Annotated in this window: 60 protein-coding genes and 1 other RNA gene (2 of these 61 cut by a window edge); 25 read left to right on the top strand and 36 right to left on the bottom strand. The window is 65.7% G+C overall.

Features of this window, described 5'->3' with window-relative positions; all coding sequences use genetic code 11:
- Both KUV82_RS11385 and KUV82_RS11380 read right to left on the bottom strand, forming a co-directional pair.
- On the bottom strand, positions 1-2164 hold the 5' portion of the coding sequence (locus KUV82_RS11385) for an ABC transporter permease (RefSeq protein ID WP_219954384.1). Its footprint begins 344 nt before the window's first position; only the first 2164 of its 2508 coding nucleotides appear in the window; its start codon is at positions 2162-2164; the stop codon falls past the left edge of the window.
- Positions 2161-2865 carry an ABC transporter ATP-binding protein gene (locus KUV82_RS11380; protein ID WP_219954383.1) on the bottom strand — a complete coding sequence of 235 codons (705 nt, stop codon included), beginning with the start codon at positions 2863-2865 and terminating at the stop codon, positions 2161-2163. The genes KUV82_RS11385 and KUV82_RS11380 overlap by 4 nt, the downstream gene beginning before the upstream one ends.
- A 71-nt stretch (positions 2866-2936) precedes the next feature.
- Between KUV82_RS11380 and KUV82_RS11375 the strand changes: the two genes are divergently transcribed.
- Positions 2937-3614 (top strand): arylesterase, encoded by a 678-nt coding sequence (locus KUV82_RS11375; protein WP_258319737.1) that lies wholly within the window; start codon positions 2937-2939, stop codon positions 3612-3614.
- Here KUV82_RS11375 and recF read toward each other — a convergent pair.
- A complete protein-coding gene (recF, locus tag KUV82_RS11370; protein ID WP_219954381.1) occupies positions 3611-4690 on the bottom strand; it encodes a DNA replication/repair protein RecF in 1080 nt (359 codons plus the stop codon). The two genes, KUV82_RS11375 and recF, sit on opposite strands and share 4 nt — an antisense overlap.
- A gap of 230 nt (positions 4691-4920) precedes the next feature.
- Between recF and KUV82_RS11365 the strand changes: the two genes are divergently transcribed.
- Genes KUV82_RS11365 through KUV82_RS11355 form a run of 3 tightly spaced genes read left to right on the top strand, consistent with a single transcriptional unit; the run spans position 4921 to position 5419 of the window.
- The gene (locus KUV82_RS11365) at positions 4921-5040 is read left to right on the top strand and encodes a recombination protein F (RefSeq protein WP_219954380.1); all 120 of its coding nucleotides are present in this window, start codon (positions 4921-4923) and stop codon (positions 5038-5040) included.
- A 44-nt stretch (positions 5041-5084) separates the two neighbouring features.
- Positions 5085-5201, top strand: a complete 117-nt coding sequence (locus KUV82_RS11360; protein WP_219954379.1) for a recombination protein F — start codon at positions 5085-5087, stop codon at positions 5199-5201.
- On the top strand, positions 5198-5419 hold the full coding sequence (locus KUV82_RS11355) for a PspC domain-containing protein (RefSeq protein WP_219954378.1): 222 nt from the start codon (positions 5198-5200) through the stop codon (positions 5417-5419). The genes KUV82_RS11360 and KUV82_RS11355 overlap by 4 nt, the downstream gene beginning before the upstream one ends.
- A 129-nt stretch (positions 5420-5548) precedes the next feature.
- Here the strand turns inward: KUV82_RS11355 and KUV82_RS11350 are convergent, their stop codons facing one another.
- The 5 genes from KUV82_RS11350 to KUV82_RS11330 are packed head-to-tail and all read right to left on the bottom strand — an operon-like array spanning position 5549 to position 9034.
- On the bottom strand, positions 5549-6331 hold the full coding sequence (locus KUV82_RS11350; RefSeq protein WP_219954377.1) for an SDR family oxidoreductase: 783 nt from the start codon (positions 6329-6331) through the stop codon (positions 5549-5551).
- Between the two features lie 3 nt (positions 6332-6334).
- A complete protein-coding gene (locus KUV82_RS11345) occupies positions 6335-6880 on the bottom strand; it encodes an NUDIX hydrolase (protein WP_219954376.1) in 546 nt (181 codons plus the stop codon).
- A 2-nt stretch (positions 6881-6882) separates the two neighbouring features.
- Complete coding sequence (locus KUV82_RS11340) at positions 6883-7557, bottom strand: TPM domain-containing protein (protein WP_219954375.1); 675 nt, start codon at positions 7555-7557, stop codon at positions 6883-6885.
- On the bottom strand, positions 7557-8399 hold the full coding sequence (locus tag KUV82_RS11335; protein WP_219954374.1) for a TPM domain-containing protein: 843 nt from the start codon (positions 8397-8399) through the stop codon (positions 7557-7559). The genes KUV82_RS11340 and KUV82_RS11335 overlap by 1 nt, the downstream gene beginning before the upstream one ends.
- 11 nt (positions 8400-8410) lie before the next feature.
- Complete coding sequence (locus KUV82_RS11330) at positions 8411-9034, bottom strand: LemA family protein (protein WP_219954373.1); 624 nt, start codon at positions 9032-9034, stop codon at positions 8411-8413.
- Positions 9035-9172: 138 nt separating this feature from the next.
- Between KUV82_RS11330 and mscL the strand changes: the two genes are divergently transcribed.
- The 3 genes from mscL to KUV82_RS11315 all read left to right on the top strand — a co-directional run bounded on the left by mscL (position 9173) and on the right by KUV82_RS11315 (position 10727).
- Entirely contained in the window at positions 9173-9607 is a 435-nt protein-coding gene (gene mscL, locus KUV82_RS11325) for a large conductance mechanosensitive channel protein MscL (RefSeq protein ID WP_219954372.1), read from the top strand.
- Between the two features lie 174 nt (positions 9608-9781).
- Positions 9782-10126: a transfer-messenger RNA gene (ssrA, locus tag KUV82_RS11320) on the top strand.
- Positions 10127-10247: 121 nt separating this feature from the next.
- Entirely contained in the window at positions 10248-10727 is a 480-nt protein-coding gene (locus KUV82_RS11315) for a DM13 domain-containing protein (RefSeq protein WP_219954371.1), read from the top strand.
- A 3-nt stretch (positions 10728-10730) separates the two neighbouring features.
- Here KUV82_RS11315 and KUV82_RS11310 read toward each other — a convergent pair whose 3' ends face one another.
- The 5 genes from KUV82_RS11310 to KUV82_RS11290 all read right to left on the bottom strand — a co-directional run bounded on the left by KUV82_RS11310 (position 10731) and on the right by KUV82_RS11290 (position 15083).
- Positions 10731-11207: a GNAT family N-acetyltransferase gene (locus KUV82_RS11310; RefSeq protein ID WP_258319736.1), complete on the bottom strand. Its 477-nt coding sequence runs from the start codon at positions 11205-11207 to the stop codon at positions 10731-10733.
- 6 nt (positions 11208-11213) lie between these two features.
- Positions 11214-11465, bottom strand: coding sequence for a hypothetical protein (locus KUV82_RS11305; RefSeq protein WP_219954370.1), 252 nt, complete (start codon positions 11463-11465; stop codon positions 11214-11216).
- A gap of 146 nt (positions 11466-11611) precedes the next feature.
- Complete coding sequence (locus KUV82_RS11300) at positions 11612-12865, bottom strand: N-succinylarginine dihydrolase (protein WP_219954369.1); 1254 nt, start codon at positions 12863-12865, stop codon at positions 11612-11614.
- Positions 12862-13878 (bottom strand): arginine N-succinyltransferase, encoded by a 1017-nt coding sequence (locus tag KUV82_RS11295; protein WP_219954368.1) that lies wholly within the window; start codon positions 13876-13878, stop codon positions 12862-12864. Before KUV82_RS11295 ends, KUV82_RS11300 begins: the two co-directional genes overlap by 4 nt.
- Complete coding sequence (locus KUV82_RS11290) at positions 13875-15083, bottom strand: hydrolase (RefSeq protein WP_219954367.1); 1209 nt, start codon at positions 15081-15083, stop codon at positions 13875-13877. Before KUV82_RS11290 ends, KUV82_RS11295 begins: the two co-directional genes overlap by 4 nt.
- Positions 15084-15216: 133 nt before the next feature.
- Here KUV82_RS11290 and KUV82_RS11285 point away from each other — a divergent pair, with 133 nt between their 5' ends.
- Positions 15217-17319 (top strand): malate synthase G, encoded by a 2103-nt coding sequence (locus KUV82_RS11285; protein ID WP_219954366.1) that lies wholly within the window; start codon positions 15217-15219, stop codon positions 17317-17319.
- Positions 17320-17323: 4 nt separating this feature from the next.
- Here the strand turns inward: KUV82_RS11285 and KUV82_RS11280 are convergent, their stop codons facing one another.
- From KUV82_RS11280 to KUV82_RS11260, 5 genes are all read right to left on the bottom strand, one after another.
- Positions 17324-18010 (bottom strand): hypothetical protein, encoded by a 687-nt coding sequence (locus KUV82_RS11280; RefSeq protein WP_219954365.1) that lies wholly within the window; start codon positions 18008-18010, stop codon positions 17324-17326.
- Positions 18011-18017: 7 nt separating this feature from the next.
- Entirely contained in the window at positions 18018-18839 is an 822-nt protein-coding gene (gene rsmA, locus KUV82_RS11275; protein ID WP_219954364.1) for a 16S rRNA (adenine(1518)-N(6)/adenine(1519)-N(6))-dimethyltransferase RsmA, read from the bottom strand.
- Positions 18832-19851 carry a 4-hydroxythreonine-4-phosphate dehydrogenase PdxA gene (gene pdxA / locus KUV82_RS11270; protein WP_219954363.1) on the bottom strand — a complete coding sequence of 340 codons (1020 nt, stop codon included), beginning with the start codon at positions 19849-19851 and terminating at the stop codon, positions 18832-18834. The genes rsmA and pdxA overlap by 8 nt, the downstream gene beginning before the upstream one ends.
- Before the next feature lie 5 nt (positions 19852-19856).
- On the bottom strand, positions 19857-21209 hold the full coding sequence (locus KUV82_RS11265) for a peptidylprolyl isomerase (RefSeq protein WP_219954362.1): 1353 nt from the start codon (positions 21207-21209) through the stop codon (positions 19857-19859).
- A gap of 131 nt (positions 21210-21340) precedes the next feature.
- Positions 21341-23620 carry an LPS-assembly protein LptD gene (locus tag KUV82_RS11260; protein WP_219954361.1) on the bottom strand — a complete coding sequence of 760 codons (2280 nt, stop codon included), beginning with the start codon at positions 23618-23620 and terminating at the stop codon, positions 21341-21343.
- Between the two features lie 100 nt (positions 23621-23720).
- Between KUV82_RS11260 and KUV82_RS11255 the strand changes: the two genes are divergently transcribed.
- The 6 genes from KUV82_RS11255 to KUV82_RS11230 all read left to right on the top strand — a co-directional run bounded on the left by KUV82_RS11255 (position 23721) and on the right by KUV82_RS11230 (position 27424).
- Positions 23721-25181 carry a leucyl aminopeptidase gene (locus KUV82_RS11255; RefSeq protein ID WP_219954360.1) on the top strand — a complete coding sequence of 487 codons (1461 nt, stop codon included), beginning with the start codon at positions 23721-23723 and terminating at the stop codon, positions 25179-25181.
- 30 nt (positions 25182-25211) lie between these two features.
- Positions 25212-25370 (top strand): DUF2256 domain-containing protein, encoded by a 159-nt coding sequence (locus KUV82_RS11250; protein WP_219956308.1) that lies wholly within the window; start codon positions 25212-25214, stop codon positions 25368-25370.
- A gap of 40 nt (positions 25371-25410) precedes the next feature.
- On the top strand, positions 25411-25857 hold the full coding sequence (locus KUV82_RS11245) for a DNA polymerase III subunit chi (RefSeq protein ID WP_219954359.1): 447 nt from the start codon (positions 25411-25413) through the stop codon (positions 25855-25857).
- A 34-nt stretch (positions 25858-25891) separates the two neighbouring features.
- Entirely contained in the window at positions 25892-26419 is a 528-nt protein-coding gene (locus tag KUV82_RS11240; RefSeq protein WP_219954358.1) for a hypothetical protein, read from the top strand.
- A gap of 81 nt (positions 26420-26500) precedes the next feature.
- On the top strand, positions 26501-26923 hold the full coding sequence (gene ndk, locus KUV82_RS11235) for a nucleoside-diphosphate kinase (RefSeq protein WP_219954357.1): 423 nt from the start codon (positions 26501-26503) through the stop codon (positions 26921-26923).
- A gap of 84 nt (positions 26924-27007) precedes the next feature.
- Positions 27008-27424, top strand: a complete 417-nt coding sequence (locus tag KUV82_RS11230) for a nuclear transport factor 2 family protein (protein ID WP_219954356.1) — start codon at positions 27008-27010, stop codon at positions 27422-27424.
- On the opposite strand, the gene KUV82_RS11225 is transcribed toward KUV82_RS11230, so the two are convergent.
- The 3 genes from KUV82_RS11225 to purM are packed head-to-tail and all read right to left on the bottom strand — an operon-like array spanning position 27421 to position 30702.
- Entirely contained in the window at positions 27421-28617 is a 1197-nt protein-coding gene (locus KUV82_RS11225; RefSeq protein ID WP_219954355.1) for a sulfotransferase family protein, read from the bottom strand. The genes KUV82_RS11230 and KUV82_RS11225 overlap by 4 nt on opposite strands.
- 5 nt (positions 28618-28622) lie before the next feature.
- Positions 28623-29600: a phosphoribosylglycinamide formyltransferase gene (purN, locus tag KUV82_RS11220; RefSeq protein ID WP_219954354.1), complete on the bottom strand. Its 978-nt coding sequence runs from the start codon at positions 29598-29600 to the stop codon at positions 28623-28625.
- Positions 29593-30702, bottom strand: a complete 1110-nt coding sequence (gene purM, locus KUV82_RS11215; RefSeq protein WP_219954353.1) for a phosphoribosylformylglycinamidine cyclo-ligase — start codon at positions 30700-30702, stop codon at positions 29593-29595. Before purM ends, purN begins: the two co-directional genes overlap by 8 nt.
- A 69-nt stretch (positions 30703-30771) precedes the next feature.
- Here purM and KUV82_RS11210 point away from each other — a divergent pair, with 69 nt between their 5' ends.
- The 4 genes from KUV82_RS11210 to KUV82_RS11195 are packed head-to-tail and all read left to right on the top strand — an operon-like array spanning position 30772 to position 33777.
- Positions 30772-32046: a heavy-metal-associated domain-containing protein gene (locus KUV82_RS11210; RefSeq protein WP_258319735.1), complete on the top strand. Its 1275-nt coding sequence runs from the start codon at positions 30772-30774 to the stop codon at positions 32044-32046.
- Positions 32047-32059: 13 nt separating this feature from the next.
- The gene (locus KUV82_RS11205) at positions 32060-32674 is read left to right on the top strand and encodes an ATPase (RefSeq protein WP_258319734.1); all 615 of its coding nucleotides are present in this window, start codon (positions 32060-32062) and stop codon (positions 32672-32674) included.
- Positions 32675-32701: 27 nt separating this feature from the next.
- Complete coding sequence (epsC, locus tag KUV82_RS11200) at positions 32702-33412, top strand: serine O-acetyltransferase EpsC (RefSeq protein ID WP_219954352.1); 711 nt, start codon at positions 32702-32704, stop codon at positions 33410-33412.
- The gene (locus KUV82_RS11195; protein WP_219954351.1) at positions 33412-33777 is read left to right on the top strand and encodes a DUF2794 domain-containing protein; all 366 of its coding nucleotides are present in this window, start codon (positions 33412-33414) and stop codon (positions 33775-33777) included. The genes epsC and KUV82_RS11195 overlap by 1 nt, the downstream gene beginning before the upstream one ends.
- A 2-nt stretch (positions 33778-33779) precedes the next feature.
- Here KUV82_RS11195 and KUV82_RS11190 read toward each other — a convergent pair whose 3' ends face one another.
- The 3 genes from KUV82_RS11190 to KUV82_RS11180 all read right to left on the bottom strand — a co-directional run bounded on the left by KUV82_RS11190 (position 33780) and on the right by KUV82_RS11180 (position 36405).
- Entirely contained in the window at positions 33780-34607 is an 828-nt protein-coding gene (locus tag KUV82_RS11190; RefSeq protein ID WP_219954350.1) for a DUF4328 domain-containing protein, read from the bottom strand.
- A 72-nt stretch (positions 34608-34679) separates the two neighbouring features.
- The gene (locus KUV82_RS11185) at positions 34680-35609 is read right to left on the bottom strand and encodes an SDR family NAD(P)-dependent oxidoreductase (protein ID WP_219954349.1); all 930 of its coding nucleotides are present in this window, start codon (positions 35607-35609) and stop codon (positions 34680-34682) included.
- Between the two features lie 124 nt (positions 35610-35733).
- A complete protein-coding gene (locus KUV82_RS11180; RefSeq protein ID WP_219954348.1) occupies positions 35734-36405 on the bottom strand; it encodes an HAD-IA family hydrolase in 672 nt (223 codons plus the stop codon).
- A gap of 61 nt (positions 36406-36466) precedes the next feature.
- On the opposite strand from KUV82_RS11180, the gene glmU reads away from it, so the two are divergent.
- Positions 36467-37825, top strand: a complete 1359-nt coding sequence (gene glmU, locus KUV82_RS11175; RefSeq protein ID WP_219954347.1) for a bifunctional UDP-N-acetylglucosamine diphosphorylase/glucosamine-1-phosphate N-acetyltransferase GlmU — start codon at positions 36467-36469, stop codon at positions 37823-37825.
- Positions 37822-38424, top strand: coding sequence for a hypothetical protein (locus tag KUV82_RS11170; protein WP_219954346.1), 603 nt, complete (start codon positions 37822-37824; stop codon positions 38422-38424). Before glmU ends, KUV82_RS11170 begins: the two co-directional genes overlap by 4 nt.
- Here KUV82_RS11170 and KUV82_RS11165 read toward each other — a convergent pair.
- On the bottom strand, positions 38411-39130 hold the full coding sequence (locus KUV82_RS11165; RefSeq protein WP_219954345.1) for a glutathione S-transferase family protein: 720 nt from the start codon (positions 39128-39130) through the stop codon (positions 38411-38413). The two genes, KUV82_RS11170 and KUV82_RS11165, sit on opposite strands and share 14 nt — an antisense overlap.
- A 61-nt stretch (positions 39131-39191) precedes the next feature.
- Between KUV82_RS11165 and KUV82_RS11160 the strand changes: the two genes are divergently transcribed.
- The gene (locus tag KUV82_RS11160; RefSeq protein WP_219954344.1) at positions 39192-39467 is read left to right on the top strand and encodes an HNH endonuclease; all 276 of its coding nucleotides are present in this window, start codon (positions 39192-39194) and stop codon (positions 39465-39467) included.
- Here the strand turns inward: KUV82_RS11160 and KUV82_RS11155 are convergent, their stop codons facing one another.
- On the bottom strand, positions 39468-39707 hold the full coding sequence (locus KUV82_RS11155; RefSeq protein WP_219954343.1) for a hypothetical protein: 240 nt from the start codon (positions 39705-39707) through the stop codon (positions 39468-39470).
- A 139-nt stretch (positions 39708-39846) separates the two neighbouring features.
- On the opposite strand from KUV82_RS11155, the gene KUV82_RS11150 reads away from it, so the two are divergent.
- Positions 39847-40983: a hypothetical protein gene (locus KUV82_RS11150; protein WP_219954342.1), complete on the top strand. Its 1137-nt coding sequence runs from the start codon at positions 39847-39849 to the stop codon at positions 40981-40983.
- Between the two features lie 39 nt (positions 40984-41022).
- Here KUV82_RS11150 and KUV82_RS11145 read toward each other — a convergent pair whose 3' ends face one another.
- Positions 41023-43152, bottom strand: a complete 2130-nt coding sequence (locus KUV82_RS11145) for a prolyl oligopeptidase family serine peptidase (protein ID WP_309148074.1) — start codon at positions 43150-43152, stop codon at positions 41023-41025.
- 75 nt (positions 43153-43227) lie between these two features.
- Positions 43228-44712 carry an ArnT family glycosyltransferase gene (locus KUV82_RS11140; RefSeq protein ID WP_219954341.1) on the bottom strand — a complete coding sequence of 495 codons (1485 nt, stop codon included), beginning with the start codon at positions 44710-44712 and terminating at the stop codon, positions 43228-43230.
- Between the two features lie 131 nt (positions 44713-44843).
- Here KUV82_RS11140 and KUV82_RS11135 point away from each other — a divergent pair, with 131 nt between their 5' ends.
- The gene (locus KUV82_RS11135) at positions 44844-45485 is read left to right on the top strand and encodes an SGNH/GDSL hydrolase family protein (RefSeq protein WP_219954340.1); all 642 of its coding nucleotides are present in this window, start codon (positions 44844-44846) and stop codon (positions 45483-45485) included.
- A 36-nt stretch (positions 45486-45521) separates the two neighbouring features.
- Entirely contained in the window at positions 45522-46628 is a 1107-nt protein-coding gene (locus tag KUV82_RS11130) for an acyltransferase family protein (RefSeq protein WP_219954339.1), read from the top strand.
- Between the two features lie 60 nt (positions 46629-46688).
- Here KUV82_RS11130 and KUV82_RS11125 read toward each other — a convergent pair whose 3' ends face one another.
- From KUV82_RS11125 to KUV82_RS11100, 6 genes are read right to left on the bottom strand one after another with little or no spacing between them, the layout of a single operon-like run.
- Positions 46689-46946 (bottom strand): ATP synthase F1 subunit epsilon, encoded by a 258-nt coding sequence (locus KUV82_RS11125; protein WP_219954338.1) that lies wholly within the window; start codon positions 46944-46946, stop codon positions 46689-46691.
- Between the two features lie 4 nt (positions 46947-46950).
- Positions 46951-48408, bottom strand: coding sequence for a F0F1 ATP synthase subunit beta (gene atpD, locus KUV82_RS11120; protein ID WP_219954337.1), 1458 nt, complete (start codon positions 48406-48408; stop codon positions 46951-46953).
- Positions 48409-48440: 32 nt separating this feature from the next.
- Positions 48441-48776, bottom strand: a complete 336-nt coding sequence (locus KUV82_RS11115) for a hypothetical protein (RefSeq protein ID WP_219954336.1) — start codon at positions 48774-48776, stop codon at positions 48441-48443.
- 10 nt (positions 48777-48786) lie between these two features.
- Complete coding sequence (locus KUV82_RS11110; RefSeq protein ID WP_219954335.1) at positions 48787-49659, bottom strand: F0F1 ATP synthase subunit gamma; 873 nt, start codon at positions 49657-49659, stop codon at positions 48787-48789.
- A gap of 30 nt (positions 49660-49689) precedes the next feature.
- On the bottom strand, positions 49690-51219 hold the full coding sequence (gene atpA / locus KUV82_RS11105; protein WP_219954334.1) for a F0F1 ATP synthase subunit alpha: 1530 nt from the start codon (positions 51217-51219) through the stop codon (positions 49690-49692).
- A gap of 12 nt (positions 51220-51231) precedes the next feature.
- Positions 51232-51786, bottom strand: coding sequence for a F0F1 ATP synthase subunit delta (locus KUV82_RS11100; protein ID WP_219954333.1), 555 nt, complete (start codon positions 51784-51786; stop codon positions 51232-51234).
- 207 nt (positions 51787-51993) lie between these two features.
- On the opposite strand from KUV82_RS11100, the gene KUV82_RS11095 reads away from it, so the two are divergent.
- On the top strand, positions 51994-52824 hold the full coding sequence (locus tag KUV82_RS11095; protein ID WP_219954332.1) for a TauD/TfdA dioxygenase family protein: 831 nt from the start codon (positions 51994-51996) through the stop codon (positions 52822-52824).
- 13 nt (positions 52825-52837) lie between these two features.
- On the opposite strand, the gene KUV82_RS11090 is transcribed toward KUV82_RS11095, so the two are convergent.
- Together KUV82_RS11090 and KUV82_RS11085 are read right to left on the bottom strand one after the other, a co-directional pair.
- The gene (locus tag KUV82_RS11090) at positions 52838-53392 is read right to left on the bottom strand and encodes a hypothetical protein (protein WP_219954331.1); all 555 of its coding nucleotides are present in this window, start codon (positions 53390-53392) and stop codon (positions 52838-52840) included.
- Positions 53392-54067: the end of a S1 family peptidase gene (locus tag KUV82_RS11085; protein ID WP_219954330.1), read on the bottom strand. It continues 881 nt past the right edge of the window; the window shows 676 of its 1557 coding nt (coding positions 882-1557); the start codon falls outside the window, past its right edge — the gene reads right to left on this strand; the stop codon is at positions 53392-53394. Before KUV82_RS11085 ends, KUV82_RS11090 begins: the two co-directional genes overlap by 1 nt.

Here is a 54067-nt window from a genome sequence, read left to right as displayed (position 1 = left end):
CCAGTACGGCCACGCTCGCCGCGGCAAGCGTTGCAACGCCGACTTGCTCAAGGATGGTGCGCGCCTGTTCCAGCACGCCGCCGACTTCGATCACCGAGGTGGAAGGCAGGGCAGCGACCAGCGATTGCAGCAGTGGCCCGGTGGGCGTGCCTTCGCTCAGCTCGACCGTGGCCGCGAGATTGTGCGGCGCATCGCGAAGAGCGTTGGGGCTGAACACGAAGACGTAGTTGAAGCCCATGCTCTCCCAGTCGACCATGCGGGTGTTCGCCACGCGAACCGTGCGTTCGATGCCCAGGACGCCAAAGGTCATGGTGTCGCCGATTTCGAGCCCTGCGGCCTCGGCAAAGTCCTCATCCAGCGAAACCAGCGGTTCGCCCTCGTAGAACGGGCCCCACCATTCGCCGGACGTCAGTTCGTTGCCTTCAGGAAGTGTGTCGGAATAGGTAAGGCCGCGCTCGCCGCGCAGGGCCCAGGCCCCGTCGGGAATCTCGGTGAGGTCGGCGGTGCGCGTCATCGCGCCTTCCGGACCATAGGCGAGCACCGTTCCGCGCAGAGCGGGGACCGTGCGCCAGCTCGCCTCAGGATCGGCTTGCTGGATGAGCCCCTCGAATTCCTCGACCTGCCCAAGCGGGATATCGAGCACGAAGTAGTCGGGCGCCTGGTCGGGCACGCGCTTCTCGATATTCCCGTCGAGCGCGCTCTGCACCCCGGCGAGCAGCACGAAGGAAGCAAGGCCGAACCCAAGCGCGGTGACGAGGGCTCCGGTCGATGAGCCGGGACGGTGAAGGTTGGCGAGCGCGTTGCGCGCGACCGGGCTGCTGGGGCGCGGGAGTGCGCCGGCAAGCTTGCGAATGCCTATTCCCAGCAGCGCCAGCAGGCCGAGAATGGCCGCCGCGCCCGCAAGGAAGCTTCCCGAAAGGATCGGCCGCTCGGCCGTGATCAGCGCCAGCGCGACAATCGCGGCCAGCCCGCCGCCGACCAGCATCAGCGCCTGCGGATCGCGCGCCAGCGGGGCAACACGCGCGCGCATCAGCGCCATGGCCGGGAAATGCCGCGCGCGCAGCAGTGGCGGGGCGGCGAAGACCAGCGCGACCAGCATGCCGTAGGCCAGCGCGAGCAGGATCGCGCCCGGATCGATCACAAGCCCGCTCGAGACGGGGAGCAATCCCTGAAGCGCCGCGCCGAGGATCGGCACCAGCGCCACGCCGACCACGATCCCGGCAAGGCTCCCGGCGAGCGACGCGGCGACGATCTGAAGCGCGTAGATGCGCGCGATATCGGTGCTGCTTGCGCCCAGGATCTTGAGCGTCGCAATGCCCTGGCGCCGCGCGTCGAGATAGGAGGTGACGCCCCCGCCAATGCCGATCCCGGCAATGACCAGCGCGGCAAGGCCGACAAGGGTGAGGAATTCGCTCATCCGGCCGACGAAGCGGTCGGTCCCGGGGGCGGCGCGGTCGGCGGTGTCGATGTCGAACCCGGCTTCGGGGAATTGCTCCTCCAGCGCTTCCTCGGTCGCCTCGAAGTCGCGCGTGGTGTCGAAGCGCACGCGGGTTTTCGACTGGTACATCGACCCCGGCGCAATCAGGCCGGCCCGCGCGGGCAGGTCCTCGGCCACGATGACCGTGGGACCGAGCTGGAAGCCTTCGCCAAGCCGGTCGGGCTCGGTCTCGATGATGCCGCCAACGCTCAGCGTCTGCGTGCCGATGGCGATGCTCTCGCCCGGTTCGGCGCCCAGGCGGTCGGCCGCGCCCTGCGACAGCCAGGCCTCGTTCGGGCCCGGCGCGCCCACAGAGCGCCCGTCGGTGAGGGTCAATTCGCCGTAGAGCGGATAGGCGCCGTCAATCGCTTTCAGCTCGATAGGCGCGGCCTGCTCGTCATAGCGGGCCATGGCCTGGAGGCGTGTGCCGGACGAGACATCGCCCAGTTCTTCAAGGGCGGCGCGTTCCTCCTCGTTGAGGCCGCGCTGCCACAGTTCGATCTGCATATCGCCGCCGAGATACTCCCGGCCGTTGGCTTCGATCTCGCGCTCGATCGCTGCGGTCAGCGAGCCGATGGCGGCCAGCGCCCCGGTGCCGAGGAAGAGGCAGACGAGCAGCAGGCGCAGGCCGCGAAAACGCGCGTTCAGATCGCGCCGCGCGATGCGCCAGGCAGTGCCCCAGCTCATGCGGCGGCCGCGCTTGCCGCGGTGTCGCTGGCGATGCGCCCGTCGCCCAGCTGGAGCACGCGCCCGCAATGTTCGGCCAGTTCGGGATCGTGGGTGATGACCAGCAGCGTTGCGCCGGTTTCCTCGCGGCGCGAGAACAGCAGCTCGACGATTTCGTGGCCGGTCGCCGCATCGAGGTTGCCGGTCGGCTCGTCCGCGAAGACAAGGGCAGGGCGCGGGGCGAGCGCTCGGGCAATCGCCACGCGCTGCTGCTCGCCGCCCGAAAGCTGCTGCGGATAATGATCGAGCCGGTGGCCGAGGCCGACCGCTTCGAGTTCGGCCTTGGCGCGTTCCTGCGCATCGGTCGCGCCTGCCAGCTCCATCGGCGTTGCCACGTTTTCAAGCGCCGTCATGGTCGGCAGCAGGTGGAAGGCCTGCAGCACGATGCCGATACGCCCGCGGCGGGCATGGGCCAGCGCGTCCTCGTCCATGGCGGCGAAATCCTCGCCTGCCACTTCCAGCGTGCCGCCGGTCGCGCGTTCGAGGCCGGAGAGCACCGCCATGAGCGAGCTCTTGCCTGAGCCGGACGGTCCGAGCAGGGCAACGGTCGATCCGCGCGCGATATCGAGGTCGATACCGCGCAGGATTTCGACCGGCGCTTCGCTCGTGCCGAGGGTGAGGGTAAGGTTACGTGCGGAAATCGCGGGTTGAGAGTTTGTCACGAGGCTGCGATGGCATGGGGGCAAAGGTTGCACAAGGAAACTCGCCGATGCGTCTGAGGCATTTGTCGATAATGGTAATCGCTTTCACCCTCGTCTCCTGCGGGACGTCAGAGGACGTCGCGCCGGTCGAAGGCAGCGCGGCTGAGGCCCCTGAAGCCGTAGCGGATATCGTGGTGGAGGGTCCCGAACGGCGCATCCTAGCCTTTGGCGACAGCCTGTTCGCAGGCTACGGCCTTGAAGAGCAGCAGGGCTATCCCGAACAGCTCGAAGACGCGATGCGCGCGCGCGGCATCAACGCGCGGGTGATCGACGCGGGCGTTTCGGGCGACACCAGCGCGGCGGGTCGCCAGCGGCTCGCCTTCACGCTGGACGCGCAGGAGACGAAGCCCGACCTCGTTCTCCTCGAACTGGGCGGCAACGACATGCTGCGCGGCATCCAGCCCGACCAGACCCGTGCCAATTTCGAAGCCATGCTGCAGGAACTGCAATCCCGCGAGATCCCGGTGCTGCTGATGGGCATGCGCTCACCGCCCAATTACGGGCCGGAATACCAGCAGCAGTTCGACGGCCTCTATGGCGACCTCGCGCAGGAATACGGCGCGTCGCTGGTGCCGTTCTGGCTGGAGAGCATTTACGAGGACCCGAGCTTGTTCCTCGAAGACCGCATCCACCCGACGGCCGAAGGCATCGCCGCGCTGGTGAACGATACGGTGGATGACGTTGAAGGTGCGCTGCCGACCGCCGACTAGGCGCGTTCGACGGCGCCGCCGCTTACCCGCCAGATCGCCGCTTCGCCGGCAATCGTGCTGAAGGGGGCGGGCTCCGTGCCCGTCATCCAGACCTGTGCCCCACTGGTGCGCAGCTGGTCGAACAGCGCCGCGCGGCGGACCGGATCGAGATGGGCTGCGACTTCATCGAGCAGCAGAAGACTGGGACGCCCGCGCGCGGCCAGCGCAGCGTGGGCGAGAGTCATGGCAACGAGCATGGCCTTCTGCTCGCCGGTTGAGCTTTGCGCCGCTGGAACACGCTTGGCGGCGTGGATGACTTCCAGCTCGTCGCGGTGGGGGCCAGACAGGGTGCGCTGCGCCGCGCGGTCGCGCGCGCGGTTATCGTAAAGCGCCTGGCTGAGGCCGTCGGCGTGATCGGGTGCGCCGGGCTGGTAGGTGAGGGCCGGGCGGGCAAAGGGTTCCGACGGCATTTCAGCGAGCCGCACCGCCAGCGTTTCGACCAGCCGCGCGCGGCCCTGCATCAGCGCCGAGCCATGCTCGACCATTTGCGCCTCGATCGCGTCGAGCCAGGCGCTTTCCGGCTCGCGCATGTCGGACAGGAGGCGGTTCCGCTCACGCAGGGCGCCTTCGTAGCGCGCGGCGTGGGCTGCGTGCGCTGGGTCGAGCGCAAGCGCGAGGCGGTCCATATAGCGCCGACGGTCGCCCGCCGGCCCTGTAAACAGGCCGTCCATGGCAGGGGTAAGCCAGGTGACCGCGAGCCATTCGCCGAGCCGGGTCGCGGGTGCTTCCGCCCCGCTGATGCGCACCTTGCGGCGGCCGGGGTGCGCGCTCTCGGAGTAGGTGCCCAAACGGATAGTTGCGCCGTCCTGCAATAAATCTGCACCCACAGTGAAACCATTTGCGCTGTCGCTGCGAACAACATCGGCAAGTGCGGCGCGCCTCAATCCGCGGCCGGGCGACAGCAGCGACAGGGCTTCCAGGATATTGGTCTTCCCCGCGCCGTTTTCGCCCACCAGCAGGTTGAAGCGTGCCGTGCCCGACAGGTCGGTTTCGGCATGGTTGCGAAAGTTGGAAAGGGCAATTCGATCGAGCGCCATAAGCGCTTCGGGCGATAGCGCGGGTGGCCTTGCGCCGCCACTTGAAACGCCAGTTTCCAAAAGTTGGGAAAATATCCCAACCTTTCGGATTGATGAACGAAGCCCGGACCTGCTGTTCAGTTAAGAATGGCTGAAATCCGCCATTTTTCGAGTTTGGCACGCCCATTGCATTGTATTGGGCATCCCGGATGGTCCGGGACAAAACGAACCAAGGATCAAGGAGTTACCAAATGTCTGTTCTCGACTACGCAAGCAACAAGGCCGTCGCAGCCGTCTTCGCTCTCAGCGTCTCGGCAATGTTCATGGCCGCCGCCATCGTCCCCGCAAGCCCCGCAGGTCTGATCGCCTGATTGCCGGCAAAACCCCACACAACGCTTCTCTAAGGAAAGGAACTATGTTTAGCTCGGACAACAGCAGCAAGCTTTTCGCCGCTGCCTTCTCGCTGGCCCTCTCGGCCGCTTTCTTCGCCACGGCCATCATCCCGGCCTCGCCCAATGGACTGATCGCATGAACGACCTGAAGTTCCGTGAAAACGACCACGCCGTTCGCCCCGCCAAGAGCTTCGCGCTCGACCGCAGCAACGGCAAGCTGATGGGTGTCTGCTCCGGCATCGCCCGTTACTTCGGCATCGACGCCACCTGGGTCCGCCTGGGCTTCGTCGCAGGAGCGCTGCTCGGTTTCGGCAGCTTCATCCTGATCTACCTGGCAATCGCCCTGATTGCCGACTGAGCACGGCCGAACGCCAGACCGACCCGGTTTTCATTCGGGCGGCCGTGCCCACCAGAACTGAGAAAACCGGGAGGGGCCATCGGGCCCCTCTAGTGATTCCGGCCTAGACTTGCATCTGGGCCAGGCGAGTTACATCGCCGAAATGCCGCCATCGAGCTTGAGCTCCGCACCGGTCATGAAGCGGCTTTCGTCGCTTGCGAGATAGACCACTGCGTTGGCGATATCGTTGGGTTCGCCCACGAACTTCAAGGGGATCTGCCGCGCCAGCTTGTCCATCAGCACACCCTTGTCGAGATTGTGGTTCTTCGCCGTCCCGTCGAGGATGGGCGTGTCGACGAAGGTCGGGTGAACCGAATTGCAGCGGATCTGCATGTTGTTCTTCGCGCAGTGCAGGGCGATCGATTTCGACAGCATCCACACGCTCGCCTTGGAGGCGTTGTAGGCGGGCATGGTGTCGCTGGCGATCAGGCCGGCGATGCTGGAGATGTTCACGATCGAACCCGGCGCGTGTTCGCGCATCAGCGGCAGCGCCTTCTGGCAGCCGTGGAAGATCGAATCGACATTGACCGCAAAGCAGCGCTTCCAGTCGTCGAAATCGCAGGTCTCGATATTGCCGCCAACGCCAATGCCGGCGTTGTTGACGAGGACGTTGAGCCCGCCGATCTGCTCGCGCGCCGCGTCGACGGCGGCTTCCCAGGCCTGAGGATCGGTGACGTCGTGCTGGATCGATGCGGCCGTGCCGTCACCCAGTTCGGCGTTGATCAGCGCAGCGGTTTCGGCAGCCCCATCGCCGTTGATGTCAGTGCACAGCACCCGCGCGCCTTCTTCGGCGAGCCGCATCGAATGCGCCCGCCCCAGTCCCTGCGCTGCGCCCGTCACCAGTGCCAGCTTGCCTGCGCACCTACCTGCCATAACTCACTCTCCTGCCAGTAATCCCTGTCCCAGCAGCAAGAGCATGCGCACGTCGATCCCGCAACCGTCTGCGCGCTTGTCGGCAATAAAGCTCGCGATGTCGGCCAGGGGGACGCGGTGCACGGTGATGTTCTCGCCCGCCACGCCGCCGCCGTCGCCGACGCGGGTGAGATCGCGCGCGCGAACCAGGGTGAAGCTTTCGCTGACCATCCCGGGCGAGGACCAGAAGGTGCCCATGTCCTCGAGCACGGCGGCGCGGTAGCCGGTTTCCTCTTCCAGTTCGCGTCCGGCCGCGGCGAGCGGGTCCTCGCCCTCGAAGTCGTCCTCGTCGCCGATCAGCCCTGCGGGTAGCTCGATACAAGGCTGGCCCAGGGGCACGCGGTATTGCTCTACGAGAAGAACGTGATCCTCATCATCGACCGCCAGGATGACGGCCGCACGGATGTTGCGCGGGCGGCCGACATACTCCCACCGGCCGCGCTTCTTGGTGGTGATATACTTGCCCTGCCAGACGATCTGCTCGTCTGCGTCGTGGTCGGGAACGCCCATTCTCAGACTTCGATCAGGCGGTCGGGAAGTTCGTTTTCGTCGTCCTCGCCGCGCGGGAAATGCTCGGAAAGGACCGCGCCCACATCGCGCACGCCGGCCGCCAGCCCTTCGGCAATGCGGCCCTGTTTGATCTCGGCCAGCATGTCGGCCATCGCCTCTCCCCAGACTTCGGCCGGGACGATTTCGGCAATCGGCTGGTCTGCGACGATTTCGGCGCGATGTTCGCGCATCGAGAGGTAGAGCAGCACGCCGGTGCGGCCGTGCGTGCGGCGTTCCGCGCCGACCTTGAAATGCTTGATGGCGCGGGAGTGTACACGCGAGGTTTTCACCGGGCCCGGGGTAAGGGCAAAGCGCACAGGATCCCAGCTGATCAGCAGCCAGCCCGCGGTAAAGGCGATGAGGCCGAGCGCAATGGTCATGCTGGCGAGTTCGCCCGTGCTCCATTCGTGCGCCCAGCCGCCAATCAGGCGATCCCACAGGTCCATGAAGGGCTGGGGAAGGACCGCAAAGAGGCTCATCGCCGAAAAACCGAGCGCGATGGCCCAGACCAGCACGATGTCGGAATAGCCATCGCTGCGGTCGGCCAGCACGGTGACGATCTCGCCGCTGGTGGTGAGTTCCGCCTTGGCGACAGCGTCGGACACAATCGTGTGATCGGCTTGCGATAGATATCCCATTACCACCCCCCGGAGGCGCCGCCGCCCCCGAAACTGCCGCCTCCGCCGGAGAAGCCGCCACCGCCGCCGAAGCCGCCTCCGCCGCCCCAGCCGCCACCTCCGCCCCAGTCGTCACCATCGGAGAGCGCGCCGCGCACGATGGCGGAGCCCACTTCCCACAGGATGATGTCGCCCACGGCCTGGCCGGCCCGGCTGCCGCGGAAGCGCCGGCGCTTCCCGCCGCGCATCATCGGCAGGATGAAAAAGAAGAAAATGAAGGCGAGCCAGATCAGCCCCCCGATGGGGAAGCCCCCTTCGCTCTCGCGCGCCTGGCTGCGTTCCTGCGCCACACGCGCGGCCTCTTCGGGAGGCAGTTCGAGCTGGGTGATGATCTGGTCGGCGCCCCAGGAAATCCCGCCCGAAAAATCGCCGTTGCGGAAAAAGGGCTTCATCCCTTCGACATACTCGAAGGCGAGCCCGTCGGGGATCACGGCTTCGAGGCCATAGCCGACTTCGATCCGCATGAGCCTTTCGTTCGGGGCGACAAGGAGGATGATCCCGTCGTTGCGCTCCGCATCGCCCAGCGCCCATTCGCGGCCCAGCCGGTAGCCGTAATCCGCGATGTCGTAGCCCTGCAAATCGGGCACGGTGGCGATCACGAACTGGCGCTGGTTCGCTTCTTCAAAAGCGTCGAGCTTGGCGGTCAGCGCCGCCTCGGTCGCATCGTCGATGATGTTGGCTGCATCGACGACCGGCGCGGTGCCGCGCTCGGGGAAGTCCTGCGCGGCGGCGGGCAGGGCAAGGCCTCCGAGGAGGCCAAGCCCCGCCGCCAGCGGCAGGAGTATTCGGGCAAGTGCGCGCATTATGGCGCCGCTCAGTTCGCGGCGTCGCTATCCGAGCGCATGTCCAGCGTCGGGGCGACTTCCGCGCCCTGGGTGACGGCTTCGTAGGGCACCATCGGTTCCGCGCCGTGGATGATGTTCGCGCCGATCGTATCGGGGAAGGTGCGGATCGTGGTGTTATACTGGCGCACCGCTTCGTTGTAGTCGCGAATGGCGACGCGGATGCGGTTCTCCTGCCCTTCGATCTGGGTCATGAAACGGCCGAAGTTTTCCTGGCTGCGCAGCTCGGGATAGGCTTCGACATTGGCCATCAGGCGCGACAGCGCGCCGCCAAAGGTGTTCTGGGCCTGCTGGTACTGCGCCATCTTGTCGGCATCGCCCAGGTCGTCGCCATCGAGCTGGATCTCGGGGCGGGTCGCCGAAGCGCGCGCCTGGATCACAGATTCGAGCGTTTCGCGCTCCTGTTCGGCCGAGCTCATCACGATCTGTTCGAGATTGGGGACGAGGTTGGCGCGTTCCTGGAAGGCGGCTTCCACATCGGCCCACTTGGCCTTGGCCGTTTCTTCCGCCGCGGGCACCGAGTTGATGCCGCAAGCCGACAGCATGAGCGCTGCAGCGGCGACGATGGAGGTGCGAAATGCAGCCAGACGGGTCATGGAATGTCCTTCAGTTGGGGAGCGTGTCTTGCTTAGATAGCACACCTTGCGCGTGGTTCAAGATTAACACGCGCTTGTGACGGGAATGCGGCCATGGCAGGAGATGCGCCGCACACAATGGTAAACAGGGGGTTTCGCGTGCTGAAAGATTTCAAGGAATTCATCGCCAAGGGCAACGTGATGGAACTGGCTGTCGCCGTGATTATCGGCGGCGCCTTTGCCACCATCGTCAAGTCGCTCACCGACGAGATTATCATGCCGGTGGTCGGCGCGATTTTCGGCGGCGCGGACTTCAGCCGCTATTTCGTGCTGCTGAGCGTGCCTGAAGGCTATGAGGGCGCGATGGACGATTACGCCGCGCTCAAGGAAGCGGGCGCTGCCATGATCGGCTACGGCAGCTTCATCACGGCCATCATCAACTTCCTGATCCTCGCCTTCATCATCTTCCTGCTGGTGCGCTACGCCAAGAAGGTGATGGAAGAAGTGAAGACAGAGGAAGAAGCAGCACCGGCACCGGTCGGTCCGACGGAAGTCGAGCTGCTGACCGAGATCCGCGACGCGCTGAAGAAGTAAAGGGCTTGGTTGCGTACGGAAAGCGCATTCGCGCTTTCCTTGCGGCTGTTCCGTCCCGCTCCCCCGCCCGGCCACCCACGGCACGGTATTCTATGGGCGGCCGGGCGGGGGAGTGGGCCGGTGCCGCCGCAAGGTCGGGACGGATGTCCCGGCCGCACCAAACAAAACTCACGCTCACTTCACATTAATCGGGCAGGCTCTATATGGGGCCTGCCCGTTTTTGCGGGATATGGCGATAAACTGCGCTGTGTAATAGGTACAACGGACCCGGGGGCAGTACCCGGCGGCTCCACCATAACCCGCGGAATTTGCGCGGTTTTTGACGGGGCCGAACTAGGATCGACGTGTGCTGAAAGACAGTGTTTTCGCCCGGGCTGAGTACCCCGTAAAACTGTTCAAAACACACAAGTGCCAATGACAATGAAGCACTCGCTCTCGCTGCGTAATCTGACGGCCTAACGGCCTGATCTTACAAAGCTAAAGCGCGGTTGGACCCACCGGGCAACAGAAGCGGATTCCGGGGCTCCGGGGGTAGCTAGCAACAGAAACCCCCACCTTCTCTCCCCCCCTATGCTGTAACCGTATGGACCTTGCAGGCGAATGCCGGGCCAAACGCTATACGCTTTGAGGGAGACACCCCGTGAAACGCATCCTGATCCTCGCCGCGACCCATATCGCTGCGCTTGGCCTCGGCTTTGGCCTTGGCGTCTACTTCCTGCCTATCCTGACCGCCGAAGACGCGCCGGAAGCCGCCGTACTCGAACAGGCCGCCGAAAGCGCCTCCTACAGCGCCGAGCTGACCCGCGACTTGCGCGGCAGCGACGGCCTGCACTGGGGCGAAGGGACGATCAGCGTCAGTCCCGAGACCATCTCCCACATCGGCGAGCTGGCGCCGGGCCCGGATTACAAGGTCTATCTCACGCGCAGCTTCGTCGAGGACGAAGCCGAGTTCGAGGCGATCCGCGACGAGGCGGTGCGCATCGGCGATGTGAAAAGCTACGACGGCTTCGCGCTCGACGTGCCGGCCGGTGTCGATATCGAGGAATTCACCACCGTTGTCGTGTGGTGCGAAACCTTCGGCGAGTTCATCACCGCCGGACAGTACCGGACCGCGGGCTAGGCGCTAGCCAAGCGAATAGACGAGGCGTGGCAGCGACCGGCCCGGGATCGATCCGGACGGAACGCTGCCCGCCTCCTTGCAGCCCATCCTGAGGTAGAAGGGCACGGCCCCGGGATCCGCCTCGACCACCATTTCCCGAGCGCCGAGGGCGCGCGCCCTCGAGACGGCCCAGGCGAACAAGTGCCGGCCAAGGCCGGTCCCCATGCTGTCCGGATCGACGAAGAGCTTTTCGAGAGAACAGGAGCGGCCCGTGTCCCGCTCGACCTGCACAACGCCGACGAGTGCGCCGCGATCGGCGACCATGGCACTCCCCTTGCCGGCATCGTCGGGAGTCAGGGAAAGCTCTGCCTCGCAGCGCGCCATGAACTCGGCGTCATAGCCCCAATAGGCTTTCGAACGCAGGCACAGCTCGGTTGCTTCGGCGAGGTCGCGCAACTCCAGCGGGCGCAGGATTGGCGATGAAGGCGAGGAAACGGCCAAGCCGTCTTACTCGGCGACCGAATCGCCTTCGGCAGCGGCCTTCGCCTCGCGCTCGTAGCGCAGCGCGTCGAGGATCTTCGCCCCGCCAAGGAAGACCGCGCCGGCCGTTGCCGCGAACAGCAGGTATCCGCCAAGCCCCGGAAACTCGAGAGTGTAGTGGGCGCCGCGCGTCATCGCACCCAAGGCAAGGGCGAAGATGATCAGATACGCCTCGAAGCGCGTCTTGATCACGAACAGCCGTTTTACCTTGCCGAGCACGTTTGCCTTGGCCTCCAATAGTTAACCGGTGAAACTGCAATTCCCGTGCCAGTGACGGAAACCTGCGAGTTTCGATGGTTAATGACGAGGCCAGTGTAAGAGCGCCCGACACGGCGGTCCAGCACGTTAACCTTGGGCTGGGGAGATCAGGCGAGTTCGTCCAAGGATAGGACGGAAAGCAGCGCTTCGCGCGCTTCGATGACCCTCACCGCCAAGCCGTCGGTGCCGATATCGGCAGGCTCGATCCGCTCGGGCCACATCTCGGCGATGACCGATTCGATTCGCTGCGCCTTGGCTTCGTCGAGGAGGAAGCGCGCATCGACCGTCGCAGGGTCCGCCACCACCCGCAGGCGCAGGCAGGCCGGGCCGCCGCCGTTCGCCATCGACTGGCGCACATCCACGGGAATGACCTGGCGGATCGGGCCGTTGGTGGCGAGCATGTGTTCGCACCAGGCCCACACGCTCGCGCTTTCCTGGCATTCGCCCGGAACCACCAGCGCCATTTCGCCGGTGGGCAGGGTGAGGAGCTGGGCGTTGAAAAGGTAGGTCTTGATCGCCTCTTCGAGGGTCACGGCGCTTTCAGGCACCTCGACCACATGCAGCGACGGGAAGGCCGCGCGGATGGCTTCGTAGGCGTCTTTCTGGTCCGCAAAGGCGCGTTCGTGCGTGAACAGCACGGTCTCGTTCGCCACGGCGACCACGTCGTTATGGAAGGCGCCGGCCTCGATTGCCGCCGGGTTCTGCTCGATGAACACGCAGCGGTCGGGATCGAGACCGTGAAGGCGGGCAACGGCGCGGCTGGCCTGCTCGTGTTGTCGAGCGGGAAACTGCCCGCCGGGCCGGCCGTAGACGAAGACCTCGACGCCGGCCGATCCGTGGCCCTCGCAAAAGCGCATGTGGTTGGCTGCGCCTTCGTCGCCGAAACTCGGCGGGACCGCGTCGTGGACGGCGAAGTGGCGCTCGTCCCCGAAGGCGATCTTGAGCTGCGCCTGCGTATCACGCCATTCCTGCCCGCGGTGGAGCATGGTGACGAGGTTGGCGGGCGTCAGGTGGCAGCGCCCGTCGGCCGTGTCAGGGGCGGGGCTGACCGTGGCGGCGTTGGCGGTCCACATCGAGCTGGCCGACCACGCCGCGGCCAGCAACGCGCGGTCGGTATCGGGGCCCACTGCAAGATCGTGCAGCAGGGAACCGTTGGGGCGGGGAAGCGGGAGCAGGAAACCCTGCGCCAGCCCGCGCTCCATATTGCCGCGCATCTTCGCGATGCCCTGCAGCGCCGCGGCGCGCGGAAAGGAGGCATCGCCCTTGTGGCTCGCGCTGGCGATATTGCCGAGGCTTAGGCCCGCGTAATTGTGCGAAGGACCGACGATCCCGTCGAAATTGATCTCGACCAGCTTGCTCATCGCGCCACGCTCCACACTTCGTCGCCGACGCCCACGCCAAGCGCTTCTGCACAGACCCCATCGATCGCGATCGTGCCGTCTTCTCCCATCTCGCGCATGCCGTAGGCGCTGCGGAAACTTCCGAGCGTGCCCGTGGCGACCAGAGCGCGCTCTCCGATATCGAGATCGGTGGCCGACACCCGTCCCGGGGTCGAGGCGGCAATGCTTTTCACATTGTCGGTGCGTGCGGTCATGGTCGGGCCGCCATCGAAAATGTCGACATAGCCTTCTGCCGCGAAGCCTTCGTTTTCCAGCATGCGCATGGCGGCGCGGCCGGTGGGGTGGGGTACGCCGATCACCTTCTTGGCTTCGTCGTCCAGCATGGCGACATAGACCGGGTGCTTGGGCATCAGGTCGGCGATGAACTGGTTGCCATTGATGGCGTTGAAATAGTCCGCGTCCTGGAAGGTCATGCCGAAGAACCGGCCGGCGACCCCGTCCCAGAAGGGCGATCCGCCGCGGTCGTCGATCACGCCGCGCAGCTCGGCCAATATTCGGTCGGCAAAGCGGTGGCGGTGCATCGCGATGAACAGGTAGCGGCTGCGCGCCAGCAGCAGACCCAGCCCGCCGGCGCGCTCGCCCGGATGCAGGAACAGCCCGCCGACCTCCGACGAGCCTTCGAGATCGGTCACGAGGCTCAGCAGCTCTGCGCGCACCGTGCGGTCGAGCTCCTGGCTGTGCTGGGTCAGCGTGGTGAGCCGGTAGGAATAGAACGGCCACTGCTGGCCGACCTGGCTGAACAGCTGGCAGGTGCCGCGAACCTGGCCGGTCTCGGTGTTCTCGAGAACCAGCGTGAAAATGTCGTCGCCCAACGTATCGTCGGTGCGCGAAAAGGCTTCGTCCGCACGCTCCAGCTTCTTGGTCAGCGCAGCGCGGTCGGCGGGCAGGTTGGTGAAACCGCCACCGGTCAGCTTGGCCATCTCGTAAAGGTGTTCAAGATCGGAAATATGCGCAGCGCGCAGACGGAAGGTCACAAAGGGTCTCCGTTGGAAAGCTTGGTGAGGACCAGCGCCGAGAGCGCCGCGCGTTCGCGCAGGGACGGCACGATCATGAATTCATCGGGGCTGTGAATTGCCCCTCCGCGCACGCCCATGGTGTCGACCACGGGCACGCCGGTCGCGGCGATATTGTTGCCGTCGCACACGCCGCCGGTCGATTTCCAGCCGATCGGCTGACCCAATGCTGCGCCGCATTCCTTGACGAGGTTGAACAAGCGCTGGGCCTTTTCATCGACCGGCTTGGGCGGGCGGGTCACGCCGCCGTGGCGGTGCACGCCGACTTCGTGTTCTGCCTCGATTGTGCGCAGCAAAGCGTTGAGATCGCTGTCGAAGCGGTGCATCGCCTCGGTCGATTTAGGGCGGATGTTGAAGCGCAGCACGGCAAGGTCGGGCACCACGTTGTTCGCGCTGCCGCCTTCGATCTTGGCCGGGTTGACCGTGATGTCCTCGGCCTCGAGCGCCTTGATCCGCAGCACGAGGTCGGAGGCGGCAACGATGGCGTTGCGTCCATCGTGCGGGTTGCGGCCCGCGTGGGCGGACTTGCCAGTGAAGGTGATCGAGTAATTTCCCGTGCCGCCGCGCGCATGGGCGAGCGTGCCATCGGGCAGGGCGCTGGGTTCGTAGGTCAGCGCGGCGTATTTCCCGCGCGCCAGTTCCTCGATGAGGCCGCGGCTGGCAAGGCTGCCGGTTTCCTCGTCGGAATTGATCATGACGTCGTAGCCGACGCGGTTCGAACCTTCGATCGCCTCGAAGGTCTTGAGCGCGTGCAGGATCACGTCGAGCCCGCCTTTCATGTCGGCGGTGCCGGGACCGTTGATGGTCTCGTCGTCCAGCCAGACCGTTTCCTGGAACGGGTGGTCGACGGGGAAGACCGTGTCCATGTGGCCGGTCAGCACGAACCGCCGCTCCGCCTCGGGCCGCACGCGCAGCACCATGTGCTGGCCGTGGGGCTTTTCGAACTCGCGGCCCTCGCTCGAAATCGCGGTGACTTCGGCCGGGTCGACCAGCTCGACCTCGCCCGGCAGCGCGCTGAAGGCATCGGCGAGAACGCCCGCCATGCGCTTGAGGCCATCGATGTTGGCGGTGCCGGTGTTGATCGCCGCCCAGTCCTGCACTTCGGCCAGCATCGCGTCGGCGTCGATGGCGTCGAGAAGGGCCTGCGGGGCGGTATCCGGTTTCATGTGCAACGTCCTTAGTCGTGGCAGGCTTCGTGTCCAGCCTGCGTCTTGCATTGATCAACCACTGGCGGCATAGACCGTGCCACTCCTCCCCGGGTTCGACATTGCCACGACTTGCATCTGCCCGAGGAGTTCCATGACCAATACTGTGACGCGCGCCGGCATCGAAACCGACGCAACGCTTGCCGACTTCATCGATACCAGGGTGCTCGCGCCGCTTGGCCGCGACGTCGATGCCTTCTGGGCGGGCTTTGCCAAGCTGCTGGGCGAGTTTGCACCGCGCAACGCGGCGCTTCTGGAAAAGCGCGAGGAGTTGCAGGCCACGATCGATGCCTGGCACACCGAGCGCGCCGGGCAGGCAATCGACCAGGGCGAATACCAAGCCTTCCTGCGCGAAATCGGCTACCTTGTCCCCGAGCCGGGCGATTTCACCATCGGCACCGAGAATGTCGATCCGGAGATCGCCACCATGGCGGGCCCGCAGCTGGTGGTGCCGATCCTCAACGCGCGCTTCCTGCTGAACGCCGCCAACGCGCGCTGGGGCAGCCTCTACGACGCCTTCTACGGCACCGACGCGCTCGACGCGCCGGCCGCACGCCCCGGCGGCTATGACGAGGAGCGCGGCGCGGCGGTCGTGGCCGAGGCCAAGCGCTTCATGGACGAGGCCGTGCCGCTGGCCGATGGCAAGACATGGGCCGACCTCACGAACGTGAAGGAAAACGGCATCCCGCTCGCCGATCCGGCGCAATGCGTGGGCTGGAACGAGGGTTCGTGCTTCTTCACGCACAACGGCCTCCACATCGAGGTGGTCTTCGATGCGGAGCACCCCGTGGGCAAGACCGACCCGGCGAACATTGCCGACATCATCCTCGAATCGGCGCTGACCACCATTGCCGACTGCGAGGATTCGGTCGCGGCGGTGGACGCCGAGGACAAGCTGCTCGCCTACACCAACTGGCTGGGCGTGATCCGCGGTGACCTCGAAGAGTGCTTCGAGAAGGGCGGCAAGACGCTCACCCGCAAGCTGGCCGGCGACAAGAGCTTCACCGATGCCGACGGCAAGGAACACACGCTGCCGGGCCGCAGCCTGATGTTCGTGCGCAACGTCGGCCACCTGATGACCAATCCGGCGATGCGCTGGGACGGCAAGGAGATCCCCGAGGGCATTCTCGACGCCGTGGTCACCTCCGCGATCAGCGCGCAGGATGTCGCGGGGCTCGGCCAGTACGGCAACAGCCGCGAAGGCAGCATCTACATCGTGAAGCCCAAGATGCACGGGCCGGAGGAATGCGCCTTCACCAACGACCTGTTCGATGCGGTGGAAGACCTGCTCGGCCTGCCGCGCCACACGATCAAGGTCGGCGTGATGGACGAGGAACGCCGAACCTCGGCCAACCTTGCTGCCTGCATCCATGCAGTGAAGGACCGGATCGTCTTCATCAACACCGGCTTCCTCGATCGCACGGGCGATGAAATCCACACATCGATGCGGGCCGGCCCGATGATGCGCAAGGGCGCCATGAAGGGCTCGGACTGGCTGCTCGCCTATGAAGCGCGCAATGTCGGCATCGGTCTCAAGCACGGCCTTTCGGGCCGCGCGCAGATCGGCAAGGGCATGTGGGCCGCGCCCGACCTCATGGGCCAGATGATGATCGAGAAGATCGGTCACCTGCGCGCCGGCGCCAACACCGCCTGGGTGCCGAGCCCGACCGCCGCCACGCTCCACGCGATCCACTACCACCGCGAAGACGTGTTCGAGGTGCAGAAGGACCTGCCGGAAGCTGCCGGTCTCGACGAGCTGCTGCACATCCCTCTCGCCGACGGAGTGAACTGGTCGGAGGACGAGATCCGCGAGGAGCTGGACAACAATTGCCAGGGCCTGCTGGGCTACGTTGTGCGCTGGATCGACCAGGGCGTCGGCTGTTCGAAGGTGCCGGACATCAACGATGTGGGCCTGATGGAAGACCGCGCCACGCTGCGCATCTCCAGCCAGCACATCGCCAATTGGCTGCTGCACGGGGTGATCAGCGAAGACCAGGTGATGGAGAGCTTGCGCCGTATGGCCGCAAAGGTGGACGAGCAGAACGCGGGCGACCCGTTCTACGAACCGCTGTTGGAGAACCAGGACGGCGCCGCTTTCAGCGCTGCGAAGGACCTGATCTTCAAGGGCGTGGAACAGCCCAGCGGTTACACCGAACCGCTGCTGCACGCCTGGCGCCTGCGCAAGAAAGCCGCCTGAGGATCTAGAAAGCGATCCCCGCCCGGGTGAGTATCGCGAGCGATTCCAACTCCTGCTCGCGGTACTCGTCCTTGGGCAGGGGTAGCGCGTAGACCGCGTCGCGCACGCGCATGCTGGCCATCTGCGACAAGGCGATCCCCATCAGCGAATGGGGGTCGAGCCCTTCGACGTTTCGCGGCGAGAAATCGGCGCGCGGCAGGCGCAGGCGGTACTGGCGCTCGGGGTCGATCGTGATGCCCTCGGCGTTCACGCCCATGATGCGCAGGTCGCCCTTGTAGCCCGATATATCGAGCGCGAAGCCTTCGGTGTCGAACTGCCGGCTTTCGCGGGCTTCGGTGTCGATCCCGGGCAGGATTTCGAGCCGCCCCGCACGGGCAAGCGAGGTCAGCGTGACCCCGCGCAGCGCGGTGCGCGCGTCGAACATGATCCGCCAGGCCTTGAGTTTCGCGATGGTGACGTTCTCCAGCACCCAGCCTTGCGACAGCCAGAACGGCCCGGTTTCCACCTCGCAGCGCTCGAAGACCACATCGCGCAGGGCATAGCTCTGCCCTTGCGGTGCCGGGTCCTGCACGCTGTCGAATACGGTCTTCTCGAAACGGTGGCCGGAAAGCTCCAGCCCCTTGCGTGACAGGCCGAGGAGCCCGCCCTTTACCGGTGCCATGGCGTCGATCAGGCGGGCGTAGTCGACCATGACCAGATCAACCCAGCGCCCGCGCGAGGGCAACGAATTCGTCCACCGTCACCGTTTCGGCGCGGCGCTGCGGGTCGATGCCGACGGTTTCCAGCGCCTCGACCGCACCCGGCACACCCTTGAGGCTCTGGCGCAGCATCTTGCGGCGCTGGCCGAAGGCTGCCTCGGTCAGGCGTTCGAGCAGGCGGGCGCTGACGCCTTCGGGCATCGCGCCGGGTTCGACATGGACGATGGCGCTCATGACCTTGGGCGGCGGGGTGAAGGCGCTGCGGTGGACCTTCATCGCCATTTTCGCGCTCGCGCGCCACTGGGCCAGCACGGCGAGGCGGCCATAGGCCGAGGTGTCGGGCTTTGCGGCAATCCGCTGCGCCACCTCCTGCTGGAACATCAGCGTCAAGCTCGTCCAGAGCGGCGGCCACTCCTCCCCGCCGAGCCAGCGCACGAACAGCGCGGTGCCGACGTTGTAAGGCAGGTTTGAGAGCACGGCGAAGGGTTCGCCGCCCATGATTTCGGCATGATCGAGCTTTAAGGCATCGCCCTCGATCACGTGTAGCTGGCCGGGGAACGCCTCGCCCAGTTCCGCAAGCGCGGGCAGGCAGCGGCGGTCCATCTCGATCGCGGTGACCTTTGCTCCGGCGCGCAGCAGGGCGCGGGTGAGGCCGCCGGGGCCGGGACCGACTTCGAGCACCGGCTTGCCCGCAAGGTCGCCGGGCAGGGCAGCGATACGGTCGAGCAATTGCTCGTCGAACAGGAAGTTCTGCCCCAGTGCCTTCGATGCGCTGAGGCCGTGGCGCGCGATGACTTCGCGAAGGGGAGGAAGGTCAGCCATGCGCCGCTCGCCGCTCGGCCATCTCGCCGGCCATCCTGAGCGCCGCGATCATCGCGCCCGGATCGGCGAGGTTTTTGCCGGCAATATCGAAGGCAGTGCCATGGTCGGGGCTGGTGCGCACGATAGGCAGGCCTAGCGTGACATTGACCCCCTCGTCGAAATCGAGCGCTTTGAGGGGCACCAGCGCCTGGTCGTGATACATGGCGAGCGCCGCGTCATAGGTCGCCCGCGCGCGCGGTGTGAACAGTGCGTCGGCGGGGTGCGGGCCGGTCACGGAGAAGCCTTCCGACACCAGCGTCTCGATTGCGGGAGTGATGATGCGCGCTTCCTCGTCGCCGAAGCGCCCGTCTTCGCCTGCATGCGGGTTGAGGCCGCAGACCGCAATGCGCGGGGTTTCGAGGCCGAAATCGCGGCGGAGCGCGGCAGCGACAATCCGGGCGCGGTGGGTAATCAGTGCTTCGGAAAGGCGACCGGGTACCTCGGAGAGCGCGCAATGGACGGTGAGCGGTACTGCGCGCAGCGAAGGGCCGGCCAGCATCATCACCGCGTCTTCCTGCTCCAGCCCGCAGACATCAGCGAGAAATTCGGTCTGCCCCGGATATTCGAAGCCAACGCGCGCCAGCTGGCTCTTGGCGATGGGGGCGGTGACCACTGCGCTCGCGCTCTCGAGCAGCGCGCAGCGGGTCGCCTCGGCCAGCGAATGGAGCGCCAGCGCAGCGCCGGTGTCGGTGGGTGAGCCGGCAACAGGCTCATCATCCTCGGCTCCCAGCACGGGAAGCGCATGGCCAAACACGCCAGTAGCCTCGGCAGGCTCCGCGATGCGCTCTACCTTGAGATCAAGCCCGCGTGTCCGCGCCGCAGCCTCCAGAACGCCCGCTCCGCCAACCACGAAAAAGGGTGCGAGGCTGGCTTCGCGGCGTCGCACCCAGCTTTCGGCAATGATTTCAGGCCCGATCCCCGCCGGATCGCCCAAGGAAACGGCAATGGGCGAAACGGCGAGCGGCGCGCTCATCGGTGTCAGTTGTACTCGATGTAGGCGTCGTTGCGCAGGTCGCGCAGGTAACGCTGGGCGCGCTTCTCGACGCGCTCGTCTTCCAGCTGGTTGCGCAGCTGGTCGAAGCTCGGGCCCGAGGCGACCTGCGGGTCGTCGCGGCCGCACAGCATCAGCACACGCACACCTTCTTCGAACGAGCCGAAGGGCGGGGTAGACTGGCCGACCTGGAGCTGCAGGATGATATTCTGCAACGGTTCGGGAAGCGAGCGGACGCGGATCTGGTCATTGGTCACCACGGTTGCGCCGAGCGCTGCGGCTGCACCATCGGCATCGCCGCAGCCGCGCATGGCCTGGACGCCCTGCGTGAAGGCGCTGGTCTGGGCCTGCGCCTGTTCCTGGCTGATGCTGGGGTCGAAGGAGATCTGGATCTGCTTCAGGCTCAGCATCGCGTCACGCGGATCGGCCATCAGCACCTGGCGCTTGTCGATCAGGTAGAGGATCGAATAGCCGCCGGGGATCGCCACCGGGCCGACCAGCTGGCCGGGCGTCATCTCGCGCGCGACGGCTTCGAGCTGTGCGTTCTTGAGCTGGGCAAGCTGGATCCAGCCAAGGTCGCCGCCGACAGCGGCGGTCGATGCTTCGGAGAACTGGCGTGCGTAGGCGACAAAGCTGCCGCCCTGGCGGAGCTGTTCGACGATCTGGTTGGCGTTGTTCTCAACCGCCGCGGCCGTTTCGGGCGTCGCCGACAGGTAGATTTCGCCGAGGCGGTATTCTTCGGTCCCGCGCGAGGCTTCGAGGCGCTCGATCAGCTCGTTCACTTCGTCGGCCGAGACGTTGACGAAGGGCGAGACATTGCGGCGCAGCAGGCGGCTCCAGGCGAGTTCGCCGGTGATCTGGCGCTTGAGCGCTGCGGGCGAGGAACCGATGCTTTCAAGGTACCGGTCCATGGCGGCCGGTTCCTGCTGGAAGTTTTCCGCGGCCACACGGGCGTAGGTCTGCTCGACCTCGGTCGGGTCGACGGCCATCTCCTGGGCTTCGGCGGCCTGGATCTGCAGCGTTTCGTCGATGAGGTTGCGCAGCACCTGCATGCGCACGCGGATCATTTCCGCTTCGGGCAGTTCGCGCTGGTTGGCGGCAACGAGCAGCGCGACACGCTGGTCGATATCGGTCTGGGTGATGACGAAGCCGTTCACCACCGCCGTTGCCACGCGGCGGTTGGGATCGGTGTTCTGCAGCATGCTGAGATCGCTCGGCAGGCCGAGAAGGTTGCCTTGCGCAGGCGGAATGGCCTGCTGGGCCTGGCCAGCGATCGGCGCAGCGGCAAGGCCGGCGGCAGCGGCAAGGGAAAGCAGTTTCGAAAAAGTCTTCGCAGTCACGTGTCAAACCTGTCTTGCGGCACGCATGGGTGCCCGATTGTTCCGCAGCGCTTTGCACGCCCGCGGCTTAACCCAAGCTGATAGATGCGCGCCGGATAGCGCGTTTGGGCGATGGTGCCAATAAGCGCGGCCTAGCGGAATCCCAGATTTCTCAAGCTGAAATAGACCTGGAAGGTATCGCCGCGTTCTGCATCGCCCGAGGTGATATAATCGCGCCGCCAGGTGAGACCCAGTTCGAGGCAATCGTCCTGGTAGGCGATACCGAGGCGCGTGCGGATCGGGTCGAAGCCGTCGGAGGTGAAGGTAGGGTCTTCGTTGCGGTCGGTGAGATTGAAGACGCCCGAACCGAAGATGGACCAGTAGTCGGCAAAGGCCACGCGCACCGCGCCGCGCAATTCCTCGCGGTCCTGCAGGTCTTCCACCTGCGTGATGTCGCGGTTGAGGCGGACGTAGCCGATTTCCGCATAGGTCTTGCTCGAACCGACAGTCGCATCGATCTCGTTGCGGCGGATCGCGAGGTTGTCCTTGTCGAGCCGGAAGCGGTGCGTGAACTTGAGGAAGTTCTGGTAGCGCACTTCGGTGCGGCCGACGAAATCGGAGAACTTTTCCGACAGGCCGGTGCCGTCGGGAAAGATGTCGGGATCGCTGTCGAGCCGGTAGGACTGGCCCACAGTGGTCTTGATCTCCCAGTCGGGAATGCGCAGCGACCAGTCGAAGCCATAGGTCACCCGCGCGCCGTCCTCCACCCGGTCGTAGCCGGGGAAACGGTTGAGCGCGAAGAGGTTGGAATCCTCCAGATCGATCGCGCGCGCGTCCTCGTTGGGAATGGCGAGGTTCTTGATCGGCGGGGTGGCGACGAACTGGACCCGGGGGGTGAAAACCTGCGTGCCGCCGAAGGCTTCGCCCACGAAGGGCCACTGCACGTCGACCGCGCCCAGCGCCACGCCGCGGTACTCCCACCCCGGATTGCCGCGATAGCTGGCCGTGGTGGTGAGCGCGTTCTCGTCCGAATGGTAGATATCGCCGCGGACCATGCCGGTGACCGTGACGACCTGGCCCAGGGCGGTGACCCGCCGCAGGTCCCACTGCGCGCGGGCAAAGGCGCGCTGGGTGTCCTGCCCGATGTCGCGCGCGATGGCGAGCGTGTTGGCCTGCAATTCCACCTTGCCGCCGAGGATCGGCGTGTCGGGCCGCCAGCGCGCGTCGAGCACGGGCAGGGCAATCGGGACCTCGCCCTGCGGCTGGTTCAGACGCAGCGTCTGCGTGGCCCAGCCGGCGACCGAGAAGTAGGTGTTCTCGCCAATGCGCTCCAGCTCCAGCGTGGAGCGCAGGCGATCGTCGCGGCTGATGTCGTAGCGGCGCAGGAAGGTGCGGTCGGTCGTGCGCCGGATCGAGCCGGAAAAGCTCCAGTCCGGGGTCAGCTGGAACTTGCCGTTGGCAAAGATGTAGCCGCGGAACTGGTCTTCGCTGTTCGGCACGCCGGTCAGCGTCGAAATGCGCTGCGAATGGGTGGCGTAACCGGTAATCTGGTAGGCGCCCCGTTCGGTCAGGTGGCGCCACTGGCCCGAAACCATCGGCGCTGCCTCGGTAAAGAGGTGCGTGGTCAGCTCAAGATCGCGGTTGTCGGCAAACCGGATGTAATAGCTGCCCGACACCTCGACGCCGTTGTTTTGCGAAATGCGCAGATCCGGCACGAGCAGGCCCGAGACGGCGCCGCCATCGGTGCGGACCGACAGGCCGGGGAGCGGCAGGAGCTTGGCCCCGAAAATCTCGAGGAAGGCTCCCCGGAAGCGGATGCGCTGGTCCTCGGGATCGTAGGTCACGCGCTCGGCGACGATCCGCCAGCTGGGATCCTTCGGGCAGCCGTCGGGCGAGGTGACGGAACAGCCGCTGTAGACCGCTTCTTCAAGTTCCACCGTGCCGTCGGTTTCGCGCATGCCGCGATTGGCGGCTAGGCGGCCGCCCTGGCGCAGCGCCAGCAGCAGGTCGTCCATCGCGCCGGCTTCGAACTGGTCGGTCAGCTCGACCCGTTCGGAAAAGAGCTGGTTGCCGTTCTCGTCGACAAAGCGCACCCGGCCGGTCGCCACGATGACCCCGGTGCGTTCGCTCCAGCTTACCGAATCGGCGCGTACCGAGCGGTCGCCGCTGCGCAGCACGACGTTGCCGCTGGCAGTGACGATATCGCTGTCGGCGCTGTACTCGAGGACGTCCGCCTCGAAATCGATCTGACGGCCACGCGGCGCGGAAAGACCGTCCGGCGCCGGGGTGATGTCCGTTTGAGGGGGCGTCTCGGCCGCCGTTTCGGGGCTTGTGTCAGCCTCCTGTGCCGCCAGCGGAGCGGCCCCCAGCAGCGCAAGGGTTACCGCAGCATAGGCCACGGGTCGCAGGGCTGTCTCGGCAGGCGGGAGCATGTCTTGCCTATCGCACCGGCCACGCCTAATCGCAATCGCCATCCTCGCGGGGCGCGCGGCCGACGTGTCGTCCTGACCAGAAAAGTGTTTGGGAGATCCCATGGAAATTCAGTTCAGCCAGTCCCGTCCGCAGAGCGCGCGCCTTCTTGCCCAAGTTACCGACAAGGGCAAGGTTCCTGATGGGCTCGACGCAGCGATGGTGAAGGGCATGGAAGCCGCGCGCTTCAAGGGCACCGCGGGCCAGGTCTTCGAAGGTTTTGCCGAGCGCGACGGCGAAGTGCTGCGCCTCGCCATCGCGGGCGTTGGCGACAAGAACGACGAAGCGCGGCTCGCCAATTGCGAGAAAGCCGGTGCGGCGCTGGCGGCGAAATACCAGTCGAGCGGCGAAGAGACGATGGCGCTCGACCTTTCGAGTGGCGGCCTGACCGCCGAGGAAGCGGCCTGCGTCCTCCTTGGCCTGCGCCTGCGCAACTGGCGCTACGACATCTATCGCACGACGATGAAGGACGAGCAGAAGGTCACGCTCGCAAGCGCCACCGTCATCGGCGCGCCTGACGGCACCGAAGCGGCGTGGGAAGACATGGCGCATGTCGCCAAGGGCGTTGAGTTCACTCGCGAGCTGATCACCGAGCCGGCCAACATCCTCTACCCGGAAAGCTTCGTTGAGCGCTGCCAGGAACGCTTTGCCGGGACCGATGCGGAAATCATCGTGCTCGATGAAAAGCAGATGGAAGAGATGGGCATGGGCTCGCTTCTCGGCGTCGGCCTCGGCTCGGAGCGCGAATCGCGCATGCTCGCCATCCGCTGGAACGGCGGCACGCCGGGCGAAGCGCCGACCGCGTTCGTCGGCAAGGGCGTGACCTTCGACACCGGCGGTATCTCGATCAAGCCGGGACCGGGCATGGAAGACATGAAGTGGGACATGGGCGGCGCCGGCGCGGTTGCAGGCGCCATGCTCACGCTGGTGTCGCGCCAGGCAAAGGCGAACATCGTCGGCGTCATGGGCCTCGTGGAAAACATGCCCGACGGCAAGGCGCAGCGCCCGGGCGACGTCGTCACCTCGATGAGCGGCCAGACGATCGAAGTGCTCAACACCGACGCTGAAGGCCGCCTGGTTCTGGCCGATGCGCTGCACTGGACGCAGGAAGAATTTCAGCCCGCGCGCATCGTCGATTTCGCCACGCTGACCGGTGCGATGATCATTGCGCTCGGCCATGAGTTTGCCGGCGTATTCTCGAACGACGACGATCTTGCAAAGCAGCTCCACGAAGCGGGCGAGGAAACCGGTGACCGCAACTGGCGCATGCCGATCGGTCCGGCGTACGACAAGCTGATCAACTCGCCGATCGCGGACATGAAGAACATCGGCGGCCGCGCGGCCGGTTCGATCACAGCAGCCCAGTTCCTCAAGCGCTTCATCGCCGACGGCACCCCCTGGGCGCATGTCGACGTTGCCGGCATGGTCTGGTCGGACAAGCCCGGCCGCACCTGGGGCAAGGGCGCAACCGGTTACGGCGTGCGGCTTGTCGACACGCTCGTGCGCAACACGATCGAGAGCTGATCGCGCGCCGTGGCCAAGGGCACGGGCAAGATGCGTCGCAAGGGCGATTTGCCCACCAAGACGTGCCTTGCCTGCGGCCTTGAGTTCACCTGGCGCAAGAAGTGGGAGCGCGATTGGGAGCAGGTTAAGTACTGCTCCGAACGATGCCGGCGGAACAAGCCGTCCTCAAGTAGCGAAGCGGTAGGGTGAGTATGCTGTCCTCAAGTAGCGAAGCGGTAGGACACCAAAAATGACAGTCAGGGTCGACTTCTACCAGCTGAGCCGGGACCCGGTGGATGTGACCACGGCCAAGCTTGCGCGCAAGGTGCTGCAGGCGGGCCAGCGGCTGGTCGTGGTGAGCGGCGACGAGGCGCAGCGCGAGCATCTGTCCAAGGTCTTGTGGGAGCAGGGCGGGGGCGCCTTCCTCGCCAATGGCCTGTCAGGCGGCCCGCATGAAGCGCGCCAGCCGATCCTCATTTCCGATAGCTGTGCGGCTCCCAACGAGGCGCGCATGGCGCTGATCGCCGATGGCCAGTGGCGCGAGGAAGCGATGGGCTTCGAGCGCGTGCTGCTGCTGTTCGACGCCGCCCAGCGCGAAGGCGCGGTGGAGCTGTGGCGCCGTTTTGCCAAGGACGACGCAGTCGACAACCGGATCAACAAGCAGGACGAGAATGGCGCCTGGCGCGAAGGGGCCTGATGGCGTTTCGCGCCCTTTTGTGTATCAAGGGCTTATGAAACACACGGCCCGTCTCGCTCGCTTTTCCTTCATTGCTTCGACCGCGCTGGTCCTGGCTGCGTGCGGGGGCGATGCAAGCGAAGCGGAACGCGCCGCGGACGAGGCCGAAGAAACGCGCGGCTCCTACGATATCGATACCGCAACCGGCGAAACCAGCGCGCGCTATACCGACGAAGACGGCACAACCACGACCATGCGGTCGGGCGAAAGCGTACCGGTCGAACTTCCCACAGGCTTCACGGTCTATCCGGGCGCAACGGTGGTGAACAACACGCGCGTCGAGCAGGCGGATGGCCTGCTGGTGCTGCTCAACCTCGAAAGCGAAGACACGCCGGAAGAGATGGTCGCCTTCTATCGCAAGCAGGCGGAAGAGGCGGGCATCGATATCGCCATGTCGATCCAGAGCGGGCCGACGACCATGATCGGCGGCGAGCAGGCGGGCGGGGCCAGCTTCTCCTTCACCGCAACGCGTGAGGAGGACACGACCTCGGCCCAGCTATCGGTGGGCTCGGGTCTCGAATGAATCTTGCCCGCGGGGGCGCACGGCGCTAGAGGCGCGCGCGAAAACCCTATCTCCCCCGCTTACATACGCAAGGAATTCACCATGGCGGTTACCCGCACCTTTTCGATCATCAAGCCCGACGCCACCCGCCGCAACCTGACCGGCGGCGTCACCAAGATGCTGGAAGAAGCCGGCCTGCGCGTCGTCGCCTCGAAGCGCATCCACATGACCCGCGAACAGGCCGAAGGCTTCTACGCGGTCCACAAGGAACGCCCCTTCTTCGGTGAACTGGTCGACTTCATGATCTCGGGCCCGGTCGTCGTCCAGGTGCTCGAAGGCGAAGACGCCGTGAAGCGCAACCGCGACGTGATGGGCGCCACCAACCCGGCCGACGCCGCCGAAGGCACCATCCGCAAGACCTACGCCGAATCGATCGAAGCGAACTCGGTCCACGGTTCGGACAGCGACGAAAACGCCAAGATCGAAATCGACTTCTTCTTCAACGAAGACGAAATCGTCGGCTAATCCGCTGCAATCACCGGAAGTTTCCGGTGGTTTAACAAATGTCTATTTGTAGTGGGGGTGATCCAGAGTAGGGTCGCCCCCATTATGCTGCGTGCGCTGTTCCAGAATCGAAACCTTCGCAAGGCGCGGATCGCGGCCGTACGCGAGATGGTCGATGCGCTCAACGCGCTGGATTACGCCAGGATGCGCACACTGCTGACACCCGATGCGGTCATCATCGACACGCAGGGCCGGAAGATGGAAGGCATCGAAGCCATCATCGAAGGCGACCGGATCTTTCGCGAACAGGCGGACCGCCCGCAGGTCGAGGTGCAGTCGCTCGACTACACTCGCGGAGAGGTGCTGGCGCGCTGCTGGATGAAAAGCCACATGCCGGAAATCGACGGGCCGCTGCTCTGGCGGATCGAATTTGCTGGCGAACGTGTCCACCGGGTCGAGGTTACGCGCCCGGTGAACCGCCTGACCGCCCCGCAAGTCGCAGCGCAGCAACAGGTTCGCTAGCGACCTTTGAACCCCGCCATCTGCGTGCGATGCGCCGTGTGCGCCCCGCCTGAGGCGCGTTTCTGTTCCGATTCCATCGCCGCAATCGCCGCATCGGTGAGCGGGATGGACAGCATCTCGTAAGTGCGGGCGATTTCGCGCCGCCAATCGGCGCCAAGCCCGTCGAAATCGACATGCACCACGGCGCCATCGAACCTGGCCAGCGCCACCGCGATGCGCTCTTCGCGAAGGGCAAGCTTGCGGCGCCATTCGCTTTCGATCCCCTCGACCTGGCCCGCATCGCTCTGGAAGGCCATCTGGCTGGCGACGAGCGAGACCGAGCTGTCGAGCACCTCGGCGCTGTCGCGCCGCGTCACCACCAGCCGCGCCCTGGGGAACTGCTCCAGCAGGGCCGGCAGGTCTTCGGAGAATTGCGGGCATTTGAGGACCCGCGGCTTTTCGGCATCGCCCATGGTCGCTGCATCGGTGCGCAGGATGCGGGCAAACTCGGCGTAGACGGGGCCCGCGTCATGCGCCTCGCTCCAGCCGACGAAGGAAGCGATGCGCCACTGCGCTTCGAAGGTCGCGGGCGAAAGCGCGCCGGCCAGCCAGCCGATCTCCTCGTCAACGCGAGTGGCGCCGAAGGGATGGATGGCGTCGAGCCAAGGGTTGATGCGCCGCGCGATGGCGAGCGCCGCGCCGGCCTTCAAGGGGCGCAGGTCGGGGCGCGCAGGCACGGGGTCGTGGCTGTTGCAAAAGCGCGTGCCGGTGTGGCGCGGATCCGCGGCAAGCAGGCGGTGCATGCGGGTGGTGCCCGCGCGCATCTGGCCAAGGACGATGATCGGATCGGCGATCGGGGTGCTCGCCAGCGCCGGCTCTTCGCGCCATGCGCGGCCCAGCGCGTGCCGCTTGCGGATGGCCGATGTGATCTGGCCATAAGCCATGGTATGCCCCAGCGCGTTGAGCTCCGCATCCTCTCGCAGGCTAGTGCAAAGGCGATCGAGCCGCAGGCGGAAATCGGCAACCTCTTCCTCGCTGCGGACCGAGCGTTCGTCCGCTTCCTCGAAGCCGCGGCTGCCCACCTCCCACAGGAAGTCGGGCTCCAGCGGCGGCTTGGGCGTGACGCCCTTGTCCCACAGCGCCTGGACCGCACGGTCCGCCCAATCGGCGGTCCTGGCGCGGGCGAGGGGGTGAGGGCGCGGAGGAACCGGCATGGCCGCTAGAACGCGTCCGCCGCGTCGAGCAGCTTGGTGGCGCTTTTCGGAGCAACCACGCGCCAGCTGCGCTGGAGCCAGTCCGCGACGTTGTCCCAGTCGACGCCCGGACGGTTGAGGATCACGCCGATCCATCCGCTCGCGCCGTAATAGGCGGGCTTGTGATAGGCCTGCGGCTGCGCTTCGACGAGGCCTTCGAGCTCGTCCATGCTCGAGCATTTCACCAGCAGCGAGATATGCGGCGTGCCGTGGTGCTGGTCGGAAAAATAGGCGAAATACTTGCCCGATTTGACCGTTCCCACGCGGAAGCCGGCTGATCCGTGGCTCTCGCGCTCATGCGTTTGCGGCAGGGCCAGCGCCAGTTCGCGCACGCGTTCGAGCAGCCATTCGGGATCGCTGCCGCGCGAGACATAGTCCGACAGCACGCGCGGGTAGAGCTGGTGTTCGGCCACGCGCACCCGGCTGGCGAGCTTGTCCGGCGTGTCGCCTGGCCAGATCGCAACGCGGGCCTGCCCCAGCGGTTCGCCCGCGTCGAGCTCTTCGGTCACGAGGTGGACCGTGGTGCCGGCATGGCTGTCGCCCGCCTCGATTGCGCGGGCGTGGGTGTCGAGGCCGGGGTATTTGGGCAGCAGCGAGGGGTGGATGTTGAGCATCCGGCCTTCCCATCGCTTCACGAACCCTTCGGTCAGGATGCGCATGTAGCCGGCGAGCACGATGTACTGCGCACCCGCTTGCTTTGCCGCCTGCTCCATTGCCGCATCATGGTCGGCGCGGGGCATGCCTTTGTGCGAGAGGGCAAAGGTTTCGATGCCCTCGGCGCTGGCCAGGGTAAGCGCCTCGGCCTCCGGATCGTTCGCGGCGACGAGCACGATCTCATAGGCCGCGCCCGGCAGGCGGCTGGCGTAGAGCAGGGCGGCCATATTGGTGCCCTTGCCGGACACGAAGACCGCGACCTTGGCCGGGTCGGGGCCCGCTTCAGGCATTATGGGTGGCCGACCAGTCGTCGCGCGCCGCCCAGGTGCCGGCCGAGCCGCTGACGGTGCAACCCTTGTCGCCTTCCTCGATGCGGCCAACGGCAAGCACCGTTTCGCCCGCGTTTACGAGGCGGCTGCGCACGATCTCCGCATTTGCCGGATCGACCGCGAGGACCATGCCAACGCCGCAGTTGAAGGTGCGCGCCATTTCAACAGGTTCGATGTTCCCCTGCGCCTGCAGGAACGCCATCAGCCCCGGCTGCTCCCACCCATCGGCGTCGACCTGGGCGTGGGCACCTGCAGGCAGGACGCGCGGGATGTTCTCCAGCAGGCCGCCGCCGGTGATATGCGCCATCGCGTCGATCAGCCCGTCGCGCACCAGCGGCAGCAGGCTCTTCACATAGATGCGGGTCGGTTCGATCAGCGTATCGATCAGCAGCCGGTCGCGGTCGAAGACCGCGGGGCGGTCGAGCTTCCAGAACTTGTCCGCGGCAAGGCGGCGCACCAGCGAATAGCCGTTGGAATGGACGCCCGAGCTGGCAAGGCCGAGCAGGATGTGGCCCGGCGCCACGCGTTCGCCTGTCAGCTGTTCGCCGCGCTCCACCGCGCCGACGCAGAAACCGGCAAGGTCGTAATCGCCTTCGGCGTACATGCCCGGCATCTCCGCGGTTTCGCCGCCAATCAGTGCGCAGCCGGCCTGCTGGCAGCCTTGTGCGATGCCGGCGATGACGCGCTCGGCCACGCCATTCTCCAGCTTCCCGGTGGCGAAGTAGTCGAGGAAGAACAGCGGCTCTGCGCCCTGCACGATCAGGTCGTTGACGCACATGGCGACGAGGTCGATGCCGACCGTGTCGTGCTTGTCGCTGTCGATCGCGAGCTTGAGCTTGGTGCCGACACCATCGTTGCCCGCCACCAGCAGCGGATCCTTGTAGCCCGCGGCCTTGGGGTCGAAAAAGCCGCCGAAACCGCCGATCTCGCCGTCCGCGCCGGGGCGCATGGTGGCCTTGACCAGCGGGCCGATCGCCTTGACCAGCGCGTTGCCGGCCTCGATCGAGACCCCGGCCTGTTCGTAGGTGTAGGACGGCGTATTGCCGCGCGGTTCGTCACTCATCCTGTCCGCCTTACGCATTCGCGCTTGGATTTCCAGTTGCCTTTGGGCAAAAGGCGCCCTGTTTTCCCCATGAGCCACGCTATTCCTCTCCAGCCAACCACTCGCCGCCCGCTTCTGTGGGCCGTCGCCTTTGCGCTCTTCGCGGCGCTGGGCGTGGCCGTGTGGGCGCAGGTCGGCGGCGAACGCGGGATCGCGCCGATCGCTTCGAGCAGCGACATCGAGGTCATGGGTATCGAGGTCGATGTGCGCGCCGCCAGCGGCGCCGAAGCGCGTGAGGAAGCCTGGGAGATCGCCCAGCGCGAAGCCTGGGATCGCCTCGACGGGCCGAGCTTGAGCGATTCGCAGATCGAAGGACTGGTTTCGGCCATCGTCATCGAACGCGAACAGCTTGGACCGCGGCGCTACATTGCCACGCTGGGCGTGGTGTTCGATCGCCAGCGCGCCTCGCGCTATCTCGGCTCCGCAGGCGAAGCGACCCGTTCTGCGCCCATGCTGCTGCTGCCGGTAACCGTCAGCGCCGGCACACAGATGGTCTATGAGCAGCGTAACCCCTGGCAGCGCGCCTGGGCCGAATACCAGGCCGGGCAGAGCCGGATCGACTATGTGCGTCCGGCCGGGGCGGGCGGCGATTCGTTGCTGCTGACCTATGGCCAGACCAGCCGTCGCAGCCGCACCTGGTGGCGCAACGCGCTCGACCAGTTCGGCGCGGCCGATGTGCTCGTGCCGATCGCGAACCTGCGTTACACCTATCCCGGCGGCCCGATCGAGGGGACCTTCACCGCGCGCTACGGCCCGGACAATGTCTATCTCGACGGCTTCGACATGACCGCGGCCTCGCCCGAAGAGCTGCCCGATATGCTCGGCCGCGCGGTGGTCCGTTTCGACCGGATCTTCGAACTCGCGCTGGCTGACGGCAAGCTGCGTCCCGACCCGACCCTCAACGTCGGCACGCCCGAACTCGATCCGGTGCTCCAGCGCCTGCTCGACCTCGGCCGTGCGCTCCAGGCGCGCGATCGCGCCGCTGCCGAAACGGCGAGCCAGCCGACCCCCGAAAGCGGGGAAGCCATCACCGCCGCGCCGATCCAGACGCCGCCGCCCGAAAACTCGGTCGCGCTCTACACGGTGCAGGTGGCAACGCCTGATGCGGCCGCCTTCGACGGCGCGGTCTCCGCCGTGCGCGCCACGCCGGGCGTGCGCAACACGGGCATCCGCAGCACCGCCATCGGCGGGACATCGGTGATGACGGTGAGCTATGCCGGCTCCATCGGCGAACTGGCCCAGGCGCTGCGGGCGCGCGGCTTTACCGTGCAGCAGGGCAGCAACGCGCTCGCCATCAGCCGCTGACGACGCGCCTCCCGTGTCGTCGCAAATCGCCCTTCCGCTGATTCCCGCAGGCTCCGGCCAGCCGGCCAGCATCGTGCTGGGCGAAAGCAACCGCGCGGTTGCCGAAGCGCTCACGGCGCCGGACACGTGGCCTTTTCGCACCGCGATCCTTCACGGACCACCGCGCTCGGGCAAGTCGCTGTTCGGCCAATGGTTCGCCGCCCAGCACCCCGGCGGAGTGATCGACGGGGTGGAGGCGATGGACGAGACGCAGGTCTTTCACCGCTGGAACCGCGCGCAGGAAGACGGCGCGCCCTTGCTGCTGATCGCAAACACGCCGCGCTGGGACATCACACTGCCCGACCTGCGCAGCCGCATGGGGGCGGCCCTGCAGCTTGAAATCGGCCCTCCCGACGACGCGCTGACGGCCGATCTCATGCTCTCGCTGGCCGCCCAGAGGGGGCTTGCGCTGGGCGAGGGCGCGCCCGCCTATCTCGTCCCGCGAATGGAGCGCAGCTACGCGGCGACGGAGAAAATCGTGGCCGAAATCGACCGTATCAGCCTTGAACGACAGGTTCCCGCGACCCTATCTGTATGGCGAGACGCGTTGGAAGCGGTGCAGGGCCCGGACCAGGGCCGCTTGCTTTAATTGCTTCCCGGTGGGAGAATAGTGCCAATGTTCGAACGGCTTGTCGCCTATCTCGACAGCGTGAAGGCACGCGATCCCGCGCCCCGCAGCCGGTGGGAGGTGCTCACCTATCCCGGCGTCTGGGCAATGTTCTATCACCGCATCGCGCACTGGCTGTTCGAAGCCGAGCTCTATTTCCTGGCCCGCCTGGTCAACCACTGGAGCCGCTGGCTTACCGCGATCGACATCCATCCGGGCGCCAAGATCGGCAAGAACCTGTTCATCGACCACGGCTTCTCGGTCATCGGCGAAACCGCCGAGATCGGCGACAATGTGACCATCTATCAATGCGTGACGCTGGGCGGGACCAACCCGACCAACGGCGTGGGCGGCAAGCGCCACCCGACGCTGGAGGATAATGTCATCATCGGCTCGGGCGCGCAGATCATCGGCCCGATCACGGTGGGCGAGCGCGGCCGCGTGGGCGCGAACGCGGTGGTGATGGACGATGTGCCGGCAGGCGCGACCATGGTCGGCCTGAAGGCGCGCTCGACGCTCGTCCCGGCCGAGGAATGGATCAAGGAATTCATCCCCTACGGCACGCCCAATTGCGAAGACGCCGAGGGCAACCGGATCGACTGCATCGAAAAGCTTGAAGGCGAACTCGCCGCGCTGCGTGCCGAGATGGCCGAGCTCAAGGCCGCTTCGAAAGGCGTCGCCACCCCGATCGATGCCAAGAAGAGCGGGACAGGCCACTGATGAGCGCACACGGTGCACCGGGCGTCCCCGGTCAGGTCGTCGCTTTTCCCGGCAGGGCGAATGGACAGGTCGGCTTCGACCGCGCCGAGCTCCAGCGTATCCTCGATCTCTACGGCCGGATGGTCGCGGCGGGCCAGTGGCGCGACTACGCGATGGATTTCGACAAGCAGGCCGCGACCTTCGCCGCCTTCCGCCGCACGGCCGAGCGCCCCCAGGCGCGGGTGGAAAAGCGCCCGAGCCTGCGCAACAAGCAGGGCATGTGGACCCTGTTCGGCGAACACGGGCAGATCCTGAAGCGTGGGCATGAGCTCGCCAGCGTGCTCGCCCCGATGGAACGCAGGCTCCTGAAGGCGGTCGAGGACTAGCCTCAGCCGCCGACGATCCGCACCGACGGGCGGGCAATCTCTTCTCGCGCAAAGTCTTCCGGATCGATCGTCGGCAGGTATTCGGCCTGCGCGGCGGTGATTTTGCGCGCCAGATTGGAAAACAGGAAGGCGGAGCCCAGCAGCAGCACCACGGCGAAGCAGGTGATCGCGTACTCCATCCACAGAGGCGTCATGATGACGAGATTGGAACTGAGGTCGAGCGCGAACTTCAGGACCATCATGCTGAAGATGACCAGCCCCACTGCCAGCGCGGTCCACCAGGCGGTGACGTCCTCGACCGTCGAATGAGCGAAATCCTCCGGCTCGCCATGGCTGCGGTTGTGCAGCTCGCGCATCGCTTCGAACGGCATGATCAGGTTGGCGAGCGGAATGAGATAGGCGGCCAGCGCCTTTCCGGGCGTGTACTTCTGGCGGATCCCGGCTGCCTGCAAATTGCTGTGCGCGCGCCAGACCCAGACCAGCATGGCGATGATGAAGGCGAGGCTAGACACCCCCATGACAATGGCGGAGATCGCAACCGGGCTATCCCATCCGGGCGCTTCGGGTCCGCCCGAGACATAGGCCCGCTCGATCAGCGCGACACTGGACCGTTCGTATTCGGACTGCGTCTCGCGATAGCGCGATTCGTAGCCGTACACCGTGGTCGGTCGGTTGAGTTCTTCTAGCTCGGCAATGTTGTCGTAGACCTGCCGCACCTCGAACCCGCCGAGGACCAGCATGACCAGCCCTGCGGCCAGCAGGACAAGCGACGATATCGTGACGGTGAGCGAACAGACGCGCAGCGTGCGCAGACACGAGACAGTGTTCATGCGACCCCCAAAGAAAAACCCCGCGCCGTTTCTGTAACGGGGCGGGGTCTTTCGCAAGCAGTAGGGGGCGGCTTATCCGCGAGCGCTGCTCGGGCCGGTTCCGGTAACCTTCTGCATGGCGGTCAGGATCGCGCCCGACTGTTCGCTGCCCGACTGCGGGGCCTTGAGGTTCGAGAACTCGCTGATCTTGTCCCAGTTGGCGGCAAAGCCTTCGACCGTGCGCTCGCCATCGGGCAGCCAGACGGCATCGTTCATGACGGTCCAGGCCGAGTGGTAGCCACCGGCACCCGCGCCGACGATGGCGTTGGTGGGCGCGTCTTCGCTGACGAGGAAGAGCGCGGCCGGAACCACGTTCACCGGATCGAACAGCTTGAAGGCTTCTTCGGGGAAGAGGTCTTCGGTCATGCGCGTGCCGGCAACCGGCGAGAGCGTGTTGACCTTGATGTTGTACTTCGCGCCTTCGAGCTGAAGCGTCTTGGTAAGGCCGGCGAGGCCGAGCTTGGCGGCGCCGTAGTTGGCCTGGCCGAAGTTGCCGAACAGGCCGGTCGACGAGGCGGTCATGAGGATGCGGCCATAGGCCTGCTCACGGAAGGTTTCCCAGCACGCCTTGGTGACGAAGGCCGAGCCGGTCAGGTGGACCTTGAGGACGAACTCGAAGTCTTCCGGGCTCATCTTGGCAAAGGTCTTGTCGCGCAGGACGCCGGCGTTGTTGATGAGGACGTGCACGCCGCCCCACTTCTGCTTGGCGTCGGCGACCATCTTTTCCATCTGGTCGTATTCGGTGACCGAGCCGCCGTTCGAGATGGCTTCACCGCCCATCTTCTCGATTTCCTCGACGACCTGGAGGGCCATGTCCGAATGGCCGGTGCCGTCACGCGAACCGCCGAGGTCGTTGACGACGACCTTCGCGCCGCGGCGGGCGAGTTCGAGTGCGTATTCGCGGCCCAGACCGCCGCCTGCGCCGGTGACGATGGCTACCTTGTCCTTGAAGTCGATGCTCATGGGGCTGCTCCTGCTGTGTTGTTTGTCGTTTACGTAAAGGTCAATTGGTGCAGCGGACTGCCACGTTCTTTTCGCACTTGCAACACCGGGTATGGCGTGCCGCTATGCCGTAACGGCGAAATGGTCAGCCGAGGCGCGAAAGCGCCGGGATCAGCTCGGCCAGCGAATCGATTTCTGCGTCGGCACCCAGTTCGCCGCGCGGCTTGTCGCAATATCCGTAACGCGCGCCGATCACCGGGACTCCGGCGGCCCGCGCCGCCTTGACGTCATAGGAGCTGTCGCCGACGAAAGCGAGGCTGCCGCCGCCGCCGCGCTTGACCGCTTCGAAGATCGGGTCTGGCGCCGGCTTGGCGCGGCCCTTGCCCATGGTATCGCCGCCGATGATCGCCACGAAGTGGTCGGCCAGCTCCAGCGTTTCGAGGATCTGGCGGGCGAAGCTTTCGAACTTGTTGGTCACCACCGCCATGGTCACGCCGCGCTCTGTCAGCTCGCCCAGCACCTCGCGCGCATGGGGATAGGGCTGCGTGTGGACCGCGTTGTTCTCGGCGTAATAGGCCAGCATCTTCTTGTAGAGATTGCGGAATTCGTCTTCCGGCAGGCCGCCCTGTTCGTCGACCGCCTGCTTCAGCATGATCTTCGCGCCGCCGCCGATCAGGTCGCTGGCGTGGTCGGCGGGTACGGGCTTGAAGCCGCCGAGGTCCAGCGCGTGGTTCACCGCCGCGCCCAGGTCACGGTGGGTTTCCAGCAGGGTTCCGTCGAGATCGAAGCCGATGGTGGCAAAGGGCAGGTCGCTCATGGCCCTTTCGGTGGCGGATGGTTCTTCAAACTGCAAGCGATTGGTGGCAAGGCGTATCCCCATGAGTAGCCAGCACGATTTCGCCGCCGTCATCCTTGCCGCGGGCAAGGGCACCCGCATGAAGAGCGACCTGCACAAGGTCCTGCACCCGATTGCCGGGCGGCCGATGCTGCTCCACCTGCTCGACAGCTTTGCCGAACTGGAGCTGAAACGCACCGTGGTGGTGGTCGGCGACAAGCGCGAACAGCTCGACGCGGCGCTTGAAGGCCGAGACGTCAGCACCGCGCTGCAGGAACCGCAGCTCGGCACGGCGCACGCCGCCCTGCAGGCGCGCGCGGCGCTGGAGGGCTTTTCCGGCCATATCCTCGTGTGCTTCGGCGATTGCCCGATGGTACGCGGCGAGACCGTCCAGCGCCTGATTGCCGCGCTCGACAATGGCGCGAAGGTTGCGGTGCTCGGCTTCCGCCCCGACGATCCGCTCGCCTACGGACGGATCATTGCCGATGCGGATGGCACGGTTGCGAAGATGGTCGAGTTCAAGGATGCGAGCGAGGACGAGCGCGCCTGCGATCTGTGCAATTCGGGTCTGATCGTTGCCCATTCGGACGATATGTGGCCGCTGCTCGACGCGGTCGGCAACGACAACGCGCAAGGCGAATACTACCTGCCCGATGTCGCCACCGGCGCGATTGCGCGCGGCGATACGGTGAAGGTGGTCGAGACCGATCCGGGCGAGGTTGCGGGCATCAACAGCCGCGCTGAACTCGCCGCTGCCGAAGCGCAGTGGCAGGAGCTGAAGCGCGAGGAAGCGATGGCCGAAGGCGCCTCGCTCAAGGCGCCCGAGACCGTGTTCTTCAGCTGGGACACCAAGCTTGGCCGCGATGTCACGATCGAACCCAATGTCGTCTTCGGTCCCGGCGTGACCGTGGCCGATGGCGCGACCATCCACGCATTCAGCCACCTCGAAGGCGCGAGCGTGGGCGCAAACTGCTCGGTCGGACCCTACGCCCGCCTGCGCCCCGGCGCGGTCATGGAGCAAGGCGCCAAGGTCGGCAATTTCGTCGAAATGAAGAAGGCCGTGCTGGGCGAAGGGGCCAAGGCCAACCACCTGACCTATCTCGGCGATGCGGAAGTGGGCGCAGGCGCGAACATCGGCGCGGGCACCATCACCTGCAATTACGACGGCTATTTCAAGTACAAGACCGTGATCGGCGAGCGCGCTTTCATCGGATCGAACAGCGCGCTGATCGCCCCCGTTTCCATCGGCGCAGACGCGATCGTGGCGGCCGGCAGCGCGGTCAGCCGCGATGTCGGCGACGGGGACCTGCGCCTCGTGCGCGCAGAGCAGGTGGTGAAGCCCGGCTGGGCCGATCGCTTCCACGACGCGATGAAGAAGAAAAAGGCCGCCGAGAAGAAGTGAGGGCGCTCGCCGCCTTGGCCCTGCTGCTTGCAGGATGTGCAGGCGAGGGGCCTGCGCCCGAAGAGGCGACGAGTACCGAACCGGCAGAGGAAATCGCAGCGGCAGGCGAAGACGCGCCTGACACACGCGTTACCCAGGCCCCAGCGCCATCTCCGGTGACCTGTTCGCAGGCGGAAGAGGCGATCTTCTCCTGCAAGACTGCGAGCGGAAAAAGCATCGCGGTGTGCGGCACGCCTGACGGGAAGGCCGAATACCGCTTCGGCGGCGACACAGCGGAACTGACCCTGCGCGGCGGAGAGTGGGCCAGCGTGCCCTATTCGGGCGGCGGCGAGGCGCAGATTGCCTTTGCCAACGGGCCGGTGCGCTATGTCGTCTTCAGCCGCATGATCCGCACCAATTTCGCGGCCGGCGAGCCCAACAATCCCGTCTTCAGCGACGGGGTGATCGTGCTGGAGGGCGAAGAGGTCGTCGCGCTCCAGACATGCGATGATCCCGACACGCTCGCGATCCAGTATTTCGCGGCCGAGGAGCGCTTTCCTACCGCCGATGATCTCTTCACCTTTGAAACCGGCCGCGCCGATCCGGCTACTGCGGAGTGAACTCCGGATAGAAGCGCGCGCGGAACCGGTCGAGCCAGGCGGCAAGGTTGGCGTGCCCTGCAATCATTGGTTTCATCGGGCTCGAGAAGGGCACGTAGGCAATGTTGGCCAGCAACGAATAGACTGTCGCATCGGTCATGGTGGGCTGCTCGCCGAAGAACCAGTCCTGATCGCCGAGCAAGCCAGCCAGCGCTCCGATGTCCTTGGCGGAGATCGCCTCGATCTCCTCGGGCGAATGCAGGCCCATCCCGTGCCCTTCAAGCTGCTTGGTTACCGCGCGGCGCGCGTAGGGCGCAAGGATGGCGCGCACCGGGGCAGGGATGTCGCCCAGCACCGAACCCTTGAGGATCGGCCAGTTCTCGTCGCGCCGCCAGCGGTCGTAGACCATGGCCCAGTAGAGGTTCTCCTCGATCATTCGCTGGATCGCGACGGCGGCGCCCTTTTGCGCGGCCGACAGCCGTGCATCGGGATCGACCCCGAATTCGCCCTTGAGAAAGTCGATGATTAGCGCGGAATCGCCCAGCGTGCGGCCTTGGTATTCGATCCAAGGCGCCTTCTTCTTCGGGCCGGCGAAGGGCGTCGCCGCGGTGATCGACTGGTGCTCGATCCCGGTCATGCGAAAGAACGCGTCGAGCTTGAGACAGAACGGGCTGACGGTCACCAGCCCCCAGCGTCCCGGCAAGTGATAGGCCTTGATTGCGCTCATGGTATTGCCCTCCCTTGCGCGAAGACTATCCGAAGCCGGTGCAATCGGCAAAGGTGGGCCAATGGCGGAATCCGAAACCTGCTGGCTGTGCACCCGGCCCTTGGGAAACAAGGTGCAGCGGCATCACACCGTGCCCAAGGCCAAGAAAGGTCGCGCTACCGTACCGGTCCACCCGATCTGCCACCGGGCCATCCATGCCAATTTCACGAACGCTCAGCTGGCGCGCATGGGCGATGACCACGCGGCACTGGTCCGCCACGAGGGGATGGCGAACTTCCTACGATGGGTGGCCGCCAAGCCGCCCGATTTTCACGCTCCTACCCGAAGGGCGCGCTAGTCAGTCGAGGAACTGGCCGCCCGCTTCGCCGAGCGAGGCCCAGCGAATGGCGACCGGGTGATCCCCGCTTGCGAAACTCAAGGTATAGCCGGTGCCGCAGCGAATGCCGCGCGGCACGGCAAGCCGAAACCCGTCGCCCGAGACGTCCACGATGGTGCAGGAGGTGTCCTCCATCGCCGCATGCCGCAGGGTCGCGGCTTCCCTCACGGAAATGCGTGGCTGGTGGGACAGGTCGGGCATCGCTGGAGATCTCCTGCGCGGATACAATCGGATGCGACACCTTGCTTGCCGTCCACTTCTAGGGAAACAGGCTTGCCTAAGCGTTAAGGGGTCTCAGCATGTGGGCGATTGCTTAACCAAAGCGTGGTATTTCAAAGGGATGGATCAAGCTTCATCTCCGCGCCTCCACGTCCTTGGTCATCCGCTCGCGCAAACTTCCCTCACGCTGGTGACGAGCGATGGGGAAGATCTGGCGAGCGCTCTGGATGGGCGCGAGGCTTCGATTGCCTTCGACAGGGCAGGGACGGCGCTTTCGGCCAACGTCTGGCCCGCGCTGACTGTGCGCGAGGACGGGCTTTTCACTTCCGAAGTGGGCGGGCGGTGGGTTCCGCCACACGCGTCGCTCTCTATCGGTGAGGCCGCACCCTCTCTTGGCCACGCCCTGCTGCATGGCATCGCGAAGGAGGATGTGCTGAGCGTGTCCGCACGCAACGCGCAGGTGGTGTCGCTTGGCCTTGGGGGCACACGCTATTCGGAGCCGGGGCAGAGCTTCTACCTCGCCGGATCGCAGGTCGAGATCGCGTACAGTCAACTCGATGAGGGGCTCGAGCTGCGTCTCCAAGCGCCGCTCGAAGCGAGCCGCCGCGTGCACAAGGGCGCTATAGAACTCGAAGCGCAGCTCTCGGCGCGTTTCCTGCTGCCCGCAAACGCGCTGCCTTACGCTGGCCTATGGGCGAGACGTCCAGACAACAGCGCCGTAGTGGATGCGAACTGGCAGCCCAGCCAGCGCACGATCGGCGACCTTGCCGCGCGCTATCGCGGCGTGGTGGCGCGCGGCTCGCTCGACTGGGGCGGTGATCGCAGAGGCTCACATCCAACCGGGCCCTGGGTCGATTGCCTGATCGAGCCCCATCGCATGCATCTCGTTCCCCGTTCGCGGCTGTCGCGAAAGGCCAGTGGCGCCTTCGAAAAGTCGCGCACCGAGGGCGAGCTCGAATTGCATTTCGGCATGGCGACGCTGGAGAAAGCGCTTGAGGGTCGCAGCCACGCCCGCCTGGAATGGTTCGGCCCGGCGATCGGCTATGTGAACGGCGTGACGACCCGGCCGATGGAGCAGGGAGGGCCGCGTTTCCAGGCCTTGGAGCGCCTTGCGCTCGATCTCACGCTGAATGCGGATGGCGTGCAGGTGAGCGGCAAGGGCAAGGTCGGCCCCGGCGGAGACCTCGGTCCCGAGGTCACCATGGACTTCCTCATCCCGGCGTTGTGGCTGAAGGTGGCGGGCGCAAGGCTGGGCTGACCCCGTGCGGGCCAGCACAGTCCTCGCGCCCGTCGTGTTTTAGTCCGCAGGCGCGTCCGCGAGGCGCTGGAGCAGGTAGACCATCTGCAGCGCCTGGATCTTGGCGCGCTGCTCGTTGTCGACCCCGCCCGAATGGCCGCCGGTCATGTCCTCGAAGTAGAAATAGTCCTGCCCCAATTCCTTGACCCGCGCGGCGCCTTTGCGCGCGTGCGCAGGGTGGGTGCGGTCGTCGGCGGTCGATGCCCAGAAGAAGGGCGTGGGGTAGTCCTTGCCCTCCAGCAGCTTCTGGTAGGGCGAATAGGGTTCGATCCACGCGCGCTGCTCGGCAATGCGCGGGTCGCCGTATTCGCCGGTCCACGAAGCGCCGCGGCCGATCAGGTGATAGCGCAGCATGTCGAACAGCGGGATCTGCACGATCGCGCCGTTGAACAGGTCGGGCCGCTGGGTGAAGGCCGTGCCGACCAAAAGGCCGCCCTGGCTACCACCCTGGATGCCGAGATGTTCTGGCGAGGTAATCCCGCGCGCAACAGCGTCTTCGGCAATGGCGATGAAGTCGTCCCAGGTGCGCTGCTTGTTCTCGCGGATCGCGCTCTGGTGCCAGCCGGGGCCGAATTCGCCCCCGCCGCGCATGTTGCCGAGAATGTAGGCCCCGCCGCGTTCAAGCCAGATCTTGCCGATCGAGCCGAGGTAGCTGGGCAGGCGCGGGACCTGGAAGCCGCCGTATCCGGTCAGCAGCGTGGGGTTGGTACCGTCCATCACCATGCCCTTGGGCTTGACGAGGAAGTAGGGGATCTTGGTCCCGTCCGCGCTGGTCGCCTCGAACTGCTCGACCTCCATGCCGGCCGCATCGAAATAGGCGGGCGAGGTCTTGATGACCTCCGGCGCGCCGCTGCCGTCGGAATAGTAGAGCGTGGAGGGCGTCAGGAAATCGGTGACCGAGTACATGATCTCGTCCGAGGTGTCGGACGCGGCCTGTACGCCGACGGTCGAATTGTCGGGCAGGTCGATCTCGCTCGACACCCATTGGCCGTCGACATGGTCGAACTTCAGCACCCGCCCGCGCACATTGTCGAGCAGGCTCACATAGAGGCTCTCGGCGGTGTTCGATGCGCCGCGCTTGGTCTGCTTGTCCTGCGGGGCCCAGACCAGCGTCTTGGCCGCGCCGTTGGGGTCAGCCTTGAACTCTTCGAGATCGACCGAGACAAGCGCGTCGGCGGGGAAGGTCTGGCCGCCCGTTTCCCAGTCGACATCGGTCGAGAACAGCAACTGCCCGTCGATCAGCCCGTAGGGCGAGGCCTTCAGCGGCATGTCGAGACGGACCCATTCGCCGTCCTTCTGCCAGAAGTATTCGGTCTCGTGGAAGCTGGTGGCCCGGAAGGCGTAGTAGCCATGCGCGGTGCCGGTGTGATCGCGCAGCAGGGTGGCGGACGACCACACATCGGCTTCCTCGCCGCGCCAGATTTCCTGTGCATCCTCGATCGCGGTGCCGCGTTTCCAGATGCGGCTGGTGCGCGGGTAGAAGCTTTCGGTCAGAGTGCCTTCGCCGAAATCGCGGCTGACGAGCAGCGTATCGGCGTCGATCCATTCGATGCCGCCCTGGCTCTTCTGGTCTAGGACGAAGCCGTCTTCGACGAACTCACCCTTGATCATGTCGAACTCGCGCAGGACGGTCGCGTCTTCCCCGCCATCGGACAGGGCGATCATGCACAGGCGTTCTTCGGGCGGCAGGCAGGTCGAGCCCTTGTAGACCCATTCGCGCCCTTCCGCCTCGGCCAGCGCGTCGACATCGAGCACGGTTTCCCATTCGGGCGCGTCGGTGCGGTAGCTTTCCAGCGTGGTGCGCCGAACGAGGCCGCGCGGGTTCTCCTTGTCCTGCCAGAAATTGTAGAGCCCGTCGGGCCGGATCGAGACATAGGGGATGCGGTCTTCGCTGTCGTAGATCGCCAGCGCCTCGCCCTTTATCGTCTCGAAGCGCGGATCGCCGGCGAGCCGGTCCATCGTGCGGGTGTTTTCCGCCTCGACCCAGGCGAGGGCGCGGTCGCTGCGCGCCTCTTCCAACCAGATGTAGCTGTCGTCTTCGGGTCCGGGGATGCCGTCCTGCGCGGCGGCGGGCGTTTGGGGGGCAAGCGTCATGACCATGGCAATGGCCAGCGCGGATACGAGTTTCAAGGCCGTCTCTCCGTTGATCCTTGGAAAGATCGCAGAGTGACGGGTCGGGCGCGTCAATTCAAGCGCTTGTCGCGCCTAGTCGATGCGTTTCCAGGCGCGGATTTCGCGTTCGTGCAGGGTCTCGTTCGCGATCTCGCGATAACCGGCTGCCAGCGCTTCCTTGACCAGCGCTCCGGCGTCCTCGTTCTGCGGGGTGAACTCGGTGTCGGCGGTCACGATGACCGGTGGGCGGGTGGCGAGCAGGCGGGCGACTTCGCCTTCTTGCACGATGCCCAGCGCGTGGCGTTCGAGCGCGTTGTTGAGATGGTCGGGATAGATGAAACGGGTCGGCAGGCAGCTGCCGGTTAGGCGGTAGAGCGAGGTCGGCCCGTCGTAGATCCACAGGCACGCGTCTTCGCCATCGACATGGGGCGCAATGGCCGAGGTCAGCCGGTCCATCGCCGCGCGCTGCTCGGCAGACTGTTCGTACTGGCGGGGGAGGTAGAGGATGTAGAAACTGCCCGCGAGCACGAGGGCCAACGGGGCAAAGCGGGCCGGGCCACGGCGGTCGAGCAGAGGCAGGGCAAACAGGACCGTCGCGGGCACGGCGGCGGCGAAATAATAGCGGTAGACGGTCGAGGGCAGGAAGACCGTCGCCAGCGAGGCCAGCAGCCACAGCGCGATGAAAAGGTAGGTCTTCGCGTCGCGCAGCGTGCCCATTCGCAGCGCGGCGTAGAGCCCGCCGACGGCCAGCGCGGCGAGCGGCATCAGGAACAGCGCAAGGTCGCTGTAAAGGCGTCCGGCGTCGGAAGCCTCGCGGTCGAAGAAGGACGTGAAGTTTGCAAACAGGAAGGCGTCCCAATGCCCTGCCAGCGCATAGGATGCGCCGACCATGACGGTGGGCAGCAGGCCGAGCGCACCGAAGGCGGCGGCAAGCTGGACCAGGCGCGCAGGCGATGCGCCGCGCCGGAACTGGCCCCACAGCGCCCACAGGCCGAAGAACAGGCACTGCGGCACGGCGGTGTATTTGATCTGCAGCGCCAACCCGCCAATCAGCATGGAAAGCAGCGCGCGCGCCACCGCCTTGGGATGCGCCGGATCGCGCACCAGCAGCGCCATGGCGATCATCAGCGGGACGAAGAAACCTTCCGAATTGCCCGAATGGCTGCCGTAAGTCGTCATCAGCATGGCGTAGAGCAGGCCAGCGCCTGCCGCCGTTGCCCGGTCGACCAATGTGCGCGCCAGGACGTAGATCATGATCGCGCCGGCGGCGGTGAACAGGGCTGCCAGCACCTGGTAGGCCTCTGGACCCGGCCCGCCGATGGCGTGGGCCCCGGCAAACAGGGCGAAGAGGCCAAAGGGCTTGCGGTCCCAGAGGTCGACGAAGGGCAGTTGCCCTTCCAGCATGGCGTTGCCGATCAGCGAATAGAGCTGTTCGTCGATATCGGCGTTGGAATCGCCGATCCAGGGCGAGCGGATCACGAAAACGGCAAGCGCGATCACCGCGCAGGCGATCCAGTCCGCCCGCGCAGGGCGCGCTTTCGCGGGTATTTCAACGCGATCGATTGCGGCGGTTGCCATAAGTCCCCGTTTTCCCCTGCAGGTCGTGGGGCGACCCTGCGGCAAACAGGGTTAATTTTCCCCTACCGCAGCGCCTTTCCAAGCGGCCCGCTTAACCGTTTTTGCACGGCCACCGGTGCAAGGGGAGCGCCATGACCGCCCGCCTGCGCCTGCTTGCCGCCGTCATTTCGGCGCTGCTGCTGATCCTGACCGCCTTTGCGGCCTGGGCCATCGCGCCCTTCAGCCGCGATCCGGCGGACTGGCCCGCCACGGTCAAGAATCTCGTGCGCGCACCCTTTTCCGACCGCATCGTGATCGGTGACAGCCGGGTTAGCTTCGCGCGCGAGCCGGACGGGGCGCTGTTCGTCGGCTATGGCGGGGCGACTTCGCGCCAGCTCGAACGCATGGCCACGATCGTGTGTGCGATCGCACCGGGACAGGTCAGCCTCGCGCTGGGCGTAAACGACACCAAGCCGACCGAGCTCGACCTCGGCGCCAGCCGCGCTGCGCTGAGGCGCCTTGTGCTTGCCTGTAAGCGCGAGGACCTTTGGCTCGGCCAGATCTGGCCGAGCGAGGCGGGGGTGGAGCCTGCGGGCAACGCCTACCATGCCGACGCGATCGAGGAATTGAACGGCTATCTGATCGAGCTGGCAGAAGCGCACGACGCGAAGGTCCTGCCCGTGCCCGCGCTGCCCGAGCCGTTCACCTACGACGGGGTGCATTTCACCCCCGAAGTCTCGCGCCACTACGCCCAGCGGCTGGCCTTTCCCGACCGGCTCCAGCGGGCCGATTAACCCGATTTTCAGCCTGTTCGGGCATGCACACGGCCCATGAGCCGACCGGTTTTCATCACGCCGTCCATGTCGATCCTGCTCGACGCCGTGCGCGCCATTGCGGCGCTGCTCGTGCTCGGCGGCCACATGGTGCAGATGGAGCTCTACACCGGGCCCTATCCCTTCGGGCCAACGATGCAGCACAACGCGGTGATCGTGTTCTTCGTGCTCTCCGGCCTCGTCATTGCGCATTCGGTCAGCAGCCGCAGCTACACGCTCAAGGACTACGCCATTGCCCGCGCTTCGCGCATCGTGCCCGTGGCCTTCTTTGCGATCGGATTCGGCACGCTGATCTTCGCGGCGCTCAGCGCACGGGGGCTGGCGCCGGCAATCGTGACCTGGCCCTATGACGAACTCTCGCTCTCCTCGGTCCTGCTTCCGGCCGTGTTCCTGAGCGAAAGCGGTGATGGCGTGGGGCCGGTCTGGAACCCGCCTTACTGGTCGCTGACCTACGAAGTCTGGTTCTACATCCTGTTTGCCGCGGGCTTCTTCCTGCGCGGGCCGAGCCGCTGGTTCTGGCTGGCGGCGCTCTGCTGGGTCGCGGGGCTTCGCGTCCTGCTGATGTTCCCCATCTGGCTGCTGGGTGCTGCGCTGGTGCGCTATGGCACGCGCTGGGAGCCCAAGGGCCTGCGCGCGGTCCAGTTCGGCCTGTTCGGCTTCATCCTGTGCGCCGTATCGAACGTGCTGGGATCGAGCGGGCGCAAGGTCGCCGAGGCGCTTCAGAACCAGCTCGATTACGCGGTCAAGTTCAGCGAGTATTTCCTGACTGACTACCTTTTCGGCATCGGCATCGCGATGCTGTTCATCGCCGCGCGCCCCTTCGCCGAGTGGGCAGGGGAAGGGCTGAAGAAGGCCGAGCGCCCGGTCCAGTGGTTCGCCGGTTTCAGCTTCTCGCTCTACATCCTGCATTGGCCGATGCTGTCGGCCATGTCCGTGCTGGGTATCGAGGCGGGCGGCAATCCGCTTGCCTTCCTCGCGCTGGTGGGCGGCATTATCGGCGCCTGCGCGCTAGTGGCCCAGTTTACCGAGTACCGCAGCAAGGACGTGCGCCGCTGGCTGACCGCGCGACTTTCCCCGCAGCCAAGGCAAGCCTCCGCCACCTGAGCACAAAAAAGGGCGACCCATCGGGCCGCCCTTGATTGGTTCGTGATGCGAGACGAGGGCTTAGCCTTCGACGTGCTCCGCAAGGACCGTCAGCCCGTTTTCGCCGACTTCGGCAAAGCCGCCGCGGACCTCGATGGTCTCAGGCGCGCCGCCTTCGGTCTTGAAGACCTGCACCGCGCCGTCGCGGATCGTCGACATGAAGGGCGCGTGGCCCTCGAGCACGCCGAATTCGCCTTCCGCACCGGGAACGACGACCATGTGGACGTCTTCGGAGCGGACCAGCTTGGCCGGCGTGACGAGTTCGAAGTGGAGGGCCATGATCTTACGATTCCTCGGCGAGCTTCTTGGCCTTCTCGACCGCCTGGTCGATGCCGCCGACCATGTAGAAGGCAGCTTCCGGCAGGTGGTCGTATTCGCCGTCGACGACAGCCTTGAACGACTTGATGGTGTCTTCCAGCTGGACGAACACGCCCGGGATGTTGGTGAACACCTCGGCCACGTGGAACGGCTGCGAGAGGAAGCGCTGGATCTTGCGGGCGCGGGCCACGGTCAGCTTATCTTCTTCCGACAGTTCGTCCATGCCGAGAATGGCGATGATGTCCTGCAGGCTCTTGTACTTCTGCAGCGTTTCCTGGACCTTACGAGCGGTCTCGTAGTGCTCCTGGCCGACAACGCGCGGTTCGAGAACGCGGCTGGTCGAGTCGAGCGGGTCGACGGCCGGGTAGATGCCCAGCTCCGAGATCGCGCGGCTCAGCGTGGTCGTTGCGTCAAGGTGGGCGAACGAGGTTGCCGGGGCCGGGTCGGTAAGGTCGTCGGCGGGAACGTAGATGGCCTGGACCGAGGTGATCGAACCCTTGGTGGTCGAGGTGATGCGTTCCTGCAGGTTACCCATGTCGGTCGACAGGGTCGGCTGGTAGCCCACGGCCGAAGGAATACGGCCGAGAAGGGCCGACACTTCCGAACCCGCCTGCGTGAAGCGGAAGATGTTGTCGACGAAGAACAGGACGTCCTGGCCTTCCTGGTCGCGGAAGTATTCGGCCATGGTCAGACCCGAGAGAGCGACGCGGGCACGCGCGCCCGGAGGCTCGTTCATCTGACCGAAGACGAGGGCCACCTTCGAACCTTCGCTGGTGGCGTTGCCGTCGGCGTCCTTGGCGATAACGCCGGCGTCGAGGAATTCGTGGTAGAGGTCGTTACCTTCACGGGTACGCTCACCGACACCTGCGAATACGGACACGCCGCCGTGGCCCTTCGCGATGTTGTTGATGAGTTCCTGGATCAGCACGGTCTTGCCGACGCCTGCGCCGCCGAACAGGCCGATCTTGCCGCCCTTTGCGTAGGGAGCGAGAAGGTCGATGACCTTGATGCCGGTCACGAGGATGGCCGCTTCGGTCGACTGGTCGACGAACAGCGGGGCTTCGGCGTGGATCGGGGCGCTCTGCTCGGCACCGATCGGGCCGCGCTCGTCGATGGCTTCGCCGACGACGTTCATGATGCGGCCGAGGGTTTTCGGACCAACGGGGACCGAGATCTGCGCGCCGGTGTTGATCACTTCCTGGCCGCGGACGAGACCGTCCGTGCCGTCCATGGCGATCGTGCGCACGGTGTTTTCACCGAGGTGCTGCGCGACTTCGAGAACCAGCGTGTTGTCGCCGTTCTTGGTTTCGAGCGCGGTCAGGATGGCGGGCAGTTCACCTTCGAACTGCACGTCGACGACGGCGCCGATGACCTGGGCGATGGTGCCGTTGGGCGATTGGTTGAGTACGGGAGCGGTGGCCATGATCTATGTCCTGACTTGGGGTTTATCGCGCCTTAGCCGACGCAAACATTTTCCGGATCGGCAAAGGTCCATTCGCCTTCGCCTGCGGTAAGGGTTGCCTTGTTGCGGAGGTATTCGTCGTCGCCGAGGCCGAATTCGCAGATGACGTCTTCGGAACCGAGACCGGCGCGCTTGCACACCGCGGTGTTGACCGCTTCCTCGCTCGGGCAGGCTTCGGCGTACTTTGCCGTGAACAGCGCCTGGTCGGGCGCCGGGAGCGTTTCGATCGGCTCGGGCGCTGCAACTTCGGCCGGTGCCGGTTCGGCAGCCGGTTCCTCGCCGCAGGCGGCGAGAAGGGCGAGGGGCAGGAGGAGGGCGAAATTCTTCACGTAAACGTCCTTACAGCGCTTCTGCGCCGGCAATGATTTCGATCAGTTCGGTGGTGATCGCGGCCTGGCGGCTGCGGTTGTACTGGATCGTGAGCTTGTTGATGAGGTCGCCGGCGTTGCGCGTGGCGTTGTCCATCGCGGTCATCGAGGCGCCCTGTTCGGAAGCCTCACGCTCGAGCAGCGAACCGAACAGCTGCGTCTTCACGTAACGCGGCAGCAGCTCTTCGAGGATTTCCTCTTCGCCCGGCTCGTATTCGACCACGGCATCGCCGCTGTCGCCTGCACCCTCGGGCGAGGGGACCGGGATCAGCTGGTCGACCGTCGGGTCCTGCGCGAGGGCCGACTTGAACACCGGGTAGACGAGGTGGGCGACGTCGAATTCGCCCTTTTCGAAACGCTCGATCAGATCATCGGCAATCGCTTCGGCTTCCTCGAAGCCGACATTGCGGACGGCCGAGGTGTCGAAGTGCTTTTCGATGCGTTCGGCGTAGTCGCGCTTAATCGGGGCGCGGCCCTTCTTGCCGACGAGGTAGAACTTCACGTCCTTGCCCTCGGCAATCAGGCTGGCGGCCTTCTGCTTGGCGGCCTTGACGATGTTCGAGTTCAGACCGCCGCACAGGCCCTTGTCGGTGTTCACGACCACCAGCAGGTGGCGCTTGTCCGAACCGGTGCCCGCGAGCAGCTTGGGCGCGCTGTCACCGCTGACCTTGCCGGCCAGCGAAGCCATGACGCCCGACAGCCGCTCGGCATAGGGGCGCGCGGCTTCGGCAGCCGCCTGCGCACGGCGCAGCTTGGCCGCTGCGACCATCTGCTTGGCCTTGGTGATCTTCTGGGTCGACTTGACCGAGTTGATCCGGCCCTTGAGTTCCTTGAGGCTAGCCATTTCGGCTCCCTATCTTCGTGTCTCGTGGGCTCAGGCGAACTGCTTGGCGAAGGTCTTGAGCGCGTCGACGACCTTGTTCTTCACATCGTCTTCGAACTTGCCGGTGGTGCGGATGGTTTCCAGCACGTCGGCGTGTTCGGCACGCATGAAGCTCAGCATCTGGGCTTCGTAATCGGTCACGCGGTCCACCGGAACATCGTCGATGTAGCCGTTGGTGCCGGCGAAGATCGACACGGTCTGCTCTTCGAAGGGCATCGGCGAGAACTGCGGCTGCTTGAGCAGCTCGGTCAGGCGCGCGCCGCGGTTGAGCAGCTTCTGCGTTGCGGCGTCGAGGTCCGAGCCGAACTGCGCGAAGGCAGCCATTTCACGGTACTGCGCGAGGTCGAGCTTCATCGAGCCCGAGACCTTCTTCATCGCCTTGGTCTGGGCGGCACCGCCCACACGGCTGACCGACAGGCCGACGTTAATGGCCGGACGGATGCCCTGATAGAACAGGTCGGTTTCGAGGAAGATCTGGCCGTCGGTGATCGAGATCACGTTGGTCGGAATGTAGGCCGACACGTCGCCTGCCTGCGTTTCGATGATCGGCAGTGCGGTCAGCGAACCGCCGCCTTCCGACTTGTTCATCTTCGCCGCACGCTCGAGCAGGCGGCTGTGAAGGTAGAAAACGTCACCCGGGTACGCTTCGCGGCCCGGAGGACGACGCAGCAGGAGCGACATCTGACGATAGGCAACGGCCTGCTTGGAAAGGTCGTCGTATACGATCACGGCGTGCATGCCGTTGTCGCGGAAGAATTCGCCCATCGCAGCGCCGGTGTAGGGTGCGAGGTACTGCAGCGGAGCCGGCTCCGATGCGGTTGCGGCGACGACGATGGAGTATTCCATCGCGCCGTTTTCTTCGAGCTGCTTCACGATCTGCGCGACGGTCGAGCGCTTCTGGCCGACGGCGACGTAGATGCAGTAGAGCTTCTTGCCTTCGTCGTCCGAAGCGTTGACTTCCTTCTGGTTGATGAAGGTGTCGATGGCGACGGCCGACTTACCGGTCTGGCGGTCGCCGATGATCAGTTCGCGCTGGCCGCGGCCGACGGGAACGAGGGCGTCGATGGCCTTGAGGCCCGACTGCACCGGCTCGCTAACCGATTCGCGCGGGATGATGCCGGGAGCCTTCTGCTCGACCAGGCGGCGTTCGGTGGTTTCGATCGGGCCCTTGCCGTCGATCGGGTTGCCCAGCGCGTCGACGACGCGGCCTAGCAGGCCCTTGCCGACGGGGACGTCCACGATGGTCTGCGTGCGCTTGACGCTGTCGCCTTCCTTGATCTCGGCGTCCGAGCCGAAGATCACGGCACCGACGTTGTCGTTTTCAAGGTTCAGCGCCATGCCCTGAACGCCGTTGGCGAATTCGATCATTTCGCCGGCCTGGACCTTGTCGAGACCGTGGATGCGGGCGATGCCGTCACCAACGCTCAGCACGGTGCCCACTTCGCTGACTTCGGCTTCGGTGCCGAAATTGGCGATCTGGTCCTTGATGACCTTCGAGATTTCTGCGGCGCGGATATCCATGATGTGTGTCCTTTAAGCCTTCATGGCCTGGGAAAGCGAATTGAGACGGGTGCGGATCGAGGCGTCGATGCGCTTCGAACCGATGGTGACGACGAGGCCGCCGAGCAAGTCGGGATCGACCTTCGTGGAAAGCTTGACCGTGCGGCCTTCACGGGCCGTCAGCTTGGTCTTGAGATCAGCCAGCTGCGCGTCGGTCAGCGCGTGGGCGCTGGTGACTTCGGCAGTGACTTCGCCGCGCTGGGCTGCGGCAATCGCGCGGAAGGCGCGGATGACCTGCGGCAGCTGCGACAGGCGGCGGTTCTGCGCCAGCACGCCGAGGAAGTTCTGCGTCAGCTCCGAAACGCCGAGCAGGGCGGAGACGCCCCACAGCGCTTTCTTTGCCGCGTCGCGCGAAACTTTCGGGTTGGTGGTGACAGCGGCGAGCTCGTCCGATTCGGCGAGCGCGGCCTCGACCTTGGCGAGGTCCGATTCGACCGCGGTCACGGTTCCGTTTTCGCTAGCGAGATCGAACAGGGCCGAAGCGTAACGCCCTGCCAGGCTAGCCTGAATACCGGCGGAAATATCCACGCGCTTGAGGTCCTCTCGGGTCCGGAAGAAAAGTCCTTGCGAGCCATGCCGTTTGCGGACGAATAAGAGTCGCCCCGGCAAGGTCGGCGCGCGCCTAGCAAAGCCCCCTCGCTATGGCAAGCCGAGTCCGGTCCCGGAATCTGGACTCCTTTGCCCTTTGGCGTAGAATGCGTGGCACAAAGAAACCATTCGCGCGGGAGAGAGGCGATGAAGATGGTTCCACTGGCCCCCAAATGCGGGGTCGAGATTACCGGTGTGAGCCTGGCCGAGGCGGAAGGCGACACGCTCGATGCGATCAAGCAGGCGATTTACGAACACGGGGTGGCCGTGTTTCGCGGGCAGGACGATTTCACGCCCGAGGCCCATATCGCCTTTGCCAAGCGCTGGGGCGGGATCGACATCAACAACTATTTCCCGCTGACCGACGACCATCCCGAGATCGCCGTGGTCCGCAAGCGCGCCGACCAGACCACCAATATCGGCGGCGGATGGCACACCGACCATTCCTACGACCAGGTGCCCGCCATGGGCTCGATCCTGGTGGCGCGCACGCTGCCGCCCTCGGGCGGGGACACGATGTGGGCGCATATGGGCGAGGCCTATGACGCGCTGCCCGATGATCTGAAGGACGAGATCGAGGGGCTGGAGGCGTTCCACACCGCCGACCATATTTACGAAGAGGGCGGGCTCTACGCCAAGACCGACATGGGCAGCGATTTGCGCGGGCAGGGCCTGAAGACGGGCGCCACGCACCCGATCGTGATCCGCCACCCGCAGACGGGGCGCAAGCTGCTCTACGTCAACAGCGCGTTCACAGTGAACATCGTCGGCAGGACGCGCGAAGAGAGCCTGCCGCTGCTGCAGAAGCTCTACGCGGCGGCCACGGCGGCGGACAACACCTGCCGGCTCGCCTGGGAGCCGGGATCGGTGGCGATCTGGGATAACCGCACGACCTGGCACTTCGCGATGAACGATTACCAGGGATACGCCCGCGAAATGCACCGCATCACGCTGACCGGCGAACCGCTCGCGGCGTAGTGGTTGTAGTGGGTCAACCCAGCGTGCGGGCGGCCCAGATGATCGGGGATAGCGCAAGGAAGGCGAAGCCCACCGCCACCACCGACCAGCGCTTGGCGAACATCATGGCGATGAACAGCAGGCCGAACATGGTGTCGGGCCCCGCGCGCAGGAACACGTCGGCAGCCGTGTCGGAGGTCGTCAAGACGTGGCCGAGATAGCCAATGTGGATCGACCAGAAATAGAGGCTGGCGAGCAGCCACTGGTAGCGCCGGTTGCGCTGGTAGTATTCGGCCAGGTCCACACCCTCTTCGCCCACCTTGTCAGGCAGCGAAACCGCGGCGAGCAGCACCAGCATGACGAGCTGGAACATCACCGGCATGAACTGGGCAAAGGTGATCTGCCCGTCCGGCTGCGAAGCCGCGCCCCACCAATAGGCGATGATGCTGAGGAGGATGAACAGCGCAAAGGCCGGCTGCGCCCAGTGCCACTTCACCTTGTCGGAGCGCAGCACGCGGTTGAGGTTCTCAAGCTCGAAAGCGACCGCCACGCCGAGGACGATCGAGGCAAAGACGAGCGCCTGCTCCATTACTCCGCTTCCGTCCTGACGGTGCACTCATAGACGAGCCGCTCGTTCGCCTGGCGGGGCAACTGGCCGAGCACCTCGCTCTGCAGTTCGCCAAGCTGCGCGGCGGCGCCTTCGGCGGTGCAGGTGGGCGCTTCGTATTTGCCGCGCGCTTCGCGGGCCGCGCTCATTTCGTTGCGCGAGAGCAGGTAGCGTTCGGTGCGGAAGATGCGGCGGTCGGGATCGAAGCTGTTCACCGACACCGCGTCTTCGGATTGCGGCACGAACACCCGGCTCCAGGTGCCGCCGGCAAAGCCGTATTGCGTGCGCTCGTTGACGCAGCCCTCGGCGGTCCAGTCGAAAGCGACATCCTCTGTCTGGGCACCGGTCACGCGGCTGCGTTCGGGCACCAGCGTGCAGAGCAGGGCAAGGTCGCCCGGCTCGCCGGGGTCGCCGCCGCTGTCGGGGCCTTCACCGTCCTGCATCGCCGCAGCGACACGGCGGTCGATTTCGTCGAGGCCGGGGCGGGTGAGATAGGCCGCAAGCGCCGCCAGCACGCAGACCAGCGCCGCACCGCCGACGATGCGCATGCGGGTCTCGTCGCGCTCGTCCTCGCCCTGGTTCCACAGCGCCAGCGCCCATTGGCCGAGGCCAAAGGCGACGAGCAACAGGATGAAGGCGAGGAACAGGCGATCCTCG

It is taken from the genome of Qipengyuania flava, from assembly GCF_019448255.1.
Taxonomy (GTDB): domain Bacteria; phylum Pseudomonadota; class Alphaproteobacteria; order Sphingomonadales; family Sphingomonadaceae; genus Qipengyuania; species Qipengyuania flava_A.
This window is presented reverse-complemented; position numbering and strand designations above follow the sequence as displayed.

Bases quoted from the DNA above. Each gene is read 5' to 3' on its own strand.
- KUV82_RS11375 (WP_258319737.1), top strand. From the start codon at position 2,937: ATGGTAATCGCTTTCACCCTCGTCTCCTGCGGGACGTCAGAGGACGTC.
- recF (WP_219954381.1), bottom strand. From the start codon at position 4,690: ATGGCGCTCGATCGAATTGCCCTTTCCAACTTTCGCAACCATGCCGAA.
- KUV82_RS11365 (WP_219954380.1), top strand. From the start codon at position 4,921: ATGTCTGTTCTCGACTACGCAAGCAACAAGGCCGTCGCAGCCGTCTTC.
- KUV82_RS11360 (WP_219954379.1), top strand. From the start codon at position 5,085: ATGTTTAGCTCGGACAACAGCAGCAAGCTTTTCGCCGCTGCCTTCTCG.
- KUV82_RS11355 (WP_219954378.1), top strand. From the start codon at position 5,198: ATGAACGACCTGAAGTTCCGTGAAAACGACCACGCCGTTCGCCCCGCC.
- KUV82_RS11350 (WP_219954377.1), bottom strand. From the start codon at position 6,331: ATGGCAGGTAGGTGCGCAGGCAAGCTGGCACTGGTGACGGGCGCAGCG.
- KUV82_RS11345 (WP_219954376.1), bottom strand. From the start codon at position 6,880: ATGGGCGTTCCCGACCACGACGCAGACGAGCAGATCGTCTGGCAGGGC.
- KUV82_RS11340 (WP_219954375.1), bottom strand. From the start codon at position 7,557: ATGGGATATCTATCGCAAGCCGATCACACGATTGTGTCCGACGCTGTC.
- KUV82_RS11335 (WP_219954374.1), bottom strand. From the start codon at position 8,399: ATGCGCGCACTTGCCCGAATACTCCTGCCGCTGGCGGCGGGGCTTGGC.
- KUV82_RS11330 (WP_219954373.1), bottom strand. From the start codon at position 9,034: ATGACCCGTCTGGCTGCATTTCGCACCTCCATCGTCGCCGCTGCAGCG.
- KUV82_RS11300 (WP_219954369.1), bottom strand. From the start codon at position 12,865: ATGAGCAAGCTGGTCGAGATCAATTTCGACGGGATCGTCGGTCCTTCG.
- KUV82_RS11290 (WP_219954367.1), bottom strand. From the start codon at position 15,083: ATGAAACCGGATACCGCCCCGCAGGCCCTTCTCGACGCCATCGACGCC.
- KUV82_RS11285 (WP_219954366.1), top strand. From the start codon at position 15,217: ATGACCAATACTGTGACGCGCGCCGGCATCGAAACCGACGCAACGCTT.
- KUV82_RS11280 (WP_219954365.1), bottom strand. From the start codon at position 18,010: ATGGTCGACTACGCCCGCCTGATCGACGCCATGGCACCGGTAAAGGGC.
- rsmA (WP_219954364.1), bottom strand. From the start codon at position 18,839: ATGGCTGACCTTCCTCCCCTTCGCGAAGTCATCGCGCGCCACGGCCTC.
- pdxA (WP_219954363.1), bottom strand. From the start codon at position 19,851: ATGAGCGCGCCGCTCGCCGTTTCGCCCATTGCCGTTTCCTTGGGCGAT.
- KUV82_RS11260 (WP_219954361.1), bottom strand. From the start codon at position 23,620: ATGCTCCCGCCTGCCGAGACAGCCCTGCGACCCGTGGCCTATGCTGCG.
- KUV82_RS11255 (WP_219954360.1), top strand. From the start codon at position 23,721: ATGGAAATTCAGTTCAGCCAGTCCCGTCCGCAGAGCGCGCGCCTTCTT.
- KUV82_RS11250 (WP_219956308.1), top strand. From the start codon at position 25,212: ATGCGTCGCAAGGGCGATTTGCCCACCAAGACGTGCCTTGCCTGCGGC.
- KUV82_RS11245 (WP_219954359.1), top strand. From the start codon at position 25,411: ATGACAGTCAGGGTCGACTTCTACCAGCTGAGCCGGGACCCGGTGGAT.
- KUV82_RS11240 (WP_219954358.1), top strand. From the start codon at position 25,892: ATGAAACACACGGCCCGTCTCGCTCGCTTTTCCTTCATTGCTTCGACC.
- ndk (WP_219954357.1), top strand. From the start codon at position 26,501: ATGGCGGTTACCCGCACCTTTTCGATCATCAAGCCCGACGCCACCCGC.
- KUV82_RS11230 (WP_219954356.1), top strand. From the start codon at position 27,008: ATGCTGCGTGCGCTGTTCCAGAATCGAAACCTTCGCAAGGCGCGGATC.
- KUV82_RS11225 (WP_219954355.1), bottom strand. From the start codon at position 28,617: ATGCCGGTTCCTCCGCGCCCTCACCCCCTCGCCCGCGCCAGGACCGCC.
- purN (WP_219954354.1), bottom strand. From the start codon at position 29,600: ATGCCTGAAGCGGGCCCCGACCCGGCCAAGGTCGCGGTCTTCGTGTCC.
- purM (WP_219954353.1), bottom strand. From the start codon at position 30,702: ATGAGTGACGAACCGCGCGGCAATACGCCGTCCTACACCTACGAACAG.
- KUV82_RS11210 (WP_258319735.1), top strand. From the start codon at position 30,772: ATGAGCCACGCTATTCCTCTCCAGCCAACCACTCGCCGCCCGCTTCTG.
- epsC (WP_219954352.1), top strand. From the start codon at position 32,702: ATGTTCGAACGGCTTGTCGCCTATCTCGACAGCGTGAAGGCACGCGAT.
- KUV82_RS11195 (WP_219954351.1), top strand. From the start codon at position 33,412: ATGAGCGCACACGGTGCACCGGGCGTCCCCGGTCAGGTCGTCGCTTTT.
- KUV82_RS11190 (WP_219954350.1), bottom strand. From the start codon at position 34,607: ATGAACACTGTCTCGTGTCTGCGCACGCTGCGCGTCTGTTCGCTCACC.
- KUV82_RS11185 (WP_219954349.1), bottom strand. From the start codon at position 35,609: ATGAGCATCGACTTCAAGGACAAGGTAGCCATCGTCACCGGCGCAGGC.
- KUV82_RS11180 (WP_219954348.1), bottom strand. From the start codon at position 36,405: ATGAGCGACCTGCCCTTTGCCACCATCGGCTTCGATCTCGACGGAACC.
- glmU (WP_219954347.1), top strand. From the start codon at position 36,467: ATGAGTAGCCAGCACGATTTCGCCGCCGTCATCCTTGCCGCGGGCAAG.
- KUV82_RS11165 (WP_219954345.1), bottom strand. From the start codon at position 39,130: ATGAGCGCAATCAAGGCCTATCACTTGCCGGGACGCTGGGGGCTGGTG.
- KUV82_RS11160 (WP_219954344.1), top strand. From the start codon at position 39,192: ATGGCGGAATCCGAAACCTGCTGGCTGTGCACCCGGCCCTTGGGAAAC.
- KUV82_RS11155 (WP_219954343.1), bottom strand. From the start codon at position 39,707: ATGCCCGACCTGTCCCACCAGCCACGCATTTCCGTGAGGGAAGCCGCG.
- KUV82_RS11150 (WP_219954342.1), top strand. From the start codon at position 39,847: ATGGATCAAGCTTCATCTCCGCGCCTCCACGTCCTTGGTCATCCGCTC.
- KUV82_RS11140 (WP_219954341.1), bottom strand. From the start codon at position 44,712: ATGGCAACCGCCGCAATCGATCGCGTTGAAATACCCGCGAAAGCGCGC.
- KUV82_RS11135 (WP_219954340.1), top strand. From the start codon at position 44,844: ATGACCGCCCGCCTGCGCCTGCTTGCCGCCGTCATTTCGGCGCTGCTG.
- KUV82_RS11130 (WP_219954339.1), top strand. From the start codon at position 45,522: ATGAGCCGACCGGTTTTCATCACGCCGTCCATGTCGATCCTGCTCGAC.
- KUV82_RS11125 (WP_219954338.1), bottom strand. From the start codon at position 46,946: ATGGCCCTCCACTTCGAACTCGTCACGCCGGCCAAGCTGGTCCGCTCC.
- atpD (WP_219954337.1), bottom strand. From the start codon at position 48,408: ATGGCCACCGCTCCCGTACTCAACCAATCGCCCAACGGCACCATCGCC.
- KUV82_RS11110 (WP_219954335.1), bottom strand. From the start codon at position 49,659: ATGGCTAGCCTCAAGGAACTCAAGGGCCGGATCAACTCGGTCAAGTCG.
- atpA (WP_219954334.1), bottom strand. From the start codon at position 51,219: ATGGATATCCGCGCCGCAGAAATCTCGAAGGTCATCAAGGACCAGATC.
- KUV82_RS11095 (WP_219954332.1), top strand. From the start codon at position 51,994: ATGAAGATGGTTCCACTGGCCCCCAAATGCGGGGTCGAGATTACCGGT.
- KUV82_RS11090 (WP_219954331.1), bottom strand. From the start codon at position 53,392: ATGGAGCAGGCGCTCGTCTTTGCCTCGATCGTCCTCGGCGTGGCGGTC.